Below are 55381 nucleotides of genomic sequence, written 5' to 3'. Positions count from 1 at the left end.
ACTGCCGATGTACGCGATCCCGCTGTTCGTGCGGGTGGTGGCGGAGCTGGAGCAGACCTCGACGTTCAAGAGCCGCAAGGTGGAGTTGCGTAAGCAGGGCTATGCCGTGGACGGGGACAGTCAGCTGTACGTGCTGTCGGGTCCGGCTACCGGGTACGTGCCTGCCTACGACGGGTACGCGGCCGACGTCGCGGCCGGTCAAGCGCCGCGGTAGCAAGGTAACGTCTGATTTCGCATGAACATGGGTAACTCGTCGGGCACGCCCGGACCCCGACCAGACGCACAACCGCCTGCCCGGAGCACAAGCAGCAGCGGGACCGAGTCGTCGGCAAAAGTCGCGGGGAGGCGGGACAGCGCTGAGTTGTCGGCACAAGTCGCGGAGAGGTGGACCCTGCCTACCTTTTGCGGGCGGCCGGTGGCGACGGATCGTGCCCTGGTCATGGCGATCGTGAATCGCACCCCCGACTCCTTCTACGACCGGGGCGCGACCTTCAGCGACGAGGCCGCCATGGAACGGGTGGCGCGCGCGGTCGACGAAGGCGCCGATCTGGTCGATATCGGTGGCGTGAAAGCGGGCCCCGGCGTCACGGTCGACGCCGTCGAGGAAACGCGGCGGGTGGTCCCGTTCGTCGCGGCGATCCGGGCGAAGTATCCCGACCTGTTGATCAGTGTGGATACCTGGCGCAGCGATGTCGCGCGGGCGGCTGTCGGTGTCGGCGCCGACCTCGTCAACGACACCTGGGCCGGCGCCGACCCCGATCTGGTGCACGTGGCCGCCGAGACGGGCGCGGGCATCGTCTGCAGCCACACCGGCGGCGCGGTGCCGCGTACGCGCCCGCATCGGGTCCGCTATGCCGATGTGGTGGCCGAGGTGACGGCGACCGTTGTCGCCGCGGCGGAAAACGCGGCGGCCGCTGGTGTGCGCCGGGACGGCATCGTGATCGATCCCACCCATGATTTCGGGAAAAACACCTATCACGGGCTCGAGTTGTTGCGCGGAATCGACGGTCTTGTAAATACCGGATGGCCAGTCTTGATGGCACTGAGCAACAAGGATTTTATCGGGGAGACTTTAGGTGTCGGTCTGACCGAGAGGGTCGAGGGCACATTGGCGGCGACCGCATGGTCGGCCGCCGCGGGCGCTCGAATCTTCCGGGTTCACGAAGTCGCCGAAACCAGGCGAGTCGTGGACATGATCGCCGCGATCCAGGGCATCCGGCCCCCCGCACGAACTCTGCGAGGTCTGGCATGAAAATCCAACACCGCGAGCCCGCCTGGGCCATCACCCACACCTGGGACACCCCTGATTGGACGGTCGGCGAGCTCGTCGCCGCCAAGGCAGGCCGCACCGTCTCGGTGGTGCTGCCCGCGCTGAACGAGGAAGACACCGTCGCCGAGGTGGTGGCCAGTATCCGGCCGCTGCTCGGCACGCTCGTCGACGAACTGATCGTGCTCGACTCCGGCTCCACCGACGCCACCGCCGCCCGTGCCCGCGCGGCGGGCGCCGAGGTGTTCTCCCGCGAGGAAGCGGTTCCCGAACTCGAGCCGGTCCCCGGCAAGGGTGAGGCGCTGTGGCGCTCGCTGGCCTGCACGACGGGCGATCTCATCGCCTTCGTCGACTCCGACCTGATCGACCCCGACCCGGCCTTCGTGCCCAATCTGCTCGGCCCCCTGCTGACCACGCCTGGCACCCACCTGTCCAAGGCCTACTATCGCCGCCCGCTGCGCCAGGGCGAGTCCGTCGACGCCAACGGCGGCGGCCGCGTCACCGAACTCGTCGCCCGTCCCCTCCTCGCGGCCCTTCGCCCCGAACTCTCCCAGGTCCTGCAGCCCCTCGGCGGCGAATACGCGGGCACCCGCGAACTCCTCACCGCCGTCCCCTTCGCCCCCGGCTACGGCGTCGAGATCGGCCTGCTCCTCGACACCTACGACCAGCTGGGCATGGATGCCATCACCCAGGTCAACCTCGGCGTGCGCACCCACCGCAACCGCCCACTCGCCGACCTCGGCGTCATGAGCCGCCAGATCCTCGGCACCGCCCTCGGCCGCAGCGGCGTCACCGACTCCGGCGCCGCCCTCACCCAATTCCCCCTGATCGGCGGCGAATTCATCCCCCACTCCACCGAGGTCTCCCTCGAAGACCGCCCCCCGATGAAAACCCTTCGCCCGGAACAAGTCGCGGCGTAATCCACCGCACCGGGCGCCTCGTCACCTCGACGAGGCGCCCTTCTGCTGCCCAGGTTGCGGGCGCCTTCGCCGATCCGTACTGTTTGCCGGTTCTGGCGAATGAGACTGCGGGACTTCCCGCCCCCGAAACCTACTGGGGCCACACCCCCCATGGACCCGGGCAAGCCGCTGTTCCGCCGCCCGGGCGCCCTCGGCTTCGCCCTGCCTTTCGTCGTCGCGTTCGGCGTTGTCACCCTCTTCTACCTCCGTGACCAGGTCGCCGTCGACGAATCGATGCAACGGGTGACATCCGGGCAGTGCGTAGGCCGAGTGGAGGTCGGCTGGTTCGGCGACGAGGTCCGCCTGCAGAAGGTCGCCTGCGCCGACCCGGCGGCGATGGGAAGAGTGTTGCGGAAGGTGGCCGGTTTCCCGGGCAAGCCGACCGGACCGCAGGACTGCGCGGGAATTCCGGCAACCCTGTTCACCCACACCGAGCACGGGTTCACCCTGTGCGTCGGTCCACGGAATTGACGTGGTTCTCGCGGGCGACGAGTGCGGCGGCGGTGGTCAGGACGGCCAGGAGGATCGCGGCCAAGAGGACCTGGGGGTGGAGGCCGAGCGGGGAGGGGTTGTCGAATTCGGGGTCCTGGATGGCGGTGCCGGGGAACAGGAAGGCGGCCAGCAGGCCCAGCCACGGGGTGGCGAGGATGGCGCAGGAGGTTCGGATCCGGGACGGGGTGGCGCCGCCGGGGCGCACCAGCAGGAGCAGGGCCAGGGCGCCGAGCAGGATGGACATGACGATGTATTGGGCGTCGTGGAATTTCGCGTGTGGCGGCCAGGCGTCGTTGCGCAGGTGCTGGTCGGCGCCACCCGGAATGACGAAATCGGCCAGTAGTGCGCCGAAGACGGTGACGACGGCGACCAGGATGGCGAGCAGGCGTGCGGTCATGTCACGAAGGTCCTTGCTGGTGCGGGGTTTTCGTGGGGCGGCAGCGCAGGAAGTCGTCGACGACCGCGTGCACGTAGTCGAGGTCGAAGGTGCGGTGGGCGACGAGCCGGCGAAAGAACAGGGGGCCGTGCAGCTGATCGACGGCCAGGTCGACATCGAGATCGGCGGGCAGGTCGCCGCGGGTGACGGCATCGGCCAGGATCGAGCGCACCACCCGGGTTCCCGAGCGGTACAGCGCCTCCTTGACCTCCGCGAATTTCGGGTCGACAGCGGCTCTTTCGATCAGCACGCGCATCGCCTGCTCGCTGGCCGGCTGGTGGAGCATCGCGCGGGTGCCCGTCAGTTCTGTCAGGAGATCGGCGCGCAGATCACCGGTCGGCGGTGACTGCGCGAGGGCGATGTGCCAGGTGATGGTGGCGCGCACCAGATCGGCCGGTTCCGGCCAGAGGCGATACAGCGTGGCCCGGCTGATCCCGCTGCGCATCGCGACAGCGCCGTGCGTCAGACCGGCCAGACCCTGCTCTACCAACAACTCCCTGGCCGAGGCGAGCGCGGCATCGCGACTACGCACGGTTCGGGGATCGGGTGGGCGCACGGAACCTCCTTGCGAGACAAAATGTTTCATAACTATGAAACAAACTGTATCGAAGTGCGGTCGATGTGTACAGAGATCCCGGAGGTTCGAGCTAGGAGCGGTGGTGGATCGGGCCGTCGAGCGCGGTCAGCGGCAGTGCGGTGGCGCCGGCTCGGTCGGCGAGGATTTGCGCGAGGATGGAGATCGCCGTCTCTTCGGGGGTGTGGGCGGCGAGGTCAAGGCCGAGGGGGCTTCGGATGCGGGAGATTTCGGTGTCGGTCAGGCCGAGTTCGCGCAGGCGCTGGGTGCGGTCGGCGTGGGATCGGCGGGAGCCGAGGGCGCCCAGGAAGGCGATGGCGGGGAGGTCGAGGGCCGTTGTCAGCGTCGGGATGTCGAATTTGGGGTCGTGGGTGAGGACGCAGATGACGGTGCGGGTGTCGATGCGGCCTGCTTCGTTCTCCGCGGTGAGGTAGCGATGGGGCCAGTCGACGACTACCTCGTCGGCGGCGGGGAAACGGGCTGGGGTGGTGAAGGTTTCGCGGGCGTCGACGACGGTGACGTGGTAGCCGAGCTGGGTGGCTGCCACCGTGAGGGCGCGGGTGTAGTCGTCGGCGCCTGCCAGGATCATGCGGGCGGGGGCGCGGAAGACCTGGACGAAGGTGCGCGGGCGGGTCGCGGCGGCGGGGGTGCAGTCCTGGGCGCCGATGAGGCCGCTGTGGCCTGCGGTGAGGAGTGCGGCGGCATCCTGGTCGAGGTCGCGCCATGATTCGATCCCGCCGGGGTGCAGGATTTTTCGATCGGGGGTTGATTCGAGCGTGGTGGCGTAGGCGACGGGCTGGTGCGCGGTGAGGGCGGTGTGCAGGTCGCGCAGCAGGGGGAGGTCGGTGTGGTCGAGGCGTTCGACGAAGACTTCGATCTCGCCGCCGCAGGGGAGGCCGACGGTGAATTCTTCGTCGGCGGCGAAGCGTTCGGTGCTCGCGTGGCCGTCGAGCAGGACCTGGCCCGCCGTGGTGACGACCGCCGATTCGACGCAGCCGCCGGACAGCGAACCGATGACTCGCCCGTCCGTGGTGATCGCCATCGCCGCGCCGGTATCCCGGGGGCCCGCACCGGTGCGGTCGACGATTCTGGCCAGCGCCACCGGCTCGTCGGGAAGCAGGTCGAGCACCTGCCCGAGCAGATCACGCATCGCGCACCGGCCTTCCCGCGGCCACCGTCCACGGGTCGTGACCGTCGTGACCAGCCTAGCTACGGTGCGGCGTCCGCGCGCGGATCAGTCGAGGATCTCGCGGTGCTGCAGCCAGCCCGGCACGATCCCGTCGTGGAAGAAACCGCGGAAGATCTCGGCGGCGCGCTCGGCGGTGAACACCTCTTCGGGATAGACGTAGGTGTCGTCGTCACCGTGCGGCACGTACACGGTGGGCAGGCCGAGCCTGGTGCCGGGGAAGCCGAGGGTGTAGCGGCGGGTGACGTGGTCGACCGTCAGGCGTAGCTGCAGGGTCATCGCGTCGGCCGAACCCGTGCACCGCAGGGCGAGATCGCCGCGCGCCGCGCTCACCGTCGCGGTGACCTCGGTGGCGGGCATCGGCTCGGGGAGCGCGGTCAGATCGAGCGCGAAGCGCTGATGACCGTCCATCCGGCGCAACGGGCGTAGAAAGCTGTCCACGTCCTCGTTGGGGCCGATGAAGACCTTCAACCGGTCACTGTAGGTGACGCGATGGGTGGCGACGACGACCTCGGCAGCAGCCGGCTCGGCATCGAACGGGGGGACGGGCCGTGGATCCGGCGTGCCTGCCGCGCGGACGGGCAGAACCCGGCATGCGCTGGCCTCGGGAGACGGGAACATGTGACGCTCACCTACTCACACTCGGTTACTCGCTAGCAATCTAACCATCGCGGACAGTTTGTGAACCATAACAGTAGCGTGATGGAGATCACAAAGCATGGCGAGTTTAGATCTAACTATGGACGAACCCGGGTCGTAGCCAACCTCGGGTCGGTTTCATGCCGATAAACCGGGGTGAGTAGGTCGGCGTCCACAGGCTCGCCGGTGGTGCGGTCGTACCGGACCGCGATGAGGACCGAGAACAAATGCGTGCTCGCACGCTCGTGCAGGGTGGCCAGCCGGGTCGCCAGCAATCGGATCGCGCCCAGCGAGCCGGGCGGATGCAGGCCATCGATCAGCATGATGCTGCCGCGCCGGTCGGGGCGGGGCAGCCGGGCCAGGTAGGCGATGTCGTGGGGTTCGGTGCCGCCGGGGCGGTACACGCGGCGCGCTGCCCTGTCCTCGATGCCGCGGCGGGTGTCGCCGGCCCGGGTGACGGTCCGGCGCAGCCGTGGATCGGCGACGACCAGCTGGCGCAGGCTGGGGGACAGCTCGGGGCCGCCGAGGATCACCAGGCCGTCGCGATTGAGGTCGATCGGCCTGCCGGGCAGGAAGGTCTCCACGTTCGCCACGAAGCCGAGCTGGCGCAGCAGCTCGGCCAGGCGCGCGGCGGCCGCGGGGTCGGGTGCGCCGAGTAGCCTGCCCGCGCGGACCTCGGGAGCGAGCACGGTCAGCGAGCCGTGCCCGAAGAACAGGCCCTCGGGGACCGGTCCCTGTGTGCTCACCTGGTGGATGCGCGCACGGGATAGTCCAGCCGCGGCGCCGATCCGGGCGAACGTCCAGCCCTCGGCATGGAGTTCGCGGATCACGGCGCGCCTGATCCTGGTGAGTTCGTTGATGGTCTGCTGGGCAGCCGCCACCCCGTCGGTGGCTGCTTTGAGTCTCTCGACCTTGTCCTCGATCGCGAAGACTCGTGCCACGTCATCGGCCGACATGTGCGAAGTCTAGACAGCTCGACAGCGTTCCGTGTCTATATCGGTTGACATCGAACTGTATTGCAGCACAACGGTAATCATGTTCGTCTGGTGGCAATCACAATATTTCGAGGTAGCCGGGGATGTGCGGAGGCTCTGCGACCCCGTGGCAAATGCCGACCGTGCGGTGTGTTCTGCCCGTTTTACGTGGCGTCGAAGTCGATCGGGGGACGCTCGTTGCGGTCCAGCGGCTTCGACAGCGAGGGCGAAGCGCCGGGCATCCCGCTGCTCGCGCCGAACAGTTGCTGTGGGTCGGGCACCGCGCTCTCCAGATCGCGCAGCACCGAATCGTCACCGCCCAGCAGGTGCTTGGTGACCGCCGCCCGCGGGCTCATCCCGCGCAGTTCGTTCAGCTCGGCCAGCGGCTTGCGCAACTCGTCGAACTCCGGCCCGAGCTCCTGCTTCAACTGGGTGGTGGCGCCACTGGCGTAGTCGCGCACCTGGCGCAGGGAACGCGTGGTCCAGCGGACCGCGCCGGGCAGGCGCTCCGGGCCGAGGATCACGAGGGCGGCGACGAGCAGGATCATCATCTCGCTCCACCCGATGTTGCTGAACACGATTTCAGGTTACCTGGCGCGCGTCGGCCCAGCTCAGTCGGATTCGAGGGTGACGGGCACGTCCACCTGCCTGCCATCGCGGATCAACTGCACGTTCACCGTCTCGCCGATCTTGTGCGACTGCACGGCGACGACCAGCTCGTCCGGGCCGGTGACCTCACGGTCGCCGATCTTGACGATCACGTCGCCCTCGACGATGCCCGCCTTCGCGGCCGGGCTGCCCGGGGCCACGTCGGCGACGGCGGCGCCGCTCATCACCTCGTTGGCGACGGTCTTGGTGCGCGCGCTCAGGCCGATCACCGGGTGGTGCATCTGCCCGTCGCGGATCAGGGTCTGGGTGACGGCGGTCATCACGTCGACCGGGATGGCGAAGCCGAGGCCGACCGAGCCGCCGGTCTCGCTGCGGATCGCGGTGTTGATGCCGATCACCCGGCCCTCCATGTCGACCAGCGCGCCACCGGAGTTACCCGGGTTGATCGCGGCGTCGGTCTGCACGGCGTCGATCACGGCATTGGTGTCGCTGCCCTCGCCCGCCAGCTTCACGGGGCGGTGCTGGGCGCTGACGATGCCGGAGGTGACGGTCTTGCTCAGGCCGAGCGGGGAGCCGACCGCCAGCACGTCGTCGCCGACCTGCACTTCGGCGGACTTGCCGAGGGTGGCCACGGTCAGGTTCTTGGCCTCGACCTTGAGCACGGCGAGGTCGGTCTTGGGGTCGCGGCCGACGATCTGGGCGGGCACCCTGGTGCCGTCGGAGAACTGCACCTGGATGGCGGCCCGATCGGACTTGTCGGTCGCGGCCATCGAGATCACGTGGTTGTTGGTGACGACGTAGCCCGCGCCGTCGATCACGACGCCGGAACCGGTCGCGCCGTTGTCGCCGACGGTGACCCGGATCGAGACCACCGACGGCAGAACGGCATTGGCGACGGCGGCGATCCGGCTGTGCGGCTCCTCGATGCCCGCGCTCTGGTCGAGGGTGACCTTGCGTGAGGTCAGCGTCGAGGCGGTCTCGGCGCTGATCCGCCCGACCAGCCCGCCGACGACGGCGATGCCGAGCGCGAGCGCGGCCAGCAGGGCCAGCGCCTTGGGCGCGACGCGGGAGCCGAACAGCACCTCGCGGGCGGTCAGCTTGGGGGCGACGGGCAGACGTTCGGGTTCGGGCGTCTCGACGGCGGGCGCGCCGAGGCGCGCGCCGGCGGCCGGATCACGCCACGGGTCGACCGGACCGGCGATGCCAGGTCGCGGTTCGCCGGAGCCGGGTTCGCGCTGCAGCAGTTCATCGGAGCCTTCGGGCCGGGCGAACGCCTCGGCCAGCACGCCGTCCGGCGGCCGCTGGGTGACCAGCTGATCGGCGTCGGGGGTCGTGGCCTGCTGCTGCGGGTCGTGCGGTGCGAACGAGCCGTTCTGGCCGTTCGGGCGGCGGAAGGCACGCGCGGTATGGCTGTCGATGTGCGGACGGTACACCGGGCGCGGGCCGAGATTCGGCGCGTCCGACGGCCGCAGGTTCCCCCGGTCGGCCGCCGAATCCGCGTGTTCGGTCGATCCGGAATTCGTCGATTCGCCTGTCACGTCCGAGACTCTACTTGCGACGCCAGGTTGTCCACCGGGTCGCGGTGAAGGAATCGGTGATGAATCCGAGAATCGCCTCGTTACGGCGCGGCGGTTCGGGCGTGGTCCCGAGCAGTTCGGCCAGCGGGATGCGGGTCAGGCTGTCGTGCAGGCTGCGCGGCACGGCGACTTCGGCGGCCCGGCGCAGCGCGATGCGCGCCTGCTGCTGGGCATCGACCTCGGCCGCGCATTCCGGGCAGACCGAAAGATGCTGGGCGGCGCGCAGATACGCGTTCATGCGCAGTTCGCCGTCGACATAGGCCGCGATCGCCTCGCTGGCCAGGTGCTCGGTGGGCTGAAAGCGCGGGGTTCGACCACGACCTGAGGTACTTGGGTCCACGCTCATGCGGAGTTCATCCTTCCGACCGACATCAACCGAGTGGCCCGGTGATACCGAGAACGGCATCACCTTGCGTAGGCGTCAGCGGAGTACCGCTGCTCAGTTCCATTATGCGCAAGGTAGTCGCGCAGTGCCTGCCGCCCGCGATGGATCCGGCTGCGCACGGTACCCAGCTTCACACCGAGCGTCGCGCCGATCTCCTCGTAGGACAGGCCCTCGATGTCACACAGGACCACCGCGGCACGGAACTCCGGCGCCAGTGAATCCAGCGCTTTCTGCAGGTCGGGGTCAAGGCGTGCGTCGTGGTAGGACTCCTCCGGGGTCGGGCCTTCGGCGGGGACCCGGTCGTAGTCCTCGGGCAGCGCTTCCATGCGGATGCGGTTGCGGCGACGGACCATGTCGAGGAAGAGGTTGGTGGTGATGCGGTGCAGCCAGCCCTCGAAGGTGCCGGGCTGGTAGTTCTGCAGCGAGCGGAACACCCGGATGAAGGTCTCCTGGGTGAGGTCGTCGGCATCCTGCGCATCGCCGGAGAGGCGGTAGGCCAGCCGGTATACCCGGTCGGCGTGTTCGCGGACCAGTTCGTCCCACGACGGCATGACGGTGCGGTCACCGGTGGCGTCGAAGGCCGCGGTACCGGTGAGTTCGGCTTCGAATTCCGCATCGTCGGCGGCAGTGAGATCGGTCGTGAGAGTCTGGTCGGGCAGTGTGGCGTGACGCGCCGTGTCTACCATCGGGATGGGACACCTCCTACTCGGGACCGCTGGCACGAAACCTCGCCGGTCCGGGTCGACGAACCTTGCTATCGGAATCAACCAGCAACTGTGTGAGGTTGTTCCCGCGTCTCGTGCCCGCCGCGATCGGCTGGCCTTGCGTAGGGCAACTATTTCCTGCCCCGATATGGGGCAGATGTGGAGATCCTGAGTGTGTCCTGAGAATCCTCGCCCGTGCTGACCCTAGCTCCGCCGGCAAGGGGAAACCAGCAGTTCCAGGCCTTTCGTGACCTTTCCGCAAACTTCTGGCAATTGTGTGATGTGTGCGCGACACATCGTCGAACCGGCGTATTCGCTGAGCACACAGACCCCTTCGGTGGCCTAGCCTCTTAGCTGTGGCATCGAACGTGGAGCGGAACCTGGCCTATGTGGAGGAGTCCGTCGTCGAGGACGACGTCCTCCTGGATGCGCGCGAGCGGGCCACCGAGCTGGGCGCCGTGCCGGTGCCCGCTTCCGTCGGCGCCGTGCTGAGCATGTACGCGCAGATGCTGGGCGCCCGCGCGGTCGTCGAGGTGGGCACCGGAGCCGGGATCAGCGGGTTGTGGCTGCTCGACGGCATGCGCGAGGACGGCACGCTCACCACGATCGACTCCGAGCCCGAGCATCAGCGCGCGGCCAAGGAGGCCTTCCGCACCGCCGAGATCCCGCCCGCGCGCACCCGGCTCATCAACGGCCGCGCGCTCGACGTGCTACCCCGGCTCGCCGACGGCGCCTACGACCTCGTCTTCGTCGACGCGGCCCCGATGGAGCACCCGCTCTACGTCGAACAGGGTGTCCGGCTGCTGCGCGAGGGCGGCGCGTTCATCCTGCACAACGCGCTGCTCGGCGGTCGCGTCCCCGATCAGAGCCAGCGCGATCCGGCCACCCAGGCGGTGCGCGCGGCGACCAGGGCGATCGCGGAGAATCCCGAGCTCACCAGTGTGCTGATTCCGATCGGCGACGGGCTGCTCTGCGCCTCGCGGGGCTAACCGACCCAGATCCCCTTGCCGACGGTGACCACGCCACCGTTGCTGACGGCGAACCGTTCGCGGTCGCGGTCCAGGTCGACGCCGATGATCTCGCCCTCGGCGACCACCACGTTCTTGTCCAGGATGGCGTGGCGCACCACCGCGCCCTTGCCGATCCGGACACCGGGCATGAGCACGCTGCCCTCGACGGTGGCGCCGTCGTCGATCATCACGTTCGAGCTGAGCACCGAATTGCGGACGGTGGCCGCCGACAGGATCGAGCCGGCGCCGACGATCGACTCCTGGGCGAGGCCGCCGCGGGCGAACTTGGCTGGCGGCAGGTTCTCCGCGGCCCCACGGATCGGCCAGTGCTTGTTGTAGAGGTTGAACACCGGATGCACCGAGACCAGGTCCATGTGCGCCTCGTAGAAGGCGTCGATGGTGCCGACGTCGCGCCAGTAGCCGCGGTCGCGCTCGGTGGCGCCGGGCACGTCGTTGTCGGCGAAGTCGTAGACGGCGGCCTTGCCCGCCGCGACCAGCGCCGGGATGATGTCGCCGCCCATGTCGTGGTCGGAGTCGGAGTTCGCGGCGTCGGCGCGGATCGCGTCGACCAGCACGCGGGTGGTGAACACGTAGTTGCCCATCGACGCGAACGTCATGTTCGGATCGTCGGGCGTGCCGGGCGGGTGCGCGGGCTTCTCCAGGAACTGGGTGATCCGGCCCGACTCGTCGGAGTCGATGCAGCCGAACGCGCTCGCCTCGCTGCGCGGCACTCTGATGCCCGCGACGGTGACCCCCGCGCCGGAGGCGATGTGGCTGGCGACCATCTGCTCCGGGTCCATCCGGTACACGTGGTCGGCGCCGAAGACGACGATGTAGTCGGGATCCTCGTCGTAGATCAGGTTGAGCGACTGCATGATCGCGTCGGCGCTGCCGGTGTACCAGCGCGGGCCGAGCCGCTGCTGCGCGGGCACCGGGGTGATGTACTCGCCGGTGAAGCCGGACAGCCGCCAGGTCTGCGAGATGTGGCGGTCCAGCGAATGCGACTTGTACTGGGTGAGCACGCACAGGCGCAGATAGCCCGCGTTGACGAGATTGCTCAGCACGAAGTCGATGAGCCGGTACGCCCCACCGAAGGGAACCGCGGGCTTGGCCCGGTCGGCGGTGAGCGGAAATAGGCGCTTGCCCTCGCCACCGGCGAGCACGATCCCGAGTACGTGCGGCTGGCTCCTCACCCTGTCAAAGTACAGGCTGGGCGCCACCACGGTGGCCCATGTCGACCCGAGGGTCTAATTTGGACCAGTGAGTTTTGGCACCGACAGCGAGCAGGCGCCGGCGGGATCGGTGCGAGTCGCCATGCTGACCCGGGAGTATCCGCCTGAGGTGTATGGCGGGGCGGGTGTGCATGTCACCGAGCTCACCGCCAGGCTGCGGGAGCTGTGTGAGGTGACGGTGCATTGCATGGGCGCGCCGCGCCATGGGGCCGTCGTTCATCGGCCCGATCCCGAGCTCTATGCCGCCAATGCCGCGCTGCAGATGATGTCGGCGCAGTTGCGGATGGCCGATGCGGTGGGCGCGGTCGAGGTGGTGCACTCGCACACCTGGTACGCGGGACTGGCTGGTCATCTCGCGGCGGCGCTCTACGGGATTCCGCATGTGCTCACCGCGCATTCGCTGGAACCGCGCAGGCCGTGGAAGGCCGAGCAGCTCGGTGGTGGATACCGGCTGTCGTCGTGGTCGGAACGCACTGCGATGGAGTACGCCGACGCTGTCATCGCGGTGAGCGAGGGGATGCGGCACGACGTGCTCGACGCCTACCCGGCGATCGACCCGGAGCGGGTTCACGTGGTGCACAACGGCATCGACGCGGGCATCTGGCATCCCGGTCCGCCCACGGGCGAGGAGATGCCGGTGCTGGAGCGGCTCGGGGTTCGTACCGACCGGCCGATCGTGTCGTTCGTCGGCCGGATCACCCGGCAGAAGGGCGTCGGCCACCTGCTCGCCGCCGCCGCGGATTTCGACCCCGATATCCAGCTGGTGCTGTGCGCGGGCGCCGCCGACACCAGGGAACTCGAACTCGAGGTCGCGGCCGCCGTCGACGGGCTGCAACGCAAGCGCGGCAATGTGTTCTGGGTCAAGGAGATGCTGCCGACCGAGCAGGTCCGCCAGATCCTGGCCGCGTCAGCGGTCTTCGTCTGTCCCTCGGTCTACGAGCCGCTCGGCATCGTCAACCTGGAGGCGATGGCCTGTGCGACCGCTGTGGTGGCATCCGATGTGGGTGGGATTCCCGAGGTCGTCGACGACGGGGTCACCGGTCGGCTGGTGCACTACGACGCCACCGAAACGGAAGAGTACGAGCACGGACTGGCCGCGGCGGTGAACGCGGTGGCAGGCGATCCGGCCCTGGCGGTTCGCTACGGCGAGGCGGGACGGGCGCGGGCCATTGCGGAGTTCGACTGGTCGCGCATCGCCGCGCAGACCCTCGAGGTGTACCGGAGCGTGCTGCGCTAGTCGGTGTGTCCAGTCCCGCGACAGACGAATTGGGGACCTTCCGCGTGTGAGGCGGACGCCGGGTGCTCGTGTCGAGTGGGAACTTGGCTTGCGCGGAATCCATGCCGAGGACTGCTGAGCGGCAACTAGTGCGGTTCCCGGAGGGTGTTCTCGCCCCAGGCGCGGCTGGACGATGTTGGTAAGTACGGCCGGTCAGGTCGAGACGTAGGCCGACACCGTCACCGACGCGGTGACTTCGGTGATGTCCGGCAGGCTCGCGATACGGGGGTCGTCTGCGGGGGTCCCGTGGAAGGCGGACGGGCCCATCGCGATGACGTTCGTGACGTCGGCGCGGGCGAGTTTCATGGGGAACTCGACGAGGGTGTGAGCGGTGCGAGTAAAGGAGCCCGACAGGGAATCGGCCAGGCGGCGCTCCTTGTCGGGGTCGACCCGGACCATGTCGAGTGAGCCGACCAGCTCGCTCAGATGGCGGGCGGTGGGGGTGACGACGACGAAGCGGCCGCCGGGGGCCAGGACCCGGGCGACTTCGGCCGGGTTGCGCGGGGCGAAGACCGAGAGGACGCCCGTGAGGGTGTCGTCGCGGATCGGGAGGCCGCGCCACGCGTCGGCGAGTACCGCGGCCATCCGCGGATGTGCGCGAGCGGCCCGGCGGGCGGCCGGTTTGGCCACATCCAAGGCGATGCCGACCGACTCCGGCGCGGCATCCATCAAAGCTGCGAGGTAGTAGCCGGTGCCCGCGCCGACCTCGAGTACCGCGCTCTCGGCCGACGCGGTGTGAGCCGCGGCCGTGCCGCCGTGGGGCACCACGCTGCCGTCTGGAGTGGGGGGACCGGAGGTCCTGCCTACGCCGTCCGAGCTCATGATGTCCGTGGAGCCCGGGGTCGTGGCGCCGAAAACCTGGGTGATCGCCGCGGCGATGGGCGCGAAGTGCCCGGCGCCCTGGAAGGCGGCGCGGGCGTCGAGCATGGCGGCGGTGTCGCCGGTCATCTTCGTCGACGCGCCGGTGAGCAGCCCGACATAGCCCTGCCGGGCGATGTCGAAGCTGTGTCCGGTACCGCAGCGCAGCGCGCGTTCGCGCGGTTGCAGTTCGTCTCCGCACTCCGGGCAGGCCAGGAGTGCGGCCACCTCGGTGAGTGCGGTCAGCTGGTGACGCTCTTCAGTTCGTCACCGAGCGCCGCAGCCTCGTCCGGTGTGAGTTCGACGACCAGACGCCCGCCACCCTCGAGTGGAACCCGCATGACGATTCCACGACCTTCCTTGGTTGCCTCGAGGGGACCGTCCCCGGTACGGGGCTTCATGGCCGCCATCCTCTGCTCCCTCCAGATCTGCGCGGTCGAGTGCGCACCTGTTCTCTGGCTCGCCGGGTGTTCGGCGGGCCACACCGGTCCTATTCTTCCCTATTGCCGTCTCGGGCGGACACCTGAGTACGAAATGTGACTGCCGAGTCGGTTCCGTTCGGGGCCGCGCGCACCCAGCAAACCTCCAGGTGATCGTCCACCATCCCGGTCGCCTGCATGAGGGCATACGCCGTCGTCGGGCCCACGAAAGCGAAGCCCCGGCGCTTCAATTCCTTTGCCAGAGCAATGGATTCGGGTGTGGTGGCCGGCACGTCCGCGATCGCCGCCGGGCGCGGGCGTGGCGCGGGCGCGAAGGACCACAGCAGCTCGTCGAGGCTCACCGGCAGGTCCCGGGCAACCTTGGCATTGGCGATCACCGCGTCGATCTTGGCGCGGTTGCGGACGATGCCCGCGTCGGCCAGCAGCCGGGCACGGTCGTCGTCACCGAACTCGGCGACCTTCGCGATCTCGAAGCCGGCGAACGCGGCCCGGAACGCCGGGCGCTTGCGCAGGACGGTGATCCAGGCCAGCCCGGACTGGAACGCCTCGAGACACAGCCGTTCGAACAGGGCGTCGTCGCCGTGCAGCGGCTTGCCCCACTCGGTGTCGTGATAGTCGCGGTAGAGCGGGGAGCCGATCGACCACGGGCAGCGGATGAGCCCGTCGTCGGCGAGCTCGGTCACGGCCGGTCCTGACCGGATGCGACCTGAGCCTGCCACTGGCGTACCTGTGCCAGCTCCAGCTCGAGTTCGTCGATGCGCTCGGCCAGCCTGCCCAGCGCCCAGTCGACCTCACCGGCCTTGTAGCCGCGCACGACCTGCTGGAACCGCAACGCGCGCACGTCGGCCCCCGTCACGCCCTGCGCGGGCAGCACCGTGGCCGTGGTGCCCGCGGGTAACGGACCGAGTTCCTCTGACCGCCCGAATACGGCGCTCGCCACCAGGAACAGCATGGCGGCGACCAACCCGACGATGAGCACGTAGAGCAGCAGCGTCAGCATACGAACAGCCTAGTTATCCCCACCGACAACTTTCGGCTCAGAGGTGGCGGGTGGTATCGATGCCCAGGGACATGCCCGCCAGGCCGCGCTTGCGGATGGCGAGCTTGTCGGCGACCTCGCGCAGGGCCTTGGCGGCCGGGTTGTCCGGGTCGGCGAGCACGATCGGAGTGCCCGCGTCGCCGCCCTCGCGCAGGGCCTGCTCGATCGGGATCTGGCCGAGCAGCGGCACCGTCGAGCCGACCGCGCGGGTCAGGCGATCCGCGACGACCTGGCCGCCGCCGGTGCCGTAGAGCTCCATCCGGGAGCCGTCGGGCAGATCGAGCCAGGACATGTTCTCCACCACGCCCGCGATCCGCTGCCGGGTCTGCAGGGCGATCGCGCCCGCGCGCTCGGCCACCTCGGCGGCGGCGATCTGCGGGGTGGTGACGACCAGGATCTCGGCGCTGGGGATCAGCTGGGCGATGGAGATGGCCACGTCGCCGGTGCCGGGCGGCAGGTCGAGCAGCAGCACGTCCAGGTCGCCCCAGAAGACGTCGGCGAGGAACTGCTGCAGCGCGCGGTGCAGCATCGGACCGCGCCACACCACGGGCGTGTTGCCCTGGGTGAACTGCGCGATCGAGATCATCTTCACGTCGTATGCCATCGGCGGCATGATCATCCGCTCGACCTGGGTCGGGCGGGCGTCGGTGCCGAGCATGCGCGGAATCGAGTGGCCGTAGATGTCGGCGTCGAGCACACCGACCGACAGGCCGCGCTGCGCCAGCGCGACGGCCAGGTTGGCGGTGACGCTGGACTTGCCGACACCACCCTTGCCGGAGGCGACGGCGTACACGCGGGTGAGCGAACCGGGCTGGGCGAACGGGATCACCGGCTCGGCCGAATCGCCGCGCAGCGACTTGCGCAGCTCGGTGCGCTGTTCGTCGCTCATCACGTCGAGGTCGACGGTCACCGCACCGGCGCCTGGCACGTCGGCGACGGCCTTGGTGACGCGCTGGACGATCTCGGTCCGCAACGGGCAGCCGGAGGTGGTCAGATACACCTCGACGTGCACATCACCGCTGTCGGCGATGGCGATCGACTTGACCATGCCCAACTCGGTGATCGGCTTGCGGATCTCCGGATCGTCGACCTTCGCGAGCGCCGCCCGCACATCCGCTTCCGTCATCACTGGCATATGCCCGATTTTATGCTGCTGGTAATTCGAGCACGGTCGTGGGGCTGATAGGCGGTGCTCACGGCGTCTCGGCCCGGTTCCGCTCGACTGCCGCGGCGAAATCCGGGTGCGCGGAAACGATCAACTGGTCCGCGTCCTGGTTCATCCAGACGTCCGCGAAGAACCCGGATCGGCACCATGCCAGCAAAGCAACCATCAAGGCGAGCGGCATACATCCGGGCACAACGGCGAACCCCAACGGTATGTAGAACTGACTCAGCTCGAGCGACACCGCGGTGACTAGAGCCGCGATCGTCAGCGCTACCACGAGCAGAGCTGCCAGCGCGATCCAGCGGGACCGCCTGATCTCCTGCAGGCAGAATTCGCAGACCGGGCAGGAGAACCTGAGCCTGCCCACTACCGGGTCCTGCTGGAAGAACGGCACAGCAGACTTCAACAGCAGCCGCGCGGTCGGCAATTCCGAGAGTGGCCCGGCGGAATTCACCGCGAAGTCACGGTGTCCGATGGCAGGCAATCCGTGCTCGCTACACACCTCGGGCATCTGCTCGGCCAGCACCAGCTCCATGGGCCCCGGTGTGGTGAAGATCGGTAGCCAGTCCGGGTTGACCTCGGTGTCGAAAACGACCTGTTGCCGGGACGTCATGACAGCCAACCCCGCTGGTTCCGTTCGCGGAAATACTGGTCGTCGTCGTCCTCGTCATCCGGGGTGACAATGCGCTCGCGGTTGGGCCTGCGGGTTCCGGGAACCACGGTGCTCGCAGCCGGTGCGGGCGCCGATGGGGGCGGCTGGTCCGCTCCCGGCTCCGACCTGAACTCGTCCGCGACCTGCTGCGACCTGAGCCGCAGCAGGTCCGCTTCGCCCTGTTCGGCCAGCCGCTGCCGCTGCTCATCCGACATGCCGGCGAACTGAGCCATCGCGGCGGGCATCGTCTGATCGGCAACCCGATTGAAAGCCTCACTGTGCAGCAGTTCGCGGGCGCTGCCCTTCCCCTCGAGGATCCCGCGAAGCTGATTCTTCAACTGCGGTTCCGTGGCGTTGTCCATCAGTACCCGCAGCGCCCTCGAAAGCTGCCGTGAGACTCCGATGTCACCGCGGGCCAGATCATGAATCGGCTCAGGCGCGTTCACTCAGGCTCCCGGGTGGTCGTAGTTCACAGTGGGCAGCACCGGCAAGTCGGCACTCTCGACCACAGCGACCACGCCGAAACCGACACCGGCGATGCCTTCGAGGGCTGCATACCCGGAGTTGAAACCCTGGACCAGGAGGTTCCATTCCTTGATGACCTGGAGCGTGGTCAGGGTGGCAGCGGCGACCAGGGCCGCGGTCGCGACAATGCCGACGCCGGAAGCGGCGGCGACCCTGACCGCGACCCACTCGATGAAGGCGACGGCGGCGTAGTCCAGCACTGCCTGCAGTGCGTTACTCATCGCTGTCGAGATGTGGTACGCGGACTCGGCGAAACGTTTGATTTCGTCGGCCATGTCCTTCAGCGGATCGACCTGGGCGGAGATAGCGGCCGTGAGCTCGGTGAAATAGGACTGCGCGCTCGTCGCAGCGTTTCCGTCCCACGTCGTGTCGACCGCGGCCGCGGCTGACTTGACCGATTCGGAGAAGGCCGAACTGTAAGCGGCGAGGTTCTCCACGGCCTTGCCGGCCTTCTGCAGCGCCTCCCAATCACCGGAGATCTTGCTGGTGACCCACTTGAGCGGGTCGGTGCCGACAACGTTTGCACACCACGTGTTCACCCAGTAGCTCGGGGAGACGGCGTTGGAGGTGATGAGGAACTCGAACTTGTCGCTGAGCGGATCCTCGAGCGCGGGTTCGGTCAGGTGCTCGGCAGGGGCTGTCGTCACGGCTGACCGCCCGCGGGGTAGGTCCGGTCCAGCTCATCGGCCAGCGCCTTGTCGGTGGTGCGGTACACCTGCGCCACCTTGGTCAGCTCGGTTGCCGCGGCCTCGGCGAGTGTTCCCAGCGCGTCGTAGTTCGGTGCGAGTTTGCTGTGCGCCTCGGTGACGGCGCTGAGACCCGTGCGGATCAACCCGCCGTCGCCCCACACGGTGTTGTCCAGTACCAGCCACTTCTCCAGGTACGTCGCGACATTCGCGTTGGCTTCGGCGAGTGTCTGCAAACTCGCGGCGAACGTGTCCACCGCGGCTGGATCAACCTTGAAAGTCTCCGACATCGAGCCCCCTGTCCCGGCGGCGAAGCTGACGCCGCGCGAATGTCAGAGCACTTTCACATAAGTGGCTCGCGCAGTGCAACCGCGCCTTGCCCGGGGCCGGTCTAGCCCACCTCGGCAGCGGCCCTGTCTGTGCCTCAGATTCGGGGGAGGTCCGAGGGTTTGGGCGCGAGCCCGCTCGAGTACGAGCCCGACCACGCCATCACGTTGGCGACGTAGGCCATCGAGTTGTTGTAGCGCAGGATCGCCTTGGACTGCTGGGAGAGGTCGCGCATGTTCAGTCCGCCGTCGCACAGATAGCGGCCCGCGGTGAGCGCGGCGTCGAACAGGTTCTGCGGGTCGGCGACGCCGTCACCGTTGCCGTCGGCGGCGTAGCGGTGCCAGGTCTCGGGCAGGAACTGCATGGGGCCGATGGCGCGGTCGTAGCCGCCGAGGCCGTCGAGTTCGCCGCCGTCGCTGTCGTAGATGACATTGTTGCCGTACAGGCTGCCGTCGAGGACCGGGCCGTAGACCGCCTTGATCGGGTTGCCGTCGGCGTCGGCTTTGCCGTAGGCGTGGGTGGATTCGACGCGGCCGATGCCCGCCAGCAGCGACCAGGACATCCCGCAGTGCGGATTCTCCACGGCCAGTTGCTCTTCGGCGCTCTGGTAGGCGGCGACCGCGATACCGGGAATGCCGAGCGGGCCTGCGGGAAGATCGGCGGAAGCCCGATCATTCGGCAGCGCAACGGTTTTCACCACCGGCGTGGCCGAGGGTGACTGACGAGCCTCCGCGTGCGCGACCTCGGCGATGTCGGCCTGAGGCGCGGCGACGAGCTCGGGCGCGGCCTCCGGATCGACACCGGGCAGGTCGTGCTCGACGGCCGCGGTACTTGCGGTGGTCGCGTCGGTCGCGGCGGCGGTAACGGCCACGAGTCCGGCGGGGACCAATCCGGTCAATGCGATGAGCGAGCTACGTCGAACCGTCGTAGCAGGCTGTTTCCGATGACGACCCACTGTGTGGTGCCCTCCTCAACCGTGTTGGATGAGAAGAGATTACCGCACCCGAGATCTTTTTGTTACCCCTCCGTGATCTGAATATCGGTTTGATTTCTACGGGGCAGGGGGACCCGGCGGCAGCGGGATGACGATGTTGAACGGCAGCGTGATCCCAGGCTGCTGGGTCGGCGCCGCCGGGGCGGGCTCGGCGGGCGCTGGCTCCTCGGTCGGCGCGATGCCCGGTTCGGGCGTCTTCTCCGCTTCCTCGGTTGGCTGCGCCTCGGCGGGTGCGGGCGCGGGTGCGGGCTCGCCGGTCGCGGCGGGCGTGCACACGGGCGCGGTGGCCTGCTGCTCGGTCGCCTGCTGCTCGGGCTGTGCCGGATCCTTCGGCGCCGCGGCACCATAGGTCTGCTCGGCCGGGCGCTTCTCCTCCACGAGCGGGTTCGGCATCTGGGCCGGCACCGGGTCGCTCACGCAGACCTCGGGCGCGGGCGCGACCGGCGCCGGGCAGAAGATGCCGCAGGGGATCGGCGGCAGGCCGGGCAGCGTGATCATCACCTGCGTCGGCGTGGTGACCTTCGGCGTGTTCGGCGGCAGCTGATTGGTCGTCGACGGCGGCGCCGCGGTGACCGGCGCGTCGGTGGCGGCGGCCAGCACATTGGGCGAGACCAGCGGCGCACTGCCCGGCGGCACGATGTCGGGGGAGATGGTCACCTGGCTCGGCGCGCCACCGGTCCGGTACGCCGCCGACCAGCTCAGCACATTGGCCGCGTAGGACATCGAGTTGTTGTAGCGCAGCACCGCCCGCAGCTCCTGGGAGGCCTCGCGCAGATTCATGCCGCCCGAGCACAGGTACTTGCCCGCGGCGAGCGCGGCGTCGAAGACATTGTGCGGATCGGCCGTGCCGTCACCGTTGCCGTCGGCGGAATACAGCGCCCAGGTGCTCGGCAGGAACTGCATGGGGCCGACCGCGCGGACGAACCCGCCGTCGGCTTCCTTGATGATCTCGTTGCCAGGCAGCGTGCCGTCGAGCGCTGGGCCGAAGATCGGGGTGGTCGAGGTGCCCGCCGCGTCGGTGCGGCCGCTGCTGGCGTGCCCGGATTCGATGCGGCCGATGCCAGCCAGCAGGTTCCAGGTGAGCCCGCAGCCCGGCTGCGCGGTCTCCATCGCCAGTTCGGCGTTGCGGTAGGCGGCGAGCACGATCTCCGGGATGCCCAGCGCGCCGCTGCCGATGGGTAGCGAAATGCTGTGCAGTGGAACGGTTCCGGCGAAAGGCGCCAGGTTGTTCGCCGACGGCGTGAGCGCGCGCAGCTTGCGCGGCGCCTCCTGCGCGATCGGCAGCAGCCCGACGATCTCGGACGGATCGGTCTCGGGGGTGTCCTCGGCGGTGCCGGCCGTCGCGGCGAGCAGCGCTTCCGGCGCGGTCGGCGCGGTGCTGGGAGTCGCGGTCTGCACGGTCGACCCGGAGGCGACGAGGCCGGCGACGACAAGGGCCGACATCGTTATCGGAGCAGAGATTCGCACGGCCACACCAACCCTTTACGTCGAAGCAGCGGGCCGCAGAGTCCCCCTCCGGCCCGCCCGGAACAACGTGATCCAGGTTACCTACCGGTCAGGTAGTTGTAGAGCATTTCCGGTTACTCGTCTGAACCACCTGGCGAAACCGGGGCAGCAGAGGGCGTTTGACCGGAGGTTTTCTTGCGAACGGCTTTTCGCTTCTTCTCCGTCTTCGGCGCGCCGTCCGGTGTCGTGACCGCGTCGATCCGGTCGAGCACCTCCTTGATCTCCTCGAGTTCGCGGCGCAGGTAGTCGCGGGTGGCGACGTCGCCGACCGCCAGGCGCAGCGAGGCGAGCTCACGGGCCAGGAACTCGGTGTCTGCCTTGGTTTGTGCCGCCCGGGTGCGGTCCTCTTCGAGCGAGACCTTGTCCCGGTTGTCCTGCCGGTTCTGGGCCAGCAGGATCAGCGGCGCCGCGTAGGCGGCCTGGGTGGAGAACGCCAGGTTGAGCAGGATGAACGGGTACGGGTCCCAGCGCAGCGCGACCACGAACACATTGAGGATGATCCACACGATGACGATCACCGTCTGGATCGCCAGATACCGTCCCGTCCCGAGGAACCGGGCGACCTTCTCGCTGCTGCTCGCGAACGCCTCGGAGTCCCAGTCGAGGGAAAAACGCGAGCCGACCGGCGTTTCCAGCCGCAGACGGGCCGGGTTCTTCTCACTCACGACGTGCCTCCCTCCGCACGGAGCATGCTCGCCTCGGCATGGGCGGACGGTGGCTCCTCTTCTTCGCGCCAGTCCTCGGGCAGCAGGTGATCGAGGACATCGTCGACGGTCACCGCGCCGAGCAGATGATTCTCCGCGTCGACGACCGGACCGCACACCAGGTTGTAGGTGGCGAAGTAGCGGGTCACCGCCGAGAGCGGCAGATCCGGGGACAGCGGTGTCAGATCGGTGTCGACGATCCCGCCGACCAGGTGCGCGGGCGGTTCCCGCAGCAGCTGCTGGATGTGCGCGCAACCCAGGTAGCGGCCGGTGGGTGTCGCTGTCGGCGGCCGGACGACGAAGACCATCGAGGCAAGGGCGGGCGTGAGATCGGGGTCGCGGACCCTGGCCAGCGCCTCGGCGACGGTGGTCGACGGGCTGAGCACGATCGGTTTCGGCGTCATCAGACCGCCCGCGGTGTCGGGGGAATGCGCCAGCAGCCTGCGGACCGGCTCGGATTCCTCCGGATCCATCAGGGCCAGCAGCGATTCGGCTTCGCTCTCGGGCAGTTCGCCGAGCAGGTCGGCGGCGTCGTCGGGGTCCATCGCCTCGAGCACGTCGGCGGCGCGGCGCACCTCGAGATGGCCGAGCAGATCGACCTGGTCGTCGTCGGGCAGCTCCTGGACGACATCGGCGAGGCGTTCGTCGTCGAAGGCGATCGCCACCTCGATGCGGCGTTTCTCCGGCAGCTCGCGCAGCCGGTGGGCGACGTCGGCGGCGCGCAGCCCCTCGAACTGTTCGAGCAGTGTGGTGACGTCCTGGCCCGGCCTGCCGACCACCGCGGGTGTCAGGCCCTCGACCTGCGTCCAGTCGACCACGTGCACGGTGCGCCTGCGCCCGATCCGGCGATGCCCGCGCACGGCTACCCGGCTGACCACCCAATCCCTGGTCCTGGTCTGTTCGATGCCCAGATCGGCCACGTAGACGTCGACGCCGTTCAGATCCGGCAGGCCGGGATCGTCGACCCGCACCTGGGAGTCCACGATCTGGGCCATGGCCAGCATCTCGCCGGGGCGCTGCGCGAATCGCCGCAGGCTCACGGTGCCGGTGTTCAGGGTGACGATGCCCGGCTCGATCGCGGTGACCCGCAGCATCGGCACGAAAATCCGCCGCCGGGTGACCAATTCGACGACCATGCCGTGCACCCGGGGTTGCTGGCGCCCGTGCCGCACGGCCACGACGACGTCGCGGACCCGGCCGATAGACTCCCCGTCCGGACCCAGCACCGTCAGACCGGCGAGCCGGGCGACGTACACCCTGGTGGTTGCCATGACCCTCAGGCTAGGCCACACGAGGAGGAGCCCATGAAGCCCCGCCGATCGGTGCTCGCCGTCCCCGGCAGCAACCCCAAGATGATCGCCAAGGCCAAGGGCCTGCCGGTGGACGAGGTCTTTCTCGACCTCGAGGACGCCGTCGCACCCGGCGCCAAGAGCGCGGCGCGCGCGAACATCGTCGCCGCGCTGAACGAACCGGGCTGGGGGTCGCAGCTGCGGGTGGTCCGGGTCAACGACTGGACCACCGAGTGGACCTACGCCGATGTGATCACGGTGGTCGAGGGCGCGGGCGCGGTACTCGACGCGATCCTGCTGCCCAAGGTGACCGACGCGAGTCAGGTGCAGGCGCTGGATCTGCTGCTGACCCAGCTGGAGAAGGCCAGCGGGCTCGAGGTCGGGCGGATCGGGATCGAACCGCAGCTCGAGAACGCCATCGGCCTGCGCAATATCGACGCGATCGCCACCGCGAGCCCGCGCGTGCAGGCGCTGGTGTTCGGCCCCGCCGATTTCATGGCCAGTATCAATATGCGCACGCTGGTGGTCGGCGAGCAGCCGGAGGGTTACGACGTCGGCGACGCCTACCACCACATCCTGATGACCATCCTGCTCGCCGCCCGCGCGCACGGCATCCAGGCGATCGACGGTCCGTACCTGCAGGTCCGCGACGTCGACGGGTTCCGGCGGGCGGCCGGGCGCACCGCCGCACTGGGTTTCGACGGCAAGTGGGTGCTGCACCCCGACCAGATCGACGCGTGCAACGAGATCTTCAGTCCGCGCCAAACCGATTACGACCGCGCCGAGTTGATCCTGGAGGCCTACGCCTTCCACACGTCCGAGGCGGGCGGCGCGCGTGGCGCCGTCATGCTGGGCGATGAAATGATCGACGAGGCCAGCGCGAAGATGGCGCAGGTCATAGCGGAGAAGGGCCGAGCTGCCGGAATGACGCGCACAACGCGTTTCACTCCGCCACAGCCGGTCCAGAACTAGCAGAATGGGACTATGACGAATCCCTTGGGCAACCCGAATCGCGGACGGCAGGCGTTGCCGACGCCGCCGTCGGGCTGGCCGGTCGGCTCGTATCCGACCTACGCCGAGGCGCAGCGCGCGGTCGACTACCTGGCCGACGGGCAGTTCCCGGTGCAGGACGTGACCATCGTCGGCGTCGACCTCATGCAGGTGGAGCGGGTGCTGTACCGGCTCACCTGGGGCAAGGTCATCGGCGGCGGCGTGGTCTCGGGCGCCTGGCTCGGCCTGTTCCTCGGTCTGCTGCTGAGCCTGTTCACCACGACCGGCGGCGCACTGGGTCCGCTGGTCGTCGGCCTGGTCGGTGGCATCGTGTTCGGCGTGATCACCACCTCGATCCCGTACGCGGCCACCAAGGGCCAGCGCGACTTCGCCTCGTCCATGCAACTGGTCGCGGGGCGCTACGACGTCCTGTGCGACCCGAAGACCGCCGAGCGCGCCCGCGACATGCTGGCCCGATTGGCCCTGTGACCGAAGAAGATAGCGTGCAAGCCCGGTCGTTCAAGGCCGGGTTGGCGAGTCGAGTTTGTCGGTGGGTGGCCGTAGGGTCGGATTGTGCAGCTCCGCTACAACTTCCGCGTCTATCCGACGCCGGGCCAACAGATATCGTTGGCTCGCGCGTTCGGGTGCGCGCGGGTGGTGTACAACGACGGGCTGGCTGCCCGTCGGGCTGCTTTCGCCGCCGGGCAGCCCTACATCAAAGACTCCGTATTGCAAACCCAGGTGATCACGGCCGCGAAGAAGACCCCCGAACGCGGCTGGTTGGGCGAAGTCTCGTCAGTGGTGTTGGTCCAAGCTCTGGGCGAACTTCATACCGCCTACCGCAACTTCCTCTCTTCGGTCACCGGGAAACGCAAGGGTGCGAAGGTAGCGCCTCCGAGGTTCCGGTCCCGCAAAGACAATCGGCAGTCGATTCGGTTGACTCGCAACGGTTTCAGCGTTCGCTCCAACCAGCGGTTGTACGTGGCGAAGGTCGGGGAACTGAAGGTCGCGTGGTCTCGGGAACTGCCGTCGGAGCCGTCGTCGGTGACGATCACCAAGGATGCCGCGGGCCGGTTCTTCGCGTCGTTCGTCGTCGCTGTCGACGATCAGCCGCTGCCGCAGGTCGATACCGAGGTCGGTATCGACCTGGGTTTGGCGAGGTTCGCAGTGCTCTCCGACGGCAAAACGATTACTTCGCCGAGGTTCTTGCGACAGGCCGAGCGGCGGTTGCGAAAGACTCAACAGGCGTTGTCACGCAAACAGAAGGGCTCGAAGAACCGGGACAAGGCCCGGCTGCGGGTAGCGAAAGCGCACGCGAGGGTCGCCGACACTCGGCGGGATTGGGCACACAAGCATTCCACGACGATCGTCCGCGACAACCAAGCGGTCTACGTCGAGGACTTGTGTGTGCGGGGTTTGGCCCGGACGAGGCTGGCGAAGAGCGTGCACGATTCCGGCTGGGGCATATTCACCCGCATGCTGGAGGAGAAGGCCGCACGGTACGGGCGGACGTTTGCGAGGGTGGATCGTTTCTTTCCGTCGTCGCAGATATGCAGTTCATGCGGGGTTGTCGATGGTCCGAAGCCGCTCTCGGTCAGGGAGTGGCAGTGCCCAGCGTGTGGTGTGGTCCACGATCGCGACCTCAACGCTGCCAAGAACATCCACGCCGCAGGACGTGCGGAGTGGTTAAACGCCTGCGGAGAGACGGTAAGTCTCCCCGCCTAGCAGGGAGCGCGACTCTATGAAACAGGAACCCACTGGAGCGGCGCAGCGTGCCGCGGGAGGAATCTCGGTCGTTCACGGCCGGGAGGGCGTCAAGCAATGGATGTGGTGAATTCGGTCCGCACCGCGGTGCTGGACCATTACGGCGTCGACCGGGCGCAGGTCGACTCGGCCTCGGTCACCTTCCTCGGGTTGGAGCCGATCGAGATCCTGCGCATCCCCGGTGCCGCCGCGGTGCACTACGCGACCCTGGGCGGGTCACGGCATCCGATGGGTGATCCGGCCGATCTGTTGGCCGATCCGGTCCGTGGCCCGCGGGCCGAGCTGGTGCTCACGCTGCTGGCGAGCGCGGGCCCGCAGGCCGGTGTCGTTCGTTCGCTCGCCGTGCTCGTCGCGACCCCATCGGTGGAAGGTGTTGTGCTGCAAGCCGACGCGTTGCTCGACCTGGGCGAACCGTTGTGGCACAACGCGCCGTTCACGGCCGTGCTGCTCGGCGAGAGCGACATCACCGATGTGGCGTTACCCGAGCCCGCCGATCCGGTGCGGTATCTCAGCGTCACCCCGATCACCGCGACCGAGGCCGCCTGGGTCCGGGTGCGCGGCGCCCAGGCCCTGCGCGACGCCTGGGCCGAGGCGGGCATCGACGTGCGTGATCCCGCGCGCGGCGCGGTCAACCTCTAGCCCAGGTGCGATCCGACGCGAGCACGGTACGACCGGTCGAGGCATCGCCCGCCGGTTCGACTCGGATGTCGGATCTTTCCAACTACCACGCTGAATTCTTCGAAACGTGGCCGAAAGTATACAAAGCAATCGCCGGACCACCGACCTACGAATAGTTCACACCGAGTTCCGTGACCAATAGGTGACGGAAAACCCGCCGTCGCACCTTCGGCGTAGCTGTTCACCCGGTGCGGTCGGCTTCATCGCAGGGGCCTTGGCCACGGCCTGGGGGTTGCTCTGTTACCGACACGATGCAGCGACGACGCATTGTGCACCCGACGGGTGAATCGCTCGGCAACCCGGCACGAAATGCCCCTTTACCTGCGGAGAACATCGGCGTGCAATGAGAATATGAACGTCGTCGAACTCCCCCCAACCGACCGCCGCCGCGCCGCCCGCACCGCCGTCGATGATCTCGGCGCACAGCGCAGCGATCACGTACTCGTGCGGGTGACCTGTCCCGCCAGCCACCACGTCGCCACCGTGTACAAAACGGAGGAGGGGCCGGTGGTAGTCACTGCGAGTGAACCCCACGCGAGCGGCTCCCGTGACTTCGTTGACAACGCACATCACGGTGGAAGCCGCGGTTCCGAGTACGTCGATATGGTCCAGGCGACCAGATTCGAGGACGACGACCTGCCCGCATGGTGCAGCTGCGGCACACACGCGCTCTCGCGCGCGGAGCTGCAGAAGGCGATCGCGTCGCATACGCGCACCCTTTCGGTGACCACCTGAACGGAGGCCGGTCGCAGTCGGCATGACTACGCCCACCGAGCATCGGAAGGTCGACCTTCGCGTCGGAGGTGTCGATCTTGGAGGCATGCTTTCTCAGCCCGCCGGCTCGGACGGCCTGGTGATCTTTGTGCACGGCAGCGGGAGCAGCCGGTTCAGTCCGCGCAACCGCTACGTCGCCGAGGAACTGACCGCCGCCGGGCTCGGCACACTGCTTTTCGACCTGCTCACCGCCGGTGAAGAGAGCGACCGACGGCTGGTGTTCGGCATCGAGCTGCTGGCCGACCGTCTCGCCAAGGTCACTGCGCAGGTCGGCGACAAGGCCAACTGGGTGGCGTACTTCGGAGCCAGCACGGGCGCGGCCGCGGCGTTGTGGACAGCCGCGGATCCGGACGCCGATATCGTCTCGATTGTCTCCCGCGGCGGGCGCCCCGATCTCGCCGTCCCGCGCATCGATCGGGTGCGGGCGCCGACGCTATTGCTGGTCGGTGGGCACGACTGGACGGTACTCGAGCTGAACCGCCAAGCGGCCGAGCGCATGCGCTGCCCACACCAGCTGACTGTCGTGCCGGGCGCAACGCATCTGTTCGAGCAACCGGGCACGCTCGAGGTCGTCGCCCGCGAGGCGCGCGACTGGTTCCTGGCGCATCGGCCCGGCGGAACCGAAACCACCTGAGCCGAGTTCGAGAGCGGCTGGCAGGCATACGGCAGCCGCCAGCTCCGAGCGAGGGGTTTCTGAAGGTCGTCGCGGCCGCCGCCGCCCAGCAGAAGGTCTCGTCAGCGCAATCTCGCGCGAGTGCGACCGACCAGGCGCTGCTGGCCAAGAACGCCGGTACCGACGCGAACTTCGTCACCAGCCAATTCACGATCCCGCACCACTAGCGAAAGCCGTCCGGGCCGGCCGCATCTCACGTCGAACTGAGCGGATCGACAGGCAAGCAACGTGGGCGTGGCGATCCAGAGACCAGGCTAGATCCATTTGTTGCGGCGGAAACTGCGGAACAGCACGCCACAGAAGATGGCCATGATCGCCAGCACCACCGGGTATCCCCACGGCTGGTGCAGTTCCCACATGAAGTCGAAATTCATGCCGTACACGCCGGCGATCATGGTCGGCACCGCGGCCATGGCGGCGTAGGCCGCGATCTTGCGCATGTCGGTGCTCTGCTGCACGCTGATCTTGGCCAGGGCCGCGTTGACCAGGCCGTTCAGCAGTTCGTCGAAGTAGCCGATGTGCTCGGTGACGTTGGTGTGGTGGTCAGCGACGTCGCGCAGGTAGCGGCGAATCTCCTTGGGCACCGGCAGATCCTGATTCTGCACGAGCGACTGGAGCGGCGGCCCCAGTGGCCCGACCGCGCGGCGCAATTCGACCACCTCCCGCTTGAGCTGGTAGATCGCCCCGATGCCGACCTTCGAGGCGGGCGTGAACACGGCCTCCTCCATCTCGTCGATATCGGACTCGACCGATTCGGAGACGTCGACGTAGGAATCGACCACGTGGTCGGCGACCGCGTGCAGCACCGCGCACGGACCCAGCCGCAACTGGTCGGGCTTGCCCTCCAATTCCCGCCGTACCCCGGCCAGACCGGTGTGCTCGCCGTGGCGCACGGTGATCGCGAAATGCGGGCCGGTGAAGACCATGATGTCGCCGGTTTCGACGATCTCGCTGATCGCGTGGATGTCGTGCTCGACGTAGCTGACGGTGCGCATCACCAGGAACAGGGTGTTGTCGTAGCGCTCCAGCTTGGGGCGCTGGCGGCCGTGCACCGTGTCCTCGACGGCCAGCGGGTGCAGGTCGAAGATCTGGGCGACATCGGACATCTGCCCCTCGTCCGGATCGTGCAGGCCCAGCCAGACGAACCCGTCCTCGGTCTTGCCCGCCTCGGTCAGCGCCCGCTGCGGGGTGAAATGCCCGGGCAGCCGTGTGCCGTCGACGTAGACGCCGCAGTCGACGATGGCGCGCGCCGTCGGCACGGGGATCCGCGGCCGCGGTGTCACGGGCCGGCCCGGCCCGCGAAACGACGGCATCGGCGGCATGGAGGGCACGAGGTGGATGCTACGGCCAACCGCCGAGTCGGCCCAGGCCTGCGCGCCCGCCGAGACCGCACTGTAAGACTGAGGGTGTGCGCATCGATCTGCATACCCATTCGACGGCCTCCGACGGCACGGACAGCCCGGCCGAGCTGGTGCGTCGCGCCGCCGCGGCCGGCCTCGACGTCGTCGCGATCACCGACCACGACACCACCGCGGGCTGGGCCGAGGCCGAGGCGGCACGGCCGCCGGGGCTGACGCTGGTGCGTGGGATGGAGATGTCGTGCCAGGGCATGGGCGAGGACGGCAGGCCCGTCCCGGTGCATCTGCTGGCGTACCTGTTCGACCCCACCGACGCGGGTTTCGCCGAGGAACGCGAACGGCTGCGCGGCGAACGGGTGGCCAGGGTGCGCGCGATGGCCGACAAGATGGTGGCCGACGGCCTGCCGATCGATCCCGACGCGGTGCTGGCAGGCGCCGGTCCCGCGGCGGGCCGCCCGCATCTGGCGCGGGCGCTGGTCGCGGCGGGCGTGGTCGAGAGCGTCGACGCAGCGTTCGTGGAACTGCTCGCCCCGCACGGGACGTACTACGCGGAAAAGGCCGACACCCCGTTGACCAGGGCGGTCGAGCTGATCGCCGCCGCCGGAGGGGTCAGCGTGGTGGCCCATGTGCGGGCACGCAAGCGCGGCAGGCTGCTCGCGCTCGACGAGATCAGGGAGCTGGCCGCGCTCGGGCTCGGCGGACTCGAGATCGACCACCCGGACCACTCCGAGGCCGACCGCGCTGTGCTGACCGATCTTTCGGCCGAACTCGGCCTGCTGCGGACCGGCTCCTCGGACTATCACGGCAGCAACAAGACCATCGAGATCGGCGCCTGCCGGACCGATCCCGAACAGTTCGAGGCGCTGATCGGCAAGGCGAGCGGGGTGCCGGTGATCGCCCAGTGACGCTGCTGCGCGGGCTCAGCGGCATCGTCGCGGGCGGGGTGGTCGTGCTGCTCTGTGTCGTGGCAGGCGCCGCGGTGATCGGTTCGCGCAGGGACTTTCCCGGGCCCGGCGCCGAATCGCTGACCTGGCATGTGCTGGCCGCGATCGTCGTCGTCGGCGCGCAGGTCTTCGCCGACCGGCGCCGCGGCCTGGCGACGTTCACCGGCGCGGCGGTAGTCCTGGTCACGGCCGGTGTATTGCTTTGGACACAATGGTGGGGCTGACAGCCGCGTAGTGGTTGCGCCCGGGTGAACTGTGGCCGAATATTTCTCTTTGTGAGCAACATCGAGACGGATGTTCTGATCCTCGGCGGCGGGCCCGCCGGGCTCTGGGCCGCCGTCTCGGCCGCAGGCGCGGGCGCCAGGGTTGTCCTGGTGGACAAGAGTCGTTGCGGTTCCAGCGGTCCGGCGGTCTACGGCACCACCACCCTGTGGGACATCGCGCCGGGTCAGGCCAGGGCGAACGTGGTCGATCGGGCACTCGCGCGCGGTGGTTGGCTCGGTGACGCCGTCTGGCTGCACCGGGTGATCGACGAGACCCATCGGCGGCTGCGGGTCTGGTCCGGCACGCGGCACCGGGTACCCGACACCGCGGACGGCGATCCGGTGGCGCACCTGGACGGCGCGAGCTATCTGCGCAGGCTGCGCCGCGGCGCCCTGGAAGCCGGCGTGCGCATTCTCGATCATCATCCGGCGCTGCATCTGCTCGTCGACCCGGCGGGCACGGTGGTCGGCGCCGCGGGCGTCCAGCATCACAACAAGTTCCGGCCGTGGACCGTTCGCGCGGGCGCGGTGGTGCTCGCGACCGGTGGTTGCGCGTTCCTGTCCGGCGGTGCGGGCACCGACGTGAACACCGGCGATGGCCTGCTGATGGCGGCCGAGGCCGGGGCCGAACTGTCCGGCATGGAGTTCTCCGGCGCCTACGGACTGGCGCCGGTGCTGTCGCGGGTGCACCCGAATCCGGCTGTCGCCCCTGGACTGTCGGTGCACTTCGCCGTGCTCTACGACGAGTCGGGGGTCGAATTGCCCGGCGCGTACCACCCGGCGGCGCTGGGCGCGCTCGCCGACGGCAGGCGGGTCTTCGCCGCGCTGCACGAGGTGCCCGACACGGTCCGGCACTGGCTCGGCAGACACGGCGCGATCGACTCCGCGGGCCGGGTGCCTGTGCGCGCGGTGCTGGAGGGAACGGTCCTCGGGTCAGGCGGCCTGGCGTTGTCCGGCACCGACTGCATGACCACCGTCCGCGGGCTCTTCGCCGCGGGCGCCGTCGCGGGCCGCGAAGTCGTCGCGGGCGCGGCGGGTGTGACCGGCGGCCTGCGCGGTGCGTGGGCGCTGGCCTCCGGAACCTGGGCGGGTGCGGGCGCGGCCGCTTTCGCGATGGTCACCGAGCGCGCCACCAGCGCACGCCCGGTGCCGGGAGCCGGCCTCGGTCCGCACGCCCACATCGATCCGCGCTCGGTGATCGGCCTGGTGCAGGAGCACACGCTGCCGCTACGGCGCAGCTACCGGCGCAGTGCGGGCAGCCTGCGCGACAGCATCGCCGAGCTGGATACGATGTGGCCGGGCGCGCGGTTCGAACTGGGCGGCATCGGCGCTGGGCAGCTGCGGGCAAGGCAGGCGGCGGCCCTGCTCGCGGTCGCGCGGTGGGCGGGCTACAGCGCGCTCGTGCGCACCGAGAGCCGCGGCATCCACCGGCGCATCGACCATCCGGACGTGGTCGCCGACTGGCGGGTCCGGCAACGCTGTGGCGGGCTCGACGACGTGTGGGTCCGCCGGGCCGATTCGCCCGATCCGTGGGACGGCGAGCTCACCGCGAGCCGACCCGCCGCGGTGTGATTGTTCACCGGATGTTCCCCGCCAGCTGCGAGTTTTCTCTAACGCCATGGCAATTCGGCGCCGCTACCCTCGACACATGACGCTCGGCCGGATGACACACGGGACCGGTTTGGCAACTGGTCGGCCCGGCTGGCAGAATGTTGCGGATTCCCTTCCCTTGCCACCGCCGGGTTCGGGGAACATGGTGACCCTTCGCCTCGCGACGCACCGTCGCGGCCGGGGGTCGACCCGTTTGTCTGCCCGGACCACCCGTCCGGCTCCGCTCGGCGGATCAGTGCCGCGCTGCGCGACCGGTTTTCTCCGGTATTCGCCCTGGCTGCGCACCCTATGAGCGTCATGCAATTCCGTATTCCCGATATACCCGGCGGTAACCGTCCCCCGGTTGAGTCCGACTCGAGCAGGAGTGAAATCGTGTCACCTGTGACTGACGCACCGAATGCCACCGCGGCGCCCCAGGCCGATGACGCAGCGAGCCTTGCTGCCATCACCCACGACGAGATCTTCGCGGGTCACCTCGGCGGCAAGCTGTCGGTCGAGCTCAGTGCCCCGCTCGAGACCCAGCGTGACCTGTCCATCGCCTACACCCCCGGCGTTGCCCAGGTCAGCCGTGCGATCGCCGAGGACGCGGCACTCACCAAGACCTACACCTGGACCGACCGCCTCGTGGTCGTGGTCAGCGACGGCACCGCCGTGCTCGGCCTCGGCGACATCGGCCCGCGCGCCTCGCTGCCCGTGATGGAGGGCAAGGCCGCGCTGTTCAAGAAGTTCGCAGGCCTGAACTCGATCCCGCTGGTGCTCGACACCACCGATCCCGACGAGATCGTCCAGACGCTGATCCACCTGCGCCCGAGCTTCGGCGCGGTCAACCTCGAGGACATCTCGGCGCCGCGCTGCTTCGAGATCGAGCGGCGTGTCATCGAGGCGCTGGACTGCCCCGTCATGCACGACGACCAGCACGGCACCGCCATCGTGGTGCTGGCCGCCCTGAAGGGCGCGGCCGCGCAGCAGGGCCGGGACATGTCGGCGCTGAAGGTCGTGGTGTCCGGTGCCGGTGCGGCCGGTGTGGCGTGCGCCAACATCCTGCTCGCCGCGGGCGTCCCCGATGTGGTCGTGCTCGACTCGAAGGGCATCGTGAGCTCCGGCCGCGGCGACCTCAACGAGGTGAAGGCCGAGCTGGCCGCCCGCAGCAACCCGCGCGGGCTCACCGGTAGCGCCGCCGACGCGCTGGCCGGTGCCGACGTGTTCCTCGGCCTGTCCGCGGGCACCATCCCCGAGGAGCTCATCGCCTCGATGGCGCCGGAGTCGATCGTGTTCGCCATGTCGAACCCGGACCCGGAGATCCACCCCGAGGTGGCCGCCAAGTACGCCGCGATCGTGGCGACCGGCCGCAGCGACTTCCCGAACCAGATCAACAACGTGCTCGCCTTCCCCGGCGTGTTCAAGGGTGCGCTGGACGCGGGCGCGCGCCGGATCACCGAGGGCATGAAGGTCGCCGCGGCCGACGCCATCTTCGGTGTCGTCGCCGACGAGCTGTCCGTCGACCGGATCATCCCCAGCCCGCTCGACCCGCGCGTGGCTCCGGCCGTCGCCGAGGCCGTGGCCGAGGCCGCCCGCGCCGAGGGCGTCGCCTAGTCAGCAGTACTCACCAGGAAGCGCCCCGTTCCCCGGAACGGGGCGCTTCCGCGTTGTCTGGGATCATCGGGTGATGACGACGCGCACCGTGCAGTTCCCCGACGAGGTCGACGAGTACCTGGCCGCCGCGGCCGACGCCGCGGGCATCTCGGTGAACGCGGCCGTCGTTGCGGCCGTCCAGGAGTGGATCCACGCACAGGCGCAGCGCGCCGGCGAGCGAGCCCGCGTGCAAGAGGTCCTCGCGCACGACCCGCACCTGCGCGCCCTACTCGGTGACGACTGACGCGTCGGTCATGACGACCGTCCCGCGCGCGAGCCGCCCACTGCCAGGCGCGCTGGCCCAGACCGCCGCGGCCAGGATCGCGTCGAGCACCAGCGCGAGCACCGCCACCAGCAGCGCGCCGACCAGCACCAGGTCGTAGCGGTAGAGGCCGATGCCGTCGAAGATGTAGCGGCCGAGCCCGCCGAGGTTGACGTAGGCGGCGATGGTCGCGGTGGCGACCACCTGCAGCGTGGCGCTGCGTAACCCGCCCAGCATCACCGGCAGGGCGTTGGGGATCTCGACTCGGAACAGGATCTGCCGCTCGGTCATCCCCATCGCGCGCGAGGCGTCGACGACATCGGCGGCCACGGTGGCGATGCCCGCGTAGGCGCCCGCCAGCAGCGGCGGAACGCCGACGGTGATCAGGGCGAGCAGCGGCGGGATCAGTCCGAGCCCGAGCAGCAGCACCAGGAAGGTGAGCAGGCCCAACGTCGGCAGCGCGCGCATGGCATTGGCGAAACCGACCAGCATCGCACTGCCACGCCGGGTGTGCCCGATGACCAGACCCAGCGGCACCGCGATCACCGCCGACAGCGCGACGGCCAGGAAGCTGTACCAGAGGTGTTGCAGCAGCCGGTGGTCGATCCCGGCGGGCCCGCCCCAGTTCGCGCCGTCGCTCAGGTAGTGCCAGGCGTCGATGAACAGATTCACGAGCGTGCCTCTTCCCGGCCCGCGCTGGTCCACGGGGTGGCGATCCGGCCGAGCAGGAACACCAGCCGGTCGAAGATCAGCGCCAGCGCCAGCGTGACGATGATGCCCGCGACGATCTGGTCCGGGTAGTCGCGTTGATAGCCCTGGGTGAACAGCTTGCCGAGCCCGCCGACGCCGATCAGCGCGCCCACCGACACCATCGCGATATTGGTGACCACCACGACGCGCAGCGTCGAGACGAACACCGGCAGCGCCAGTGGCATGTCGACGGTGAGCGTGCGGCGCAGCCTGCCGAATCCGATCGCGTCGGCCGCGTCGACCACACCGGCGGGCACGGTATCCAGCGCGGTCGGCACCGCGATCAGCAGCAGCGCCGTCGAGTACACGGTGAGCGCGATGATGACATTGAGCGGATCGATGGCCGAGATGCCGACCAGCGGCGGGATGATCACGAACAGCGCCAGCGAGGGAATGGTGTAGGCCAGGCTCGACGCCGTCGTGGTGATTCGCCTGGCCCAGTCGCGGCCGCGGATCACCGCGCCGACCGGGATGGCGATCACCAGGCCGAGCAGCAACGGCACCAGCGCGAGCACCAGGTGCGTGCGCGTGATCGCCATGATGTCGGCGAAGTTGTCGATCAGGTATCGCACGTGACGTCCAGGTCGAAGAACTCCCGGTTGCGCTGCGCGTCCTCGATGCCGCGCTGCTCGGCGAGCTGGGTGAGCACGTCGACGGCCAGCAATCCGCCGCGCACGGCGCCCGCGTCGTCGACGGCGACCCCGATGCCCGACGGCGAGGAGATCGCCGCGTCCAGCGCCTGCCGTAGGTCACCGTCCGGGGTGAACAGTGAGCCGCCGGCGGACACGCTCGCCGCCAGGGACTTTCCGGCGCGGACCGCCTCCACACCGGTGACATCCACCCAGCCGCCCGGCTTGCCGTCGGCGTCGACCACCAGCACCCATTCGCCCTGTTCCAGCCGCAATCCGGCGACCCCGTCGGCCTCGACGGTCCGGATCGGCGCCAGCGCAATGGCATCGGCGGTGCGGAACGACAGCGCGCGGTAGCCGCGATCCCGGCCGACGAACCCCGCGACGAAATCGGTGGCGGGCTGGGCGAGGACCCGTTCGGGCGCGTCGAACTGCTGCAACACCCCACCGCGCCCGAACACCGCGATCTTGTCGCCGAGGGTGATCGCCTCGTCGATATCGTGGGTCACGAACACGATCGTCTTGCGCAGCTCGGCCTGCAGCCGCTGCATCTCGGACTGCAACTCCGCCCGCACCACCGGATCGACGGCACTGAACGGCTCGTCCATCAGCAGCACCGGCGGGTCGGCCGCCAGCGCCCGCGCCACCCCGACGCGCTGCTGCTGACCACCCGAGAGCTGCGCCGGATACCGTTCGGCCAGACCACGATCGAGACCAACCCGGTCGAGCACCTCCAGCGCCGCGGCGCGCGCGGACTTGCGGGACGCGCCGAGCAGCATCGGCACCGTGGCGACATTGTCGATCACCTTGCGGTGGGGCAGCAGCCCGCCACTCTGGATCACGTAGCCGATGCCGAGGCGCAGCTTCACGGGGTCGACCGTCGCGATATCGCGGCCGTCGATCGTGATGGTGCCCGCGCTGGGATTCACCATCCGGTTGATCATCCGCATCGAAGTGGTCTTGCCGCAGCCGGACGGGCCGACGAACACGGTGAACGAGCCGGATTCGATCCGCAGATTCAGCGCGCGGACCGCCCGGGTGCCGTCCGGATAGGTCTTCTCGATATCGCGGAATTCGATGTCGGACAAGGGTTCTCCTAGCGCCGACCGTGCCTAGGCGATGGGGGCGTTGAGCCCCTGCGCGGTGATCCAGGCGAGTGCGGCGGCCTTCGGTTCGATCTTGCTGTCCCCCGAGACGGCCGTGTTCAGCGAGATCAGTTCGGTGGTGGTGAGTTTGGCCGACACCGCGTCGAGCACCGCCACCGCTTTGTCGGTCTTCTTCGCGGCATTGAACAGCGGCACCACATTCTGGGCCGCGAAATTGTGCTGCGGATCGGCGAGGACGACGAGGTTGTTCTGCGCGATCGCGGGGGAGGTGGTGAAGATGTCGGCCGCGGTGACCTGGCCCTCGACCAGCGCGCGCACCGTCGCGGGCCCGCCGCCGTCGGCGATCGGCACGAAATCGGCGTCGCCGATCTCGAGGCCGTAGGTCTTCTTCAGGCCGGGCAGGCCGCCGGGCCGCTGCGCGAATTCCGCGGGCGCGCCGAATGTCACGTCGGCCGAATGCGTGGCCAGGTCGGCGATGCTGCGCAGGTTCCACCGGTCGGCGGTCGCACGGGTGACGACCACCGCGTCGGAGTCCTGGCCGGGGGCCGGCGTCGCGATGGCCAGGTCGCTGCCGAGGGCCGCGGTCAGCGCCGCGTTCACCTCCGGCTCCGAGGTGGCGGTGGCGTCGGCGTCCAGGTACTGCAGCAGGTTTCCGGTGTACTCCGGGATCAGCGAGATCGCGCACTGGCGTAACGCGGGCAGATAGGCCTCGCGACTGCCGATGTTGAACTTCGTGTCGACCTTGAAGCCGTTGATCCGCAGGACCTCGGTGTAGATGTTGGCCACGGTCTCGGACTCGGGGAAATTGGCCGAACCGATGATCAGGGCGTCACTGGCGCAATCACCCTTGGCGGCCAGCGGATCGGAGTTGCCGCACGCGGAGACGATCATGGCGGCGGCCAGCGCGACAGCGGCTGCCAGCACCCGGCCCGCCCGTGCCGCGAGGCGGCGTGCCGGGCGACGTTGTCTATGCGAAGAGGAGGAGAACGCGGTTTTCACTGGTGTCCTTCCGGCAAAGGCGGGCAGTGCGCTGTGCATGCGACCCGGGGGCCGCAGGTACATTCTGGTTGGTAATACTGCCCGCGTCGCGCCGAATTGCGTGGGTTGACCGCAAATACAGGAAGTTGGTGTCGCGGGATGGTGGCGGGTGCGGTGCGCCGGACAGTCGCTGCGCTACTGGTCACTACCTGGTCTTTCGCCGCGGTTTCTTGCGCGGGCGAGCAGGCGCGAACGGTGGTCGCGGTCGGCGCGGATTCCACTGCCGAATCAGTTGTACTCGCGGAGATCTATTCGCAGGCCCTGGCCCGGACCGGCACCGACACCACCGTCGTCCACGGCTCGGCGGCCCCGGCGGCTGATCTCGACGCGGGCCGGATCGCGGTGCTGCCCGCCCGCAACGGTGGACTGCTCGATCGCTGGAACCCGTCCGCGCAGGCGCGCACACCCGAGGCCGTGGTGGCCGCCGTCAATGCCTCACTCCCGCAGGGTCTGTCGGTCTCCGACGCCGCCGACGGGACCGACCTGCGGTCCCGGCTGCTGGTCACCGAGGAGTTCGCGAGCCGCGACGGTGTGCGCACGGTCGCCGCGCTCGTTCCGCGCTGTGCCGAACTGACCGCTGGTTATGCCGAGCTGCCCGGACTCGCAGGCGCTGCGCCGTCACCTGGCTTGATCTCCGGTTGCGCCTTCGCCACGATCACGCGCTATCCCGATCCGCAGGCGCTGCGAAAAGCTCTGCAGGACGGGGAGATCCAGGTGGGAATCGTCAACGGACCACCGGCCGACGCCGATTCGGCAGGCCTCGTAGTCCTCGACGATCCGAAGTACGCGCTGCGCGCCCAGAACCTGCTCGCCGTCTACCGCTCCGGCATCTTCGACCGCGCTCAGTTGAAAAAGCTCAACTACGTCGCCGGTGAACTCACCACCGAGGGCCTGGTCGACCTCGTGCGCCAGGTCGACACCGGCACCGACCCGGCCGCCGCCGCCCGCGCCTGGCTCGACGCCCACGCACTCTGACGGCGGCCCCCACAATCAAAAACCCGGTCCGGAACACGAGGTTCAGGGACGGGTTGTCCTGGCATGTTTCGCGCCGTATATTCCTACTGGAATATTTGGTGTGGAACAAACCCCGCGCGGGGACGTGGGAGTGGAGGTGGAGCTGTGGGGCAGCCGGGACGCAATGCGATGACGCCGTTGGCGATCGCGGTGCTCGCGCTACTCGACGAGCGGCCCATGCATCCGTACGAGATGTATCAGTTGCTGATCGCGCGCCGGGAGGATCTGCTGGTCAAGGTGCGGCCGGGGTCGCTGTATCACGCGGTGGCCCGGCTCGTGGCGGATGAGATGGTGCGGGCCGAAGGGACCGAGCGGGAGGGGAATCGGCCCGAGCGCACCATGTACCGGATCACCGATGCCGGGCGCGACGCGCTGCGGGCGCGGATCGCCGAGTTGCTGCGCACGCCGGTGCCGGAGTATCCGATCTTCCGGGTGGCGCTGGCCGAGGCGCACAACCTCCCGCGGGAACAGGTCGTCGCGTTGCTCGGTGAGCGGGTCGAACAGCAGGGCAAGGCGCTGGCCGATCTCGACGCGATGATCGAGTGGGCGCGGGTCAACGCGGTGCCGCGCCGGTACTGCGTCGTCCTGGAATACATGCGCGCGACGACCAAGGCCGATCTCGACTGGATCCAGCAGTTCGCCGCCGAACTCGACAGTGGCGCCGTCGAGTGGGAGCAGTTCGATCCGGTCACCGGCGAACGGCTCACCCTCGACACTGCCCGTAGCTGACCTCATCCGATAGGGACGAATTCGATGACCACCCAACGTAATCCGTGGCTGGCGCTGTTCGCGCTGGTGGTCGGGTTCTTCATGATCCTGCTCGACATGACGATCGTCGCGGTCGCCAATCCGGCGATCATGGCGGACCTGAACAGCGACATCTCCAACGTCATCTGGGTGACCAGCGCCTACCTGCTCACCTACGCGGTGCCGCTGCTGGTCACCGGCCGCCTCGGCGACAAGTACGGCCCCAAGAACATCTATCTGATCGGCCTGGCGATCTTCACCGGCGCCTCGCTGTGGTGCGGCCTGTCCGGCAGCATCGGCATGCTGATCGCCGCCAGGGCCGCCCAGGGCATCGGCGCCGCGCTGATGACGCCGCAGACGATGGCCGTCATCACCCGCACCTTCCCGCCGGACAAGCGCGGCGCCGCGATGGGCCTGTGGGGCGGCGTCGCGGGCCTCGCGACGCTGGTCGGCCCGATCCTGGGCGGTGTGCTGGTCGACAACCTCGGCTGGGAGTGGATCTTCTTCGTCAATGTGCCGGTCGGCATCATCGCGTTCGGGCTGGCCATGTGGCTGGTGCCTGCGCTGCCGACCAGCGACCACAAGTTCGACCTGGTCGGTGTCGCGCTCAGCGGTATCGGCATGTCGGCACTGGTGTTCGGTATCCAGGAGGGCAATTCGGAAGACTGGTCGCCGCGGATCTGGCTGCTGATCGGGTTCGGCGCGCTCATGCTGGTGGCGTTCGTGGTCAACCAGGCCAGGAACCGGGGCGAGCCGCTGGTGCCGATGAGCCTGTTCCGCGACCGCAACTTCTCGCTGTCGAACACGGCGATCGCCGCGATGGGCGCCGCGGTCACCTCGATGATGGTGCCCTCGTACTTCTACCTGCAGGCCGTGCGCGAGATGTCGCCGACGGTCTCGGCGCTGGTCTTCGCGCCGATGGCGATCGTCACCGGTGTGACCGCGCCGTTCGTCGGCAAGTTCTCGGATCGGCTACCGCCGCGGCTGGTGCCGACCATCGGTTTCACGCTGTTCGCCGGTTCGGTCTTCGCCTTCGCCGCGCTGATGACACCGGATTCACCGATCATCCTGTTCCTGATCGCCGCCGCCGTCGCGGGCCTGGCCAACGCGTGCATCTGGGCGCCGCTGGCCTCGACGGCCACGCACAACCTGCCGATCGCCCAGGCCGGTGCGGGCGCCGGTGTCTACAACACCACCCGCCAGGTGGGTTCGGTGCTCGGCAGCGCCGCGATCAGCGCGTTGATCGCCGCCCGCCTGACCGCCAACGGACTCGGCGGTGGCGCCCCGGTCGGCGAGGGCGCGGCCACCGGCCCGCTCCCGCCCCAGATCGTCGACGAGTTCAGCACCTCGCTGGCCCAGTCGATGCTGCTGCCCGCCGCCATCCTGCTCATCGGCGTCATCGCCTCGGCCCTGTTCGTCGGGCACGGAAAGTCCGGCGCGGGCCGGGCACCCGAACCGGCGAAAGCCGACGCGAGCGCCTGATATCGCTGCGGCAGGCTGTGCCGCTACTGCACCTGGATGGTGAGGGTCGGGTAGCCGGTGGCGCCGTCGGGGATGACGTCCTGCTGGAGCGCCGTCTGTGGGATGCCGGTGGTGTCGGTGGTGCGGGCGCGGAGGGTGTGCTGGCCGGGGGTGGCGTCCCAGTCGTAGACCCATTGGCGCCAGGTGTCGATGGAGACCTCGGCGGACAGACGGGCGGGCCTCCAGTCGCCGTTGTCGATCTGGACTTCGACGGCGGTGACGCCGCGGTGCTGGGCCCACGCGACACCGGCGATCGTGGTGCGGCCCTGGGGAATCCGGCCGCGGCCGCGCGGGGTGTCGATGCGGGTACCGGTCTTGATCGGGCCCCGCGCCGACCAGCCGCGGCGGGTCCAGTAGGCGGTGGCCTTGTCGAAGCGGGTGACCTCGAGTTCGGTGACCCATTTGGTGGCCGAGACGTAGCCGTAGAGGCCGGGCACGACCAGCCGGGCGGGGTAGCCGTGCTGGAGCGGGAGCGGTTCGCCGTTCATGCCGATCGCCAGTAGCGCGTCGCGGCCGTCGGTGAGTGCCGCGAGTGGCGTGCCGGCGGTCCAGCCGTCTTCGCTGGTCGAGAGCACCATGTCGGCGTCGGGCAGCGGGCCCGCTTCGGCGAGCAGTTCGTCGAGCCGGTAGCCGAGCCAGCGGGCGTTGCCGATCAGGTCGCCGTTGATCGGGTTGGACACGCAGGCCAGCGTCACCAGCCGTTCGACCGGTACGCGGCGCGCGAGATCGTCCCAGGTGAGGGTGATTTCGCGGTCGACCATGCCGTGGATGCGCAGTGACCACGAGTCTGTGGACAGCTGGGGAACGATCAGGGCGGTGTCGATCCGGTAGAACTCACTGTTCGCGGTGAGATAGGGGGTCAGACCGGGAACCCGCAGCTCGGCATCCGGCGGCAGACCGGGTAGCGGGGTAGCGGGGGCCGGTAGATCGACGGTCGCCCGCTCGGCCGAGACGTCGGTACGCGCCCCGCCGAGCAGTCGTCCCGCCAGCCCGGCACCGACGGCGAACACACCGGTCGCCGCGATCCCGCCGAGCACTCGCCGCCGCCCGCCGCGCACCTGGTCGGCATCCATCTGGTCTGTACCGGCCGGACCGACGCCCGCGCGCTCGGGATCGGTGACCGCGCCATCGGTCCGACCGGTGTCGGCCGGGCCGGCACCCCCGGTCCCCGTGTCGGCTACCCGCTCCGGCCTTCCCGCCGCGTCGGGCGTCTGGACTACTTCGTCGATACGCCGTGCCAGTCCCCGCAACGCGAGAATCCCTGCCGCAGTACCGATCAGCGCGGGCAGTGCCCCGCCGAATCCACCGACCCGGCCCGCCCCGACCACGGCGGCGAGCACCCCGAAGACGCCGAAGGTGATCGACCCGATCGGCCTGCCTTCGCGTTCGAGCGCCCCCGCCAGCCCGGCGACCACTACCGCCACCACCCCCATGCACACGAACAACACGGCCTTGTCGTTCGTCCCGAAGGTCTGGATCGCCCATTCCCGGATCCCGTCCGGCGTGTGGTCGACGACGCTCGCGCCGAGCGCGTACGCGGGCGCACCGCCCGCGCCGGTGAACACCGCGACCAATTCGGCCACCCCGAGCACCAGCGCGGCCGCCACGATCCCGGCCACCACCCGCAAGAACGCCATGGCCCGAGCCTACGTCCGGATTGCCCTGGTAGCCGATGTGCGTACCGCGCCGAGGGTCTTCCACGACGGCGGTGTCTCGCAGGTGACGTCGAAGTGAGCTGTGCGCGAAGGCAATTCGCCGAATCCGAGCACCTCGATCTGCGAGGTGCGAATCACCGGCATCCAGATTCGGCATAGAAATCCGCAGAACTGGGCGGTTTGTTTAGTTCATTGCGTTCTCGCCGCTGGTGGCAGCACGAGCGCCCGGCATGGCGGAACCGCCGATCCGGTGACTCCCGTCACCGAACATCGATCGTCGATGTCGCCGTGAGGTTGACGCCATGCGCGCGACGGATCGGGATAACCGGTGATTCATCTGCGCTCCGAAGGCTCTGCCCGCGCATCCGGGTTTCGCGCCGTCGCCGAGAAGAGGAACCAAAGCCGTGTTGTTCCAACGTAATCCGTGGTGGGCGCTGTGCGCGCTGATCGTCGGATACTTCATGATCCTGATGGACATGACTATCGCCGCCGTCGCCAACCCGGCGATCATGAGCGACCTCGATGCCGATATCACCGAGGTCATCTGGGTGACCAGCGCCTACCTGCTCGGCTTCGCCGTTCCCCTGCTGGCGGCGGGCAGGCTCGGCGACCGGGTCGGGCCCAAATACCTGTATCTGAGCGGTCTTTCGGTGTTCACGCTGGCCTCGCTGTGGTGCGGGCTGTCCACCACCGTCGACATGCTGATCGTGGCGCGTGGCGTCCAGGGCATCGGCGCCGCGCTGCTCGTCCCGCAGACGATGGCGGTGATCGCCCGTATCTTCCCGGCCGAGCAGCGCGGTGCGGCGATGGGTGTCTGGGGCGGCGCGGCCGGTCTGGCGACCCTGGTCGGCCCGCTGCTCGGCGGTGTCCTGGTGGACAGCCTCGGCTGGCAGTGGATCTTCTTCCTCAATATCCCGGTCGGCATCGTCGCGCTGGCGCTGGGCGCCTGGCTGCTGCCCGTCCTGCCGACCGGCATGCGCCGCTTCGACCTGGTCGGCGTGCTGCTCAGCGGCATCGGTCTGTTCCTGCTGGTGTACGGCATCCAGGAGGGCGAACACCAGAACTGGTCGGCCCAGGTGTGGCTGCTCATCGGCGGCGGACTGGCGACGATGGTCGTGTTCGTCGCGCACCAGGCGCAGGCCGACGGGGAGCCACTGCTGCCGCTGAGCCTGTTCCGGGACCGCAATTTCGCGCTGTCGAGCCTGGCCGTCGGGGCGATGGGCGTGGGGTTCAACGCGGCGATGGTCCCCGCCTACTTCTACTTCCAGGGGGTCCGCGGGCTCTCGCCCACCGCGGCGGCGCTGGTCCTCGCGCCGATGGCGCTGGGCACCGTGGTCTGCGCGCCCCTGGCCGGCCGTTTCTCCGCGCGGCTGCACCCGGCGGTCCTGCCCGGCGTCGGTTTCGCGTTGCTCGCGAGCGTCATCGGCGGGCTGGCGCTGCTGGTGGCCGACCCGGATGCCCCGCTGGCGGTCTTCGCGGTGATCGCGGCCTTCGGCGGGGTGGCCAACGGCTGCATCTGGGCGCCGCTGCCCGCCATCGCCACCAGGAACCTGCCCGCGCACCAGTCCGGGGCGGGGTCCGGTGTCTACAGCACCACCCGTCAGTTGGGCGCGGTGCTCGGCAGCGCGGCCATCGCCGCCTTGATCGCGGCGCGACTGTCGGCGCACGGTTTCGACGGCGAGGCGGATGTGCACGGCGCGGTGACCGGTGCCGTGCCACAGGCGCTGCGCGCCGCGTTCAGTGCCGCGATGAGCGAGGCGATGTACCTGCCCGGGCTCGCCCTGCTGGCCGGGGTGATCGCCTCGATGCTGTTCGTGCGCAACCGCCCGGAGCCACTGCCCGCTCCGGCCACCGTGCCCGCCCGGGATCCCGAACTCGTCTCGCTGTGACCCGGAAACGCGACACGGCCGGTCGCCCTGGCGGGCAACCGGCCGTGTCGGCGGTACGAACTATTCGATCACGAGTAGATCTTGTCGACCTCGCCCGCGTACTGCTTCATGACGACGGCGCGCTTGAGCGACATCTTCGGGGTGAGCTCGCCACCCTCCTGGGTCCAGTCGACCGGGAGGATGCGGATCTTCTTGATCGCCTCGGCCTTGGAGACCTTCTTGTTGGTCTCGTCGATCGCGGCCTGTACCTCGGCGACCAGCGCCGGGTTCTCGATCAGGGCCTCGATCGCGGTGTCGGCGGCGACGCCGTTGCGGTCCTTCCAGCCCGGCAGCGCCTCCGGGTCGAGGGTGATCAGCGCGCCGATGAACGGCTGACCGTCACCGACGACCATGACCTGGCTGATCAGCGGGTGCGCGCGCAGGGAGTCCTCGAGCACGGCGGGGGAGACGTTCTTGCCGCCCGCGGTGACCAGGATTTCCTTCTTGCGGCCGGTGATGGTGACGAAGCCGTCGGCGTCGATGGCGCCGAGGTCGCCGGTCTTGAACCAGCCGTCCTCGAACGCTTCCTCGGTGGCCTCGGCGTTGCCCCAGTAGCCGCCGAACACGACCGAACCCTTGAGCAGCAGCTCGCCGTCCTCGGCGATCTTGGCCGCGTGGCCCTGGATCGGGCGACCGACCGAGCCGACCCGGATGAACTGCGGGGTGTTGACGGTGAACGCGGCGGTGGACTCGGTCAGGCCGTAGCCCTCGTAGATCGTGACGCCGGCGCCACGGAAGAAGTGGCCCAGGCGCGCGCCCAGCGGGCCGCCACCGGAGACCGCGGCCAGGCACTGCCCGCCCAGGGCCGCCCGCAGCTTGCTGTAGACCAGCTTGTCGAAGACGAAGTGCTTGAGCTTGAGCAGCAGGTCGGGGCCGCCCTTGGTCTCGAGCGCCGTGCTGTAGGCGATGGCGGTCTCGGCCGCGGCGTCGAAGATCTTGCCCTTGCCGCCGTCGTGCGCCTTCTGCTTGGCGGAGTTGAACACCTTCTCGAACACGCGCGGCACCGAGAGGATGAAGTCCGGCTTGAACTCACCGAACTGCTCGACCAGGGTCGTCCAGTCCGAGCTGTGGCGGACGGTCACCTTGGAATCGAAGGCGATCAGCGCGACCGCGCGGGCGAACACGTGCGCCAGCGGCAGGAACAGCAGGGTCTTCTGGCCCTCGGAGACGAAGGCGGACAGCTCGATGCCGCCCGAACGCGACTCGGCCCACAGGTTCGCGTGGGTCAGCTGCACGCCCTTGGGGCGGCCGGTGGTGCCCGAGGTGTAGATCAGGGTGGCCGGGGAGGCCGAGCCGACCTGCTTGCGGCGCGCGTGCACGACCTCGTCGTCGAGATCGGCGCCACGCTTGGTCAGCTCGTCGACCGCGCCCTTGTCGATCTGCAGGGTCTCGGCCAGCGCGGGCAGCGAGCCGGCTTCGATCTCGTCGATCGTGGCGCGGTGCTTGTCGTTCTCGACGACCAGCAGCTTGGTCGCGGAGTCCTGCAGGATCCACTTGGCCTGCTCGGCGGCCGAGCTGTCGTAGATCGCGACGGTCACGCCACCGGCGGCCCAGATCGCGAAGTCCAGCAGCGACCACTCGTAGCGGGTGGCCGCCATGATGGCGACGCGGTCGCCCAGTTCGATGCCCGAGGCGATCAGGCCCTTGGCGACGCCGGTGACGGCCTTCTCGAACTGTGCCGCCGTCACGTCGTTCCAGCCGCCGCTGCCGTTCGGGACGTTGAACAACACCGTGTTCGGCGTCTCTTTGCCGAAGCGGAAGACGTTGTCGGAATTGTTCGCATCGTCCGGGATGGTGTAGGAAGCCGGAACTTCGAACTCTCGCATCTGTGCCCTTCCAGTGGGTTCTACTCGCCAGTAATCTACGACACGTTCGCGTGGGCCGCGATATCGCCGCCCGAATTGCCCGTCACCAGGCTTTATCGTAAATCGTCGATCGATACCGGCTGAATTGCTTCTCGCAGGAATTCTGCGAGTTCGCTGAGTGCCAGCGCTGCCTCGGTGACCAGCGCGGCCTGCAGTTGCGCGACGTGCCAGAGGCCGCGGGTTTCGGTGAAGCGGACATGCACACCCGCCCCACGCAGGGCTGAAACGAGCTGGCAACACTGATCGTGCAATAGTTCGCTCACATCGGCCTGCACGTAGGTGGGAGGCAGGCCGAGCAGGTTTCCGGTGAGCGGGGCGTAGCCCGCATCGGTTGCGGCGCCGTCGCCGAGGTAGTAGGCGGCGCACGCTTGCGACCACGCCCGGTTGATCACCAGGTCGCGGGCTTTGGCGGGCACCTGGGTCGGGTCGACCCAGGGTGCGATCAGGCCGAGGGCAGCAGGCGTCATCGCGTGCTTGTCGATCAGCCGCTGGGCCAGCGCCAGCGCCAGGCCGCCGCCCGCCGAGTCACCGGCCAGGCAGATCTGGTCGGGCCGGTAACCGACGTTGTGCACCAGATCCAGGAACGCGGCCTCGGCGTCGTCGAGGCCGGCCGGGAGCGGGTGTTCGGGCGCGAGCCGGTAGTCCAGCGCGTAGACCGCGCACGAGGTCTCCTGCGCCAGGTGCGCCACCAGCGAGCGGTGCGTGGTCAGCGAGCCGACCACGTAGCCGCCGCCGTGCAGGTACAGGATCGCGCCGGCGGCACGCTCCGGCGGGACAGCCCGGGTACGCGAACCCGGGATCGCGGTCTCCGCGATGACCCGCTCGGCCGGGCGGCCCCCCAGCTGCAGGTGCTGCACGACGGAACCGTCGGGCACCAGCTGCAGCAGGGAGACCGCGTCGAGCAGAGCGCGCTGCACCGCCACCGGCAGCCGCGCGTTGAGCGTGACCCGGAAGACCGGGTCGAGCAACACACGGGCGATCGGCAGCGGAATCTTGAACTCGCGCATGGCGTTACCTGAATTTCGCTCGGGTCAGTGCGGCATGAAACGGCCGTTGACCACGGCCGAGATCCGGCTGTAGCCCGAGGCCAGGAAGCGCACGCTCACGTCGAGCATCTTGGCCTCCCAGCCGATCAGCACGCGGGCGTGACCCTTGCGCACACCCTCGGTGATGGTCTGCGCGGCCATCTCCGGGGTGTGGATCGCCAGGTACTTGTCGAACAGCGAGGCGGCGGTAGCGCCGTCCATGCCCTCGGCGTAGGTGGCGTTGCGCGCGACGGCGGTCTTGATGCCGCCGGGGTGCACACAGGTGACCTTGACCGGCGCCTTGGAAATCCGCATCTCCTGGTACAGCGCCTCGGTGAAGCCGCGGACCGCGAACTTGGCCGAGTTGTAGGCCGCCTGGCCGGGCACGGCGACCAGGCCGAACAGCGAGGACACGTTGATCACGTGGCCGTCGCCGGACTCGATCAGCATCGGCAGGAACGCCTTGGTGCCGTTGACGACGCCCCAGAAGTCGACATCCATGATGCGTTCGATGTCTTTGAACTCGGTCTTGATGACATCACCGTGGTAGGCGATACCGGCGTTGTTGTAGATCTGGTGCACGACGCCGAAGTGCGCCTTCACCGAATCGGCGTAGACCAGGAAGGACTCGCGCTCGGCGACGTTGAGCCGGTCGGACTTGACCTGCGCGCCCAGTCCCTCGACGATGCGCACGGTCTCGGCAAGGCCCTCGGCGTCGATGTCGGACAGCGCCAGCTTGGCGCCGCGGCGGGCCAGGTTCTCGGCCAGCGCGCGGCCGATGCCGGACCCGGCACCCGTGATCACACAGACTTTGTTCGTGAAGTAAGCATCATTGCTCACTGTGCTGCCACCACTTTCAGTTCGGTGTCGGAGTCGGTCGAAGCAGTCGTGTCGTAGGCCGCGACGTCGAAATTCTTGGTCAGCCTACGGAACTGGAAGGTGAAATCGGGCCACAGTGTGGTGTTGTTGCCGTGCTTGTCCAGGTACCAGCTGGCACAGCCGCCGTTCATCCAGACGCTGTCGGCCATCTTCGCCTGCAGTTCGGTGTTGTACGCGCGCACGGCCTCGGGGCGGACCTCGACGGTGCGCAGGTTCTGCCTATCGATGGTAGCCAGCGCGTCGGCGACGTAGTTGATCTGCGATTCGATCATGAACACCATCGAGGTGTGGCCGAGGCCGACGTTCGGGCCGAGCAGGAAGAACATGTTCGGGAAGTTCTCGATGGTCGAGCCCTTGTAGCCGCGCTGGCCGACCTCGTCGAACTGCTCGGACAGGGTCTGCCCGGCGCGGCCGGTGATGGTCTCGAAGGCGGGGGAGTCGGTGACGTGGAAGCCGGTCGCCACGATCAGCGCGTCGATCTCGCGCTCGGTGCCGTCCTTGGTGACGATCGAGCCTGCCCTGACCTCGGCGATGCCGTCGGTGACCACCTCGACATTGTCGCGGTCGATCGCCGGGTAGTACTCGTTGGAGATCAGCATGCGCTTGCAGCCGATGCGGTAGTTCGGGGTGACCTTGGCGCGCTTGACCGGGTCTCGGACCTCGGCCAGCAGCTTGCCGCGCGAGATCGTCTCGAAGATCTTCATCAGCGCGGGGTACTTGGCCAGGCCGACGACCTGGGTCTCGCGGGCGGCGTAGATGGCCGCGCGGGACAGTCGCTGCACGCCCGGAATGTACTTGAACGCCAGGCGTTCCGGCAGCAGGTACGGGCGATCCATGCGCGGCAGCAGCCACGGCGCGGTGCGCTGGTACAGGTCGAGGTGGGCGACCTTGCCTGCGATGGCAGGCACGATCTGGATGGCCGAGGCGCCGGTGCCGATCACGGCGACCCGCTTGCCCGCGAGCTCGACGTCGTGGTCCCAGCGGGCCGAGTGGAAGATCTCGCCCTCGAACTCGTTGATGCCCTTGATGTCGGGCAGCGACGGCTCGCACAGGGCGCCGACCGCGGAGACCACGGTCTCGGCGGTGAAGTCGCCCTTGCTGGTGGTGATGTCCCAGCGGGCGGTCTCGGCGTTCCAGCGCATGCCGAGCACGTCGCAGTCGAACAGATGCTTGTCGAGCACGTTGTTCTGCTCGGCGACGCCACGGATGTAGGCCTGGATCTCGCCCTGCTTGGAGAACGAGCGCGACCAGTCGGGGTTCAGCGCGAACGAGTAGGAGTACAGGTGCGATGGCACGTCGCAGGCGGCACCGGGGTAGGTGTTGTCCCGCCAGGTGCCGCCGACATCGCTGCCGCGCTCGAGGACGAGGAAATCATCGCGACCCTGCTGATGCAGCCGGATGGCCATACCGAGGCCCGCGAACCCACTGCCGACGATGATCGTCTTGACGTGGCGGACGGCGCGGTTGGCGACGGCTTTGTCTGTAACCTTGCGACTCATGTAAGGCAGACTACGTCCCTATTGAGCCGGAGTCAACAGCTATTGAGCTGAGTTCAGTAGTGGCTAGGATGGTTGATGTGAGTATCAGGAGTTCGGGAGCGACCAAGCGTGTGCGGCTCAGCCCCGAGGAACGTCGGCTACAGCTGATCACCCTCGGCGCCGAGATGCTGGCCGAGCGGTCGCTCGAGGACATCTCGGTCGACGACATCGCCAAGCAGGCCGGCATCTCGCGCGGACTGCTGTTCCACTACTTCGCCTCCAAGCAGGAGTTCCACGAGGCCATCGCGCGGTATGTGATCGAGGAGTTCTACACCGCGATCGCGCCGAATCGCGAACTGTCCCTGTTCGACATGCTCCGCGACTCCATCGAGCGCTTCGTCGACTACGTCACCGAACGCTCGGCGTCCTACCGCTCCGTCCTGCGCGGACCGGCGAGCGTCACCCCCGAAATGTCGGGCTACGTCGACAGCACCCGCTCCATCATCGCCGACCTCATCGTCAGCGAGCTCCCGCTGCCCCCGGCCGACCCGGACCTGGCCCGGCTCACCCTCGCCATCCGAGGCTGGATCGCCTTCGTCGAGGAAACCATCCTCACGTGGATGATCGAAAAGCCGGTCACCCGAGAACAATTGGTCGACCTGCTGGTGGAATCGCTTCCCGCACTGGCATTGAGCCCCGCGCTGATCGCCGCGTTGCAGAGCTGAGCCGCCGCCGTTCGGTTCTGTCGGCCGCGATCAGTCGGAGTTCTTGGGGCGGGCGCGGAGGTGGGCGCGTTCGCCCTGTTTGCCGAAGAGGCTGAGGAATTCGACGGGGTGGTCGTCGGCGGAGCCGAACCAGTGCGGGATGTGGGTGTCGAATTCGGCGGCTTCGCCGGGGGTGAGGACGATGTCGTTGTCGCCGAGGATCAGGCGCAGGCGGCCGTTGAGGACGTAGAGCCATTCGTAGCCCTCGTGGACCTGGGGTTCGTCCGGGCGGTTGCGGGCGTTGGGGGCGATGATCATCTTGAAGGCTTGGATGCCGCCGGCGCGTTTGGTCAGCGGCAGCATCGTCATGCCGTGGCGGGTGATCGGGCGCAGGTGAATGCGCGGGTCGCCGGTGGGTGGGGCGTCGACGAGTTCGTCGAGGGTCACGCCGTGTGCCTTGGCCAGGGGAAGCAGTAGTTCGAGGGTGGGTTTGCGGTCGCCGGATTCCAGGCGCGACAGGGTGCTGACCGAGATGCCGGTCTCGGCCGACAGGTCGGCCAGGGTGGTCCGGCGCTGTTTGCGCAGGGAGCGGAGCCGGGGGCCGACCGATCCCAGGGTCTCTTCGAGGTCGTCCATGGCTACCAGTTTGCCATGTCAGCAAGAAAAATTGCCACTTGTTCGAGTGCTGGTGCACGGTGGTCGCCGAAGGAGGCTTCAGATGACAGAGTTGAACGACACCTACGACGTGGTGGTCCTCGGCGGCGGCGCGGCCGGGCTGAACGGGGCGCTCATGCTGGCCCGCTCGCGGCGCTCGGTCGCCGTGATCGACGGTGGGTCGCCGCGCAACGCACCGGCCGACGGTGTGCACGGTTTGCTGGCGCGGGAAGGGATGCCGCCGCTGGAACTGCTCGAGCGGGGGCGCGCCGAGGTGCGCGGGTACGGCGGGCATGTGGTGTCCGGGCAGGTGGTCACGGTCGAGCGCCGATCGAGCGCCACGGAATCCGCAGTGGGAGTGGATGATTCGATCATGGCCACCGGATCCTCGGCCGCGGTGGGAAGCTCGGACGGCGCAGGTCACGAATTCCTGGTGACACTGGCCGACGGACGCGTGGTGGCGGCGCGCCGGATTCTCGTCGCGACCGGCCTCGCCGACGAACTGCCCGAGGTCGCGGGCCTGCGCGAACGCTGGGGCAACGAGGTCCTGCACTGCCCCTATTGCCACGGCTGGGAAGTGCGTGACCAGCGCATCGGCATCCTGGCGAGCGGCCCGATGTCGGTGCACCAGGCCCTGCTGTTCAGTCAGCTGAGCGACGACATCGTGTTCCTGACCCACACGGCCGCCCCGCTGAGCGTCGAGGACGCGGAAAAGCTTGCCGCCCGCGGCATTCGGATCGTCGACGGCGAGGTCGTCGAAGTACTGGCGACCGACAAGCTCACCGGCGTCCGCCTGGCCGACGGCACCGTCCTCGACCGCGACGCCCTCGTCGTCGGCCCACGCATGAACACCAGGGCCACCTTCCTCACCGACCTCGGTCTTACCCCGGAGCCGCACCCCTCCGGCATGGGCGATCACATCCCCGCCGACCCGGTCGGCCGCACCGCGGTCCCCGGCGTCTGGATCGCAGGCAACGCCACCGACCCGTCCGCCCAGGTCGGTGCCGCCGCCGCGGCAGGCGCGATGGCGGGTGCGCAGATCAACGCCGAACTGGTCATGGCCGACACCGAACGAGCCGTCGTCGCGCACCGGGCCGCTCGGGGTGCCGAGCTCACCGTCTGACTGCACAGCCTCAGGCACCCGGCCGTCGTCGCGACCGGGTGCCCGCTACGGCGAGCATCAAACCCGCTGGCGAACAACGATTGTCGTACGCCGACCGTGCCCGTGGTGATGGTCGGTCGTAGAGCTGGAGCGGATAGTCCGGCCGCCTCGACAGTCGGCGTGATCGCTGATCGTCTGCGAGGGTGGCGGTCAGTGGTCACGTGCCATAATGGCGAGGTCAGACGATCGCCGTGCGACGAGCGAGGGACCCATGACTGCGGATCCGATGCCATCGGGGGAGCGAGCTCCGTTGAGCTGGCCGGTGCCGCCACCGCGGGGGTATTTCGCCGAAGACCTGGATCATCTGAGTGAACTGCCGCCGCACACTCAGCTGATCGACGGGAGCCTGGTCTTCGTGAGTCCGCAGATGCGATTCCACCTGCTCGTCGTCACGTTCCTCCATGTGCAATTGATGCGGCAGGCTCCGGAGGGCTTCGACAGCATTCGTGAGATGACGGTGACGCTCGGCTCTCGTCAGCGACCTGAACCCGACGTTATGGTCGTCGATTCGGTGGGCGTCACGGGCTTGGATCAGACGACATTCCGTCCGGAGGATGTCGTGCTGGCGATTGAAGTCGTCTCACCGGACTCGCTCGAACGCGATCGTCATCGCAAACCGCAGCTCTATGCCGAGGCGGGTATTCCGTACTTCTGGCGCGTCGAGAATGTAGACGGGCGCGCGGTCGTCTACGCCTATGAACTCGATCCGGCTACGCAGAAGTACACCACCGTGGGCATCCATCACGATCGACTGAAGGTCGCACTGCCGTTCGACCTCGACCTCGATCTGACCCGGGCAACAGATCCGAAAGGGTCTGTCTGATCGGCTCGTGCCAGGGGCGTCGTCGACTCGCGCGAACGTCATTTCTCCTGTGCGAGAACGCCGTCGATCGCGGATGTCAGCAGTGTGCCTGCGTCCGCTGCGGGGAGTTGACCGAGGGTGACGTGTAGGGCCAGGCCGTCGAGGAGGGCGAGCAGGGTGTTGGCCGCGGTCGTGGGGTCGGGATGGTCGGGGAGCATGCCGGCGATGTGGTCGCGGAAGGCTCGGCCGTTGGTGGCCATGGTTTCGGCGATCTGGGGGCGTACGGAGGCGAACGCGAGGTAGCCGATCAGGGTGCGGGAGTCGGCGGCCGAGTCGGGGTCGGTGGGGAGCAACGCGGTCAGGATGTGGTGCAGGTCGGGATCTGGGCCCGCGGCGGCGATGCGGGTGGCGATCCGGTCGGCGATAGTGCTCGCCGCGAACTCCATCATCGCGTCCTTGCTGGGGAAATAGTGCTGCACCTGGCCGGGGGAGACGCCTGCCTCGGCGGCGACGTGGCGCAGGCTGATCGCCTCCAGGCCGTCGCGCGCGAGCAGCCGCATCACGGCGTCGCTGATCGTCGCCCTGCGTGAGCTGTGGTCCACCCGTTTCGGCATCCGCCCATCTTTTCACAATGCAGTTGTATTGCCATAGCGGCCTCGCACTCTTTACAATGCAGTTGTATTGCAAAGGAGGGCATCATGCGCCCGATCATGCGGCTCGGACGCTGTTTCGTCCGGCTCGAAATCGACATCTGGGTGAGCCTGGCCAGGGCAGTCGCCCGCAGGCCGGATACCGCGGACGGCACGCCGATTCGGTACGCGGGTGCCGTCTCGGCCGTCATCTGGGCGTTCATCGTGGTCAGCGCGGTGGAGATTCCCGCGGTGCACCTGATCATCCCGTGGCCACCCGTGCGGCTCGCCGCGCTGGCACTGGGCGTCTGGGGATTGTTCTGGATGCTCGGCATGCTCGCCGCGCACCACATGTACCCCCACGTCCTCACTCCGGACCGACTCCGGATCCGCTACCTGCGCCGCACCGAACTAGACATCCCGCTCGCCACCGTCCGCAACGTGCGCAACGATCTGCGCGCCTACGACGGTTCGAAGTCGTTGCAGCTCATCGGCAACGACACCCTCGCCCTCCCCGTCGGCAGCTCCACGAATGTCCGGGTGGACCTGACCGCGCCGCAGACCTTCACTACCCCGCAGGGTGACTACACGGTGCGTACCGTCGCCTTCTGGGCCGACGATCCGCGGGCGGCGGTCGCGGCGATCCGGGCGGCGGCGCCGAATGAACGCACCGGCGCCGCCTGACCCGTCAGATGCCGGGAACCGGTGCGTCGTCCGGGAAGCGGCGCACCACCTCGATCGTGCCGACGATGTGGCGGTTGAACTCGGCGAGATCCGCAGCGGGAATCCAATATTCGAGAATGTCGCGACCACCGGCCTGCTGCACGTCGTAGTTGTCCAGATAGTCGGTGCGCACGTCGAACCGCGTCACATAACCCGCGCCGGACGCGGGCACGTTCCAGTCGCGGGCGATCAGCACCGCGTAGGCCTCGTTCAGCACCGGGTAGAAAATCGGCTGGTCGGGCAGGCGCGGTGGCCAGGCGCGCCATCCTAATTCGGCGACCAGCGCCAGCTCTTCGGGGCCCGTCGGCCGCCACAGGGTCGTGGTGCGCGGTGCGGTGATCATCGGTCCTCCTTTTCGAGGAAGGCACCGTAACCAGGTGGTATGCGTCGGGTCCAGTGGTTATTCCGTTGGGGCCACGAAGGTTTCGAGGCCGGTGACGCGGAGTAGGTCGAGGGCGGTGGCGGTGGGGGTGTTCGGGGGCGCGGAGTAGATGATGACGGTCTGGTCGGTGTCGGGGACGTGCATGGCGTCGCAGTCGAGGGTGAGCGTGCCCAGGTGTGGATGGGCGATCTTCTTGGTGAGGCTGTGCATGACGCTGGAGCGGCCCGCCTGCCAGT

At 68.7% G+C, this 55381-nt stretch carries 62 protein-coding genes (2 of these 62 running past the window's edge); 25 read left to right on the top strand and 37 right to left on the bottom strand.

Translation table 11 applies throughout. The features are described from left to right. From ACFWF2_RS02870 to ACFWF2_RS02855, 4 genes are all read left to right on the top strand, one after another. A protein-coding gene (locus tag ACFWF2_RS02870; protein ID WP_379303939.1) for a long-chain-acyl-CoA synthetase crosses the window boundary here: on the top strand, window positions 1-214 show its final stretch. 1553 nt of this gene lie to the left of the window's left edge; the window shows 214 of its 1767 coding nt (coding positions 1554-1767); its start codon lies beyond the left edge, outside the window; the stop codon is at window positions 212-214. 27 nt (window positions 215-241) lie between these two features. Continuing rightward, window positions 242-1252, top strand: coding sequence for a dihydropteroate synthase (gene folP / locus ACFWF2_RS02865; RefSeq protein WP_379303961.1), 1011 nt, complete (start codon window positions 242-244; stop codon window positions 1250-1252). Beyond that, window positions 1249-2187 (top strand): glucosyl-3-phosphoglycerate synthase, encoded by a 939-nt coding sequence (locus ACFWF2_RS02860; protein WP_379303937.1) that lies wholly within the window; start codon window positions 1249-1251, stop codon window positions 2185-2187. The genes folP and ACFWF2_RS02860 overlap by 4 nt, the downstream gene beginning before the upstream one ends. 150 nt (window positions 2188-2337) lie before the next feature. Further along, on the top strand, window positions 2338-2697 hold the full coding sequence (locus ACFWF2_RS02855; protein ID WP_379303935.1) for a hypothetical protein: 360 nt from the start codon (window positions 2338-2340) through the stop codon (window positions 2695-2697). Here ACFWF2_RS02855 and ACFWF2_RS02850 read toward each other — a convergent pair. The 9 genes from ACFWF2_RS02850 to sigE form a co-directional block, all read right to left on the bottom strand. Then, window positions 2669-3115 (bottom strand): DUF6640 family protein, encoded by a 447-nt coding sequence (locus ACFWF2_RS02850; protein WP_379303933.1) that lies wholly within the window; start codon window positions 3113-3115, stop codon window positions 2669-2671. The genes ACFWF2_RS02855 and ACFWF2_RS02850 overlap by 29 nt on opposite strands. A gap of 1 nt (window position 3116) precedes the next feature. Continuing rightward, the gene (locus ACFWF2_RS02845; protein WP_379303931.1) at window positions 3117-3710 is read right to left on the bottom strand and encodes a TetR/AcrR family transcriptional regulator; all 594 of its coding nucleotides are present in this window, start codon (window positions 3708-3710) and stop codon (window positions 3117-3119) included. 91 nt (window positions 3711-3801) lie between these two features. After that, window positions 3802-4878, bottom strand: coding sequence for an XdhC family protein (locus tag ACFWF2_RS02840; RefSeq protein WP_379303929.1), 1077 nt, complete (start codon window positions 4876-4878; stop codon window positions 3802-3804). Between the two features lie 84 nt (window positions 4879-4962). Further along, window positions 4963-5535: a hypothetical protein gene (locus tag ACFWF2_RS02835; protein WP_379303927.1), complete on the bottom strand. Its 573-nt coding sequence runs from the start codon at window positions 5533-5535 to the stop codon at window positions 4963-4965. 116 nt (window positions 5536-5651) lie between these two features. Further along, complete coding sequence (locus ACFWF2_RS02830) at window positions 5652-6509, bottom strand: hypothetical protein (RefSeq protein WP_379303926.1); 858 nt, start codon at window positions 6507-6509, stop codon at window positions 5652-5654. A gap of 182 nt (window positions 6510-6691) precedes the next feature. Further along, on the bottom strand, window positions 6692-7105 hold the full coding sequence (tatB, locus tag ACFWF2_RS02825; protein ID WP_379303924.1) for a Sec-independent protein translocase protein TatB: 414 nt from the start codon (window positions 7103-7105) through the stop codon (window positions 6692-6694). Window positions 7106-7138: 33 nt separating this feature from the next. Then, on the bottom strand, window positions 7139-8674 hold the full coding sequence (locus ACFWF2_RS02820) for a S1C family serine protease (protein WP_379303922.1): 1536 nt from the start codon (window positions 8672-8674) through the stop codon (window positions 7139-7141). Window positions 8675-8684: 10 nt separating this feature from the next. Further along, a complete protein-coding gene (locus ACFWF2_RS02815; protein WP_379303920.1) occupies window positions 8685-9059 on the bottom strand; it encodes a zf-HC2 domain-containing protein in 375 nt (124 codons plus the stop codon). A 59-nt stretch (window positions 9060-9118) separates the two neighbouring features. Beyond that, window positions 9119-9784 carry an RNA polymerase sigma factor SigE gene (sigE, locus tag ACFWF2_RS02810; RefSeq protein WP_379303918.1) on the bottom strand — a complete coding sequence of 222 codons (666 nt, stop codon included), beginning with the start codon at window positions 9782-9784 and terminating at the stop codon, window positions 9119-9121. 374 nt (window positions 9785-10158) lie between these two features. Between sigE and ACFWF2_RS02805 the strand changes: the two genes are divergently transcribed. Beyond that, window positions 10159-10791: an O-methyltransferase gene (locus ACFWF2_RS02805; RefSeq protein ID WP_379303916.1), complete on the top strand. Its 633-nt coding sequence runs from the start codon at window positions 10159-10161 to the stop codon at window positions 10789-10791. Here ACFWF2_RS02805 and glgC read toward each other — a convergent pair. Further along, on the bottom strand, window positions 10788-12005 hold the full coding sequence (gene glgC, locus ACFWF2_RS02800) for a glucose-1-phosphate adenylyltransferase (protein WP_379303914.1): 1218 nt from the start codon (window positions 12003-12005) through the stop codon (window positions 10788-10790). The genes ACFWF2_RS02805 and glgC overlap by 4 nt on opposite strands. 109 nt (window positions 12006-12114) lie before the next feature. On the opposite strand from glgC, the gene glgA reads away from it, so the two are divergent. Continuing rightward, window positions 12115-13281 carry a glycogen synthase gene (gene glgA / locus ACFWF2_RS02795; RefSeq protein WP_379303959.1) on the top strand — a complete coding sequence of 389 codons (1167 nt, stop codon included), beginning with the start codon at window positions 12115-12117 and terminating at the stop codon, window positions 13279-13281. A 192-nt stretch (window positions 13282-13473) separates the two neighbouring features. Here glgA and ACFWF2_RS02790 read toward each other — a convergent pair whose 3' ends face one another. The 13 genes from ACFWF2_RS02790 to ACFWF2_RS02730 all read right to left on the bottom strand — a co-directional run bounded on the left by ACFWF2_RS02790 (window position 13474) and on the right by ACFWF2_RS02730 (window position 23487). Beyond that, on the bottom strand, window positions 13474-14406 hold the full coding sequence (locus tag ACFWF2_RS02790) for a putative RNA methyltransferase (protein WP_379303912.1): 933 nt from the start codon (window positions 14404-14406) through the stop codon (window positions 13474-13476). 14 nt (window positions 14407-14420) lie between these two features. Beyond that, on the bottom strand, window positions 14421-14588 hold the full coding sequence (locus ACFWF2_RS02785; RefSeq protein ID WP_011211259.1) for a DUF3117 domain-containing protein: 168 nt from the start codon (window positions 14586-14588) through the stop codon (window positions 14421-14423). Window positions 14589-14668: 80 nt separating this feature from the next. Next, on the bottom strand, window positions 14669-15301 hold the full coding sequence (locus ACFWF2_RS02780) for a DNA-3-methyladenine glycosylase I (protein WP_379303910.1): 633 nt from the start codon (window positions 15299-15301) through the stop codon (window positions 14669-14671). Then, window positions 15298-15618, bottom strand: coding sequence for a DivIVA domain-containing protein (locus ACFWF2_RS02775; protein ID WP_379303908.1), 321 nt, complete (start codon window positions 15616-15618; stop codon window positions 15298-15300). Before ACFWF2_RS02775 ends, ACFWF2_RS02780 begins: the two co-directional genes overlap by 4 nt. Window positions 15619-15655: 37 nt before the next feature. Then, window positions 15656-16792, bottom strand: coding sequence for an Mrp/NBP35 family ATP-binding protein (locus tag ACFWF2_RS02770; RefSeq protein ID WP_379303906.1), 1137 nt, complete (start codon window positions 16790-16792; stop codon window positions 15656-15658). 58 nt (window positions 16793-16850) lie between these two features. Continuing rightward, entirely contained in the window at window positions 16851-17435 is a 585-nt protein-coding gene (locus tag ACFWF2_RS02765; protein WP_379303904.1) for a hypothetical protein, read from the bottom strand. Then, a complete protein-coding gene (locus tag ACFWF2_RS02760; RefSeq protein WP_379303902.1) occupies window positions 17432-17920 on the bottom strand; it encodes a hypothetical protein in 489 nt (162 codons plus the stop codon). Before ACFWF2_RS02760 ends, ACFWF2_RS02765 begins: the two co-directional genes overlap by 4 nt. Further along, complete coding sequence (locus tag ACFWF2_RS02755; protein WP_379303900.1) at window positions 17921-18646, bottom strand: WXG100 family type VII secretion target; 726 nt, start codon at window positions 18644-18646, stop codon at window positions 17921-17923. It lies immediately after the preceding gene. After that, window positions 18643-18975, bottom strand: coding sequence for a type VII secretion target (locus tag ACFWF2_RS02750; protein WP_379303898.1), 333 nt, complete (start codon window positions 18973-18975; stop codon window positions 18643-18645). Before ACFWF2_RS02750 ends, ACFWF2_RS02755 begins: the two co-directional genes overlap by 4 nt. A gap of 134 nt (window positions 18976-19109) precedes the next feature. Continuing rightward, complete coding sequence (locus tag ACFWF2_RS02745) at window positions 19110-19967, bottom strand: lytic transglycosylase domain-containing protein (protein ID WP_379303896.1); 858 nt, start codon at window positions 19965-19967, stop codon at window positions 19110-19112. A gap of 96 nt (window positions 19968-20063) precedes the next feature. Next, window positions 20064-21473, bottom strand: a complete 1410-nt coding sequence (locus ACFWF2_RS02740) for a lytic murein transglycosylase (protein WP_379303894.1) — start codon at window positions 21471-21473, stop codon at window positions 20064-20066. 113 nt (window positions 21474-21586) lie between these two features. After that, on the bottom strand, window positions 21587-22177 hold the full coding sequence (locus tag ACFWF2_RS02735; protein WP_379303892.1) for a DUF1003 domain-containing protein: 591 nt from the start codon (window positions 22175-22177) through the stop codon (window positions 21587-21589). Next, entirely contained in the window at window positions 22174-23487 is a 1314-nt protein-coding gene (locus ACFWF2_RS02730) for a magnesium transporter MgtE N-terminal domain-containing protein (RefSeq protein ID WP_379303890.1), read from the bottom strand. The genes ACFWF2_RS02735 and ACFWF2_RS02730 overlap by 4 nt, the downstream gene beginning before the upstream one ends. Before the next feature lie 33 nt (window positions 23488-23520). Here ACFWF2_RS02730 and ACFWF2_RS02725 point away from each other — a divergent pair, with 33 nt between their 5' ends. The 6 genes from ACFWF2_RS02725 (at window position 23521) to ACFWF2_RS02700 (ending at window position 28345) form a co-directional block, all read left to right on the top strand. After that, window positions 23521-24477 (top strand): HpcH/HpaI aldolase/citrate lyase family protein, encoded by a 957-nt coding sequence (locus tag ACFWF2_RS02725; protein WP_379303888.1) that lies wholly within the window; start codon window positions 23521-23523, stop codon window positions 24475-24477. Between the two features lie 12 nt (window positions 24478-24489). Next, the gene (locus ACFWF2_RS02720; RefSeq protein WP_189026409.1) at window positions 24490-24984 is read left to right on the top strand and encodes a general stress protein; all 495 of its coding nucleotides are present in this window, start codon (window positions 24490-24492) and stop codon (window positions 24982-24984) included. An 84-nt stretch (window positions 24985-25068) separates the two neighbouring features. Continuing rightward, a complete protein-coding gene (locus tag ACFWF2_RS02715; protein ID WP_379303885.1) occupies window positions 25069-26220 on the top strand; it encodes an RNA-guided endonuclease InsQ/TnpB family protein in 1152 nt (383 codons plus the stop codon). Window positions 26221-26316: 96 nt separating this feature from the next. Continuing rightward, window positions 26317-26898, top strand: coding sequence for a suppressor of fused domain protein (locus ACFWF2_RS02710; protein ID WP_379303883.1), 582 nt, complete (start codon window positions 26317-26319; stop codon window positions 26896-26898). A 390-nt stretch (window positions 26899-27288) separates the two neighbouring features. Continuing rightward, window positions 27289-27672: a hypothetical protein gene (locus ACFWF2_RS02705; protein WP_379303881.1), complete on the top strand. Its 384-nt coding sequence runs from the start codon at window positions 27289-27291 to the stop codon at window positions 27670-27672. 85 nt (window positions 27673-27757) lie between these two features. Next, window positions 27758-28345 carry a dienelactone hydrolase family protein gene (locus ACFWF2_RS02700; protein WP_379303879.1) on the top strand — a complete coding sequence of 196 codons (588 nt, stop codon included), beginning with the start codon at window positions 27758-27760 and terminating at the stop codon, window positions 28343-28345. A 293-nt stretch (window positions 28346-28638) separates the two neighbouring features. Here the strand turns inward: ACFWF2_RS02700 and ACFWF2_RS02695 are convergent, their stop codons facing one another. Then, window positions 28639-29706 carry a magnesium and cobalt transport protein CorA gene (locus tag ACFWF2_RS02695; RefSeq protein WP_379303957.1) on the bottom strand — a complete coding sequence of 356 codons (1068 nt, stop codon included), beginning with the start codon at window positions 29704-29706 and terminating at the stop codon, window positions 28639-28641. A gap of 86 nt (window positions 29707-29792) precedes the next feature. Here ACFWF2_RS02695 and ACFWF2_RS02690 point away from each other — a divergent pair, with 86 nt between their 5' ends. The 5 genes from ACFWF2_RS02690 to ACFWF2_RS02670 all read left to right on the top strand — a co-directional run bounded on the left by ACFWF2_RS02690 (window position 29793) and on the right by ACFWF2_RS02670 (window position 34436). Continuing rightward, window positions 29793-30647 carry a PHP domain-containing protein gene (locus tag ACFWF2_RS02690; protein WP_379303877.1) on the top strand — a complete coding sequence of 285 codons (855 nt, stop codon included), beginning with the start codon at window positions 29793-29795 and terminating at the stop codon, window positions 30645-30647. Beyond that, on the top strand, window positions 30644-30910 hold the full coding sequence (locus tag ACFWF2_RS02685; protein WP_379303875.1) for a hypothetical protein: 267 nt from the start codon (window positions 30644-30646) through the stop codon (window positions 30908-30910). Before ACFWF2_RS02690 ends, ACFWF2_RS02685 begins: the two co-directional genes overlap by 4 nt. A 51-nt stretch (window positions 30911-30961) precedes the next feature. After that, the gene (locus ACFWF2_RS02680; RefSeq protein ID WP_379303873.1) at window positions 30962-32521 is read left to right on the top strand and encodes an FAD-binding protein; all 1560 of its coding nucleotides are present in this window, start codon (window positions 30962-30964) and stop codon (window positions 32519-32521) included. Window positions 32522-32932: 411 nt separating this feature from the next. Continuing rightward, window positions 32933-34153, top strand: a complete 1221-nt coding sequence (locus tag ACFWF2_RS02675) for an NADP-dependent malic enzyme (RefSeq protein ID WP_379303871.1) — start codon at window positions 32933-32935, stop codon at window positions 34151-34153. Between the two features lie 73 nt (window positions 34154-34226). Then, window positions 34227-34436: a hypothetical protein gene (locus ACFWF2_RS02670; protein WP_379303869.1), complete on the top strand. Its 210-nt coding sequence runs from the start codon at window positions 34227-34229 to the stop codon at window positions 34434-34436. On the opposite strand, the gene ACFWF2_RS02665 is transcribed toward ACFWF2_RS02670, so the two are convergent. The 4 genes from ACFWF2_RS02665 to ACFWF2_RS02650 are packed head-to-tail and all read right to left on the bottom strand — an operon-like array spanning window position 34419 to window position 37830. Next, a complete protein-coding gene (locus ACFWF2_RS02665; RefSeq protein WP_379303867.1) occupies window positions 34419-35126 on the bottom strand; it encodes an ABC transporter permease in 708 nt (235 codons plus the stop codon). The two genes, ACFWF2_RS02670 and ACFWF2_RS02665, sit on opposite strands and share 18 nt — an antisense overlap. Continuing rightward, window positions 35123-35776 carry an ABC transporter permease gene (locus ACFWF2_RS02660; protein WP_379303865.1) on the bottom strand — a complete coding sequence of 218 codons (654 nt, stop codon included), beginning with the start codon at window positions 35774-35776 and terminating at the stop codon, window positions 35123-35125. The genes ACFWF2_RS02665 and ACFWF2_RS02660 overlap by 4 nt, the downstream gene beginning before the upstream one ends. Further along, window positions 35764-36921: an ABC transporter ATP-binding protein gene (locus ACFWF2_RS02655; RefSeq protein ID WP_379303863.1), complete on the bottom strand. Its 1158-nt coding sequence runs from the start codon at window positions 36919-36921 to the stop codon at window positions 35764-35766. The genes ACFWF2_RS02660 and ACFWF2_RS02655 overlap by 13 nt, the downstream gene beginning before the upstream one ends. 24 nt (window positions 36922-36945) lie before the next feature. Further along, window positions 36946-37830 (bottom strand): ABC transporter substrate-binding protein, encoded by an 885-nt coding sequence (locus ACFWF2_RS02650; RefSeq protein ID WP_379303955.1) that lies wholly within the window; start codon window positions 37828-37830, stop codon window positions 36946-36948. Between the two features lie 261 nt (window positions 37831-38091). Between ACFWF2_RS02650 and ACFWF2_RS02645 the strand changes: the two genes are divergently transcribed. The 3 genes from ACFWF2_RS02645 (at window position 38092) to ACFWF2_RS02635 (ending at window position 41220) form a co-directional block, all read left to right on the top strand. After that, window positions 38092-38952 (top strand): glycine betaine ABC transporter substrate-binding protein, encoded by an 861-nt coding sequence (locus ACFWF2_RS02645; protein ID WP_379303861.1) that lies wholly within the window; start codon window positions 38092-38094, stop codon window positions 38950-38952. A 144-nt stretch (window positions 38953-39096) separates the two neighbouring features. Further along, window positions 39097-39720, top strand: a complete 624-nt coding sequence (locus ACFWF2_RS02640; protein ID WP_379303859.1) for a PadR family transcriptional regulator — start codon at window positions 39097-39099, stop codon at window positions 39718-39720. Window positions 39721-39744: 24 nt separating this feature from the next. Beyond that, the gene (locus ACFWF2_RS02635) at window positions 39745-41220 is read left to right on the top strand and encodes a DHA2 family efflux MFS transporter permease subunit (RefSeq protein WP_379303857.1); all 1476 of its coding nucleotides are present in this window, start codon (window positions 39745-39747) and stop codon (window positions 41218-41220) included. 23 nt (window positions 41221-41243) lie between these two features. Here ACFWF2_RS02635 and ACFWF2_RS02630 read toward each other — a convergent pair whose 3' ends face one another. Then, window positions 41244-42896 (bottom strand): molybdopterin-dependent oxidoreductase, encoded by a 1653-nt coding sequence (locus ACFWF2_RS02630; RefSeq protein ID WP_379303855.1) that lies wholly within the window; start codon window positions 42894-42896, stop codon window positions 41244-41246. Between the two features lie 422 nt (window positions 42897-43318). Between ACFWF2_RS02630 and ACFWF2_RS02625 the strand changes: the two genes are divergently transcribed. Beyond that, window positions 43319-44803, top strand: coding sequence for a DHA2 family efflux MFS transporter permease subunit (locus ACFWF2_RS02625; protein ID WP_379303853.1), 1485 nt, complete (start codon window positions 43319-43321; stop codon window positions 44801-44803). 68 nt (window positions 44804-44871) lie between these two features. Here ACFWF2_RS02625 and ACFWF2_RS02620 read toward each other — a convergent pair whose 3' ends face one another. From ACFWF2_RS02620 to ACFWF2_RS02605, 4 genes are all read right to left on the bottom strand, one after another. Next, window positions 44872-46668 carry an AMP-dependent synthetase/ligase gene (locus ACFWF2_RS02620; RefSeq protein ID WP_379303851.1) on the bottom strand — a complete coding sequence of 599 codons (1797 nt, stop codon included), beginning with the start codon at window positions 46666-46668 and terminating at the stop codon, window positions 44872-44874. A 92-nt stretch (window positions 46669-46760) separates the two neighbouring features. Beyond that, a complete protein-coding gene (locus ACFWF2_RS02615) occupies window positions 46761-47714 on the bottom strand; it encodes an alpha/beta hydrolase (protein ID WP_379303849.1) in 954 nt (317 codons plus the stop codon). Between the two features lie 24 nt (window positions 47715-47738). Then, the gene (locus ACFWF2_RS02610; RefSeq protein WP_379303847.1) at window positions 47739-48572 is read right to left on the bottom strand and encodes an SDR family NAD(P)-dependent oxidoreductase; all 834 of its coding nucleotides are present in this window, start codon (window positions 48570-48572) and stop codon (window positions 47739-47741) included. Next, complete coding sequence (locus tag ACFWF2_RS02605; protein WP_379303845.1) at window positions 48569-50110, bottom strand: flavin-containing monooxygenase; 1542 nt, start codon at window positions 50108-50110, stop codon at window positions 48569-48571. The genes ACFWF2_RS02610 and ACFWF2_RS02605 overlap by 4 nt, the downstream gene beginning before the upstream one ends. A 68-nt stretch (window positions 50111-50178) precedes the next feature. Here ACFWF2_RS02605 and ACFWF2_RS02600 point away from each other — a divergent pair, with 68 nt between their 5' ends. Next, window positions 50179-50814 (top strand): TetR/AcrR family transcriptional regulator, encoded by a 636-nt coding sequence (locus tag ACFWF2_RS02600; protein ID WP_379303843.1) that lies wholly within the window; start codon window positions 50179-50181, stop codon window positions 50812-50814. Between the two features lie 30 nt (window positions 50815-50844). Here the strand turns inward: ACFWF2_RS02600 and ACFWF2_RS02595 are convergent, their stop codons facing one another. Continuing rightward, complete coding sequence (locus ACFWF2_RS02595) at window positions 50845-51429, bottom strand: helix-turn-helix domain-containing protein (protein WP_379303841.1); 585 nt, start codon at window positions 51427-51429, stop codon at window positions 50845-50847. An 82-nt stretch (window positions 51430-51511) separates the two neighbouring features. Between ACFWF2_RS02595 and ACFWF2_RS02590 the strand changes: the two genes are divergently transcribed. Further along, entirely contained in the window at window positions 51512-52570 is a 1059-nt protein-coding gene (locus tag ACFWF2_RS02590) for an NAD(P)/FAD-dependent oxidoreductase (protein WP_379303839.1), read from the top strand. Window positions 52571-52820: 250 nt separating this feature from the next. Continuing rightward, window positions 52821-53432, top strand: coding sequence for a Uma2 family endonuclease (locus tag ACFWF2_RS02585; RefSeq protein ID WP_379303837.1), 612 nt, complete (start codon window positions 52821-52823; stop codon window positions 53430-53432). Between the two features lie 38 nt (window positions 53433-53470). Here the strand turns inward: ACFWF2_RS02585 and ACFWF2_RS02580 are convergent, their stop codons facing one another. Further along, complete coding sequence (locus tag ACFWF2_RS02580) at window positions 53471-54025, bottom strand: TetR/AcrR family transcriptional regulator (RefSeq protein ID WP_379303835.1); 555 nt, start codon at window positions 54023-54025, stop codon at window positions 53471-53473. Window positions 54026-54109: 84 nt separating this feature from the next. Between ACFWF2_RS02580 and ACFWF2_RS02575 the strand changes: the two genes are divergently transcribed. Continuing rightward, window positions 54110-54724: a hypothetical protein gene (locus ACFWF2_RS02575; RefSeq protein WP_379303833.1), complete on the top strand. Its 615-nt coding sequence runs from the start codon at window positions 54110-54112 to the stop codon at window positions 54722-54724. Between the two features lie 4 nt (window positions 54725-54728). On the opposite strand, the gene ACFWF2_RS02570 is transcribed toward ACFWF2_RS02575, so the two are convergent. After that, complete coding sequence (locus ACFWF2_RS02570) at window positions 54729-55106, bottom strand: ADP-ribosylation/crystallin J1 (protein ID WP_379303831.1); 378 nt, start codon at window positions 55104-55106, stop codon at window positions 54729-54731. A gap of 57 nt (window positions 55107-55163) precedes the next feature. After that, window positions 55164-55381, bottom strand: partial view of a helix-turn-helix transcriptional regulator gene (locus tag ACFWF2_RS02565; protein ID WP_379303829.1) — the 3' portion only. It continues 634 nt past the right edge of the window; the window shows 218 of its 852 coding nt (coding positions 635-852); its start codon lies off the right edge, out of view — the gene reads right to left on this strand; its stop codon occupies window positions 55164-55166.

Origin of the sequence: Nocardia sp. NPDC060259 (genome assembly GCF_042728775.1) — a bacterium.
Lineage (GTDB): Bacteria > Actinomycetota > Actinomycetes > Mycobacteriales > Mycobacteriaceae > Nocardia.
The sequence above is the reverse complement of the archived record's forward strand: the minus strand, read 5'-3'. Positions and strand labels throughout refer to the sequence as shown.

What these genes read in the sequence shown, in the direction of transcription:
- folP (WP_379303961.1), top strand. Translation starts at nt 242, where the DNA reads ATGGGTAACTCGTCGGGCACGCCCGGACCCCGACCAGACGCACAACCG.
- ACFWF2_RS02860 (WP_379303937.1), top strand. Translation starts at nt 1,249, where the DNA reads ATGAAAATCCAACACCGCGAGCCCGCCTGGGCCATCACCCACACCTGG.
- ACFWF2_RS02855 (WP_379303935.1), top strand. Translation starts at nt 2,338, where the DNA reads ATGGACCCGGGCAAGCCGCTGTTCCGCCGCCCGGGCGCCCTCGGCTTC.
- ACFWF2_RS02850 (WP_379303933.1), bottom strand. Translation starts at nt 3,115, where the DNA reads ATGACCGCACGCCTGCTCGCCATCCTGGTCGCCGTCGTCACCGTCTTC.
- ACFWF2_RS02840 (WP_379303929.1), bottom strand. Translation starts at nt 4,878, where the DNA reads ATGCGTGATCTGCTCGGGCAGGTGCTCGACCTGCTTCCCGACGAGCCG.
- ACFWF2_RS02835 (WP_379303927.1), bottom strand. Translation starts at nt 5,535, where the DNA reads ATGTTCCCGTCTCCCGAGGCCAGCGCATGCCGGGTTCTGCCCGTCCGC.
- ACFWF2_RS02830 (WP_379303926.1), bottom strand. Translation starts at nt 6,509, where the DNA reads ATGTCGGCCGATGACGTGGCACGAGTCTTCGCGATCGAGGACAAGGTC.
- ACFWF2_RS02815 (WP_379303920.1), bottom strand. Translation starts at nt 9,059, where the DNA reads ATGAGCGTGGACCCAAGTACCTCAGGTCGTGGTCGAACCCCGCGCTTT.
- sigE (WP_379303918.1), bottom strand. Translation starts at nt 9,784, where the DNA reads ATGGTAGACACGGCGCGTCACGCCACACTGCCCGACCAGACTCTCACG.
- ACFWF2_RS02785 (WP_011211259.1), bottom strand. Translation starts at nt 14,588, where the DNA reads ATGGCGGCCATGAAGCCCCGTACCGGGGACGGTCCCCTCGAGGCAACC.
- ACFWF2_RS02775 (WP_379303908.1), bottom strand. Translation starts at nt 15,618, where the DNA reads ATGCTGACGCTGCTGCTCTACGTGCTCATCGTCGGGTTGGTCGCCGCC.
- ACFWF2_RS02770 (WP_379303906.1), bottom strand. Translation starts at nt 16,792, where the DNA reads ATGCCAGTGATGACGGAAGCGGATGTGCGGGCGGCGCTCGCGAAGGTC.
- ACFWF2_RS02765 (WP_379303904.1), bottom strand. Translation starts at nt 17,435, where the DNA reads ATGACGTCCCGGCAACAGGTCGTTTTCGACACCGAGGTCAACCCGGAC.
- ACFWF2_RS02750 (WP_379303898.1), bottom strand. Translation starts at nt 18,975, where the DNA reads ATGTCGGAGACTTTCAAGGTTGATCCAGCCGCGGTGGACACGTTCGCC.
- ACFWF2_RS02730 (WP_379303890.1), bottom strand. Translation starts at nt 23,487, where the DNA reads ATGGCAACCACCAGGGTGTACGTCGCCCGGCTCGCCGGTCTGACGGTG.
- ACFWF2_RS02725 (WP_379303888.1), top strand. Translation starts at nt 23,521, where the DNA reads ATGAAGCCCCGCCGATCGGTGCTCGCCGTCCCCGGCAGCAACCCCAAG.
- ACFWF2_RS02720 (WP_189026409.1), top strand. Translation starts at nt 24,490, where the DNA reads ATGACGAATCCCTTGGGCAACCCGAATCGCGGACGGCAGGCGTTGCCG.
- ACFWF2_RS02710 (WP_379303883.1), top strand. Translation starts at nt 26,317, where the DNA reads ATGGATGTGGTGAATTCGGTCCGCACCGCGGTGCTGGACCATTACGGC.
- ACFWF2_RS02705 (WP_379303881.1), top strand. Translation starts at nt 27,289, where the DNA reads ATGAACGTCGTCGAACTCCCCCCAACCGACCGCCGCCGCGCCGCCCGC.
- ACFWF2_RS02700 (WP_379303879.1), top strand. Translation starts at nt 27,758, where the DNA reads ATGCTTTCTCAGCCCGCCGGCTCGGACGGCCTGGTGATCTTTGTGCAC.
- ACFWF2_RS02695 (WP_379303957.1), bottom strand. Translation starts at nt 29,706, where the DNA reads ATGCCGCCGATGCCGTCGTTTCGCGGGCCGGGCCGGCCCGTGACACCG.
- ACFWF2_RS02670 (WP_379303869.1), top strand. Translation starts at nt 34,227, where the DNA reads ATGACGACGCGCACCGTGCAGTTCCCCGACGAGGTCGACGAGTACCTG.
- ACFWF2_RS02650 (WP_379303955.1), bottom strand. Translation starts at nt 37,830, where the DNA reads ATGATCGTCTCCGCGTGCGGCAACTCCGATCCGCTGGCCGCCAAGGGT.
- ACFWF2_RS02635 (WP_379303857.1), top strand. Translation starts at nt 39,745, where the DNA reads ATGACCACCCAACGTAATCCGTGGCTGGCGCTGTTCGCGCTGGTGGTC.
- ACFWF2_RS02630 (WP_379303855.1), bottom strand. Translation starts at nt 42,896, where the DNA reads ATGGCGTTCTTGCGGGTGGTGGCCGGGATCGTGGCGGCCGCGCTGGTG.
- ACFWF2_RS02620 (WP_379303851.1), bottom strand. Translation starts at nt 46,668, where the DNA reads ATGCGAGAGTTCGAAGTTCCGGCTTCCTACACCATCCCGGACGATGCG.
- ACFWF2_RS02615 (WP_379303849.1), bottom strand. Translation starts at nt 47,714, where the DNA reads ATGCGCGAGTTCAAGATTCCGCTGCCGATCGCCCGTGTGTTGCTCGAC.
- ACFWF2_RS02605 (WP_379303845.1), bottom strand. Translation starts at nt 50,110, where the DNA reads ATGAGTCGCAAGGTTACAGACAAAGCCGTCGCCAACCGCGCCGTCCGC.
- ACFWF2_RS02600 (WP_379303843.1), top strand. Translation starts at nt 50,179, where the DNA reads ATGGTTGATGTGAGTATCAGGAGTTCGGGAGCGACCAAGCGTGTGCGG.
- ACFWF2_RS02595 (WP_379303841.1), bottom strand. Translation starts at nt 51,429, where the DNA reads ATGGACGACCTCGAAGAGACCCTGGGATCGGTCGGCCCCCGGCTCCGC.
- ACFWF2_RS02590 (WP_379303839.1), top strand. Translation starts at nt 51,512, where the DNA reads ATGACAGAGTTGAACGACACCTACGACGTGGTGGTCCTCGGCGGCGGC.
- ACFWF2_RS02585 (WP_379303837.1), top strand. Translation starts at nt 52,821, where the DNA reads ATGACTGCGGATCCGATGCCATCGGGGGAGCGAGCTCCGTTGAGCTGG.
- ACFWF2_RS02580 (WP_379303835.1), bottom strand. Translation starts at nt 54,025, where the DNA reads ATGCCGAAACGGGTGGACCACAGCTCACGCAGGGCGACGATCAGCGAC.
- ACFWF2_RS02575 (WP_379303833.1), top strand. Translation starts at nt 54,110, where the DNA reads ATGCGCCCGATCATGCGGCTCGGACGCTGTTTCGTCCGGCTCGAAATC.
- ACFWF2_RS02570 (WP_379303831.1), bottom strand. Translation starts at nt 55,106, where the DNA reads ATGATCACCGCACCGCGCACCACGACCCTGTGGCGGCCGACGGGCCCC.